Source organism: Pseudomonas sp. AC532, from assembly GCF_979258965.1.
The window spans coordinates 2,755,533-2,809,638 of sequence record NZ_OZ409888.1 but is presented as its reverse complement, the minus strand read 5'-3'; the positions used below and the strand labels follow the sequence as shown (position 1 = coordinate 2,809,638).

Below are 54,106 nucleotides of genomic sequence, written 5' to 3'. Positions count from 1 at the left end.
AACAGGGTGGCGGCTAGCGAATCCACGGGGTGATCGCCCGTCCAGGTAGCCAGTGTTTCCACCAACTGGCGCTGCTGCTCGTCGGCGGCGGCTGCGCGCAGGTCGCCGAGGATCGGCGCCAGCACGCGTGGCCCATAAGCGGTGCCGGTTTCCAGCTGCAGCGCCTGGCTGTTGTGCAGGTCCCAGCGTACTGCAGGGTCGGCCAGGTGCTGGTTGAGACGCTGGCCACGCTCCGGCGGGTTGTAGTAGCCGGGAATTGCCGGCCCGTCGGGCGACAGAGGCTGAAAGTTGGCCGAGACGATGTAGCCGCGCGGTGGGTTCTCTTCCTGGGGGTTGGCGCTGAACGGGTAGAAACCCGGCTTGTCGGCAGAGCCGTTGCTGCCGTCGAGAATGAATGCCGGGTTCACCCCTGCCGGCCGCCTGGGCAATTTCGCGGCGGCCCACCAGGCGATATCGCCGCTGGCGTTGGCCCACACCAGATTGAGGCCCGGGGCATGGATGCGCTCTGCGGCAGCGCGGCCTTTCTCCAGGGTGTCGGCGCGGTTCAGCCGGTAGAAGGCGTCGAGCAACGGGTTTTCGGTTTCCAGAAAGGCCCACCACAAGGCAATGGGCGTGCTGCCGGCAGTATCGCCCAGTGCAGCGTTGATGATCGGCCCGTGGGGTGAGCGACGCAGCACCAGGGTGACCGGTTCGCCATCCTTGACCTGGATGACCTCTTCACGCCGCTGCAGGTCGACCCACTGGCTCTGGTACCAGACCTGCTCGGGGTTGTGCGGGTTGCTGCGCTCGGCGATCAGGTCCATGTCGTCATTCTGGAACATGGTCAGGCTCCAGGCGAAATCACGGTTGTGGCCGAGAAAGGCGACCGGGGTGGCCGGCTGATGGTGACCGTACAGCTCGAAGCCCGGGTATGTGAGGTGCGCTTCGTACCAGACCGACGGCACGGAGAAGCGAATGTGCGGGTCGCCGGCCAGCAGCGGCTTGCCGCTGGCGGTGCGTGCGCCGGATACCGCCCAGGCATTGCTGCCCTCGAATTGCGGTAAGCCGTGGTCGGCCGCGGCCTGGCGGCTGAGCAGCGCGAGGTGTTCGAGCATCTGCCAGTCTTCCGTGCCGAGGGCCGTGTCGATTACCCCCTCGGGGTGCCAGTCGATGTCGAAGATCCTCAGGTAGTCGCTGCCCAGCTCATCGCGGATGCGGGTCAGCAGCGGCTCGCTGCGCAGTGCTGCGGCAAAGCTGTAGGCCAGGTAGCCGGCGATGGACAGCGTATCGGCCGCGGTGAACGGGCGCTTTTCGATGCCCAACAGGTCGAACTCCAGCGGCGCCGGGCGGCTGTCCTGATACTGGTTGATGCCGTCGAGGTAGGCGGCGAGCGCCTTCGCGTGCGGGCTGTCGGCGTCCAGCGCCTGGGCCTGCTGGTCGGCGCGCACGCGGATTTCCAGGCTGCGGAACAGGCGGTCGGTTGGCAGCAGTTTGGCGCCGAGAATCTGCGCCAGTTCGCCGCGGGCCAGGCGGCGCAGCATTTCCATCTGGAACAGGCGGTCCTGGGCCTGTACGAAGCCCAGGGCGCGGTACAGGTCGGCTTCGTTCTGCGCCTCGATGTGCGGCACGCCGCGTTCGTCATAGCGGACCTGCACCGGCGCATTCAGGCGCTCCAGTGTAAGCTGGCCGTCTCGCACGGGCTGTTTGCCGTGCAGGTACCAGGCGCCGCCACCCGCTGCTGCGAGCAAGGCGACGAACAGAGTGATGACGAGGCGTTTCATGGGCCGGTGCTGTCCTTGTCTCTACGCGGGCGCCCATGCTGCGAGCAATCGGCGGCGACTGCAAGGCGGCCGACTCAGGACGTGACGCGGGCCTGGCAGGCTTTCTATCTACCTTGCACAGCCGTGCATCAGCGTGGCCGCCAAGCGCAGAAACAGCCGCTGGCCAGGTTGTTGCTGGCCACCACCACGCGGCCATCGAGTAGCGCATCGAGTATCGGTTCGATGAAGCTGTTGTCGGCCTTGCAGGTGAAACCGCTGCTGTACGGGCCGAAATAGGCCAGTTCGCCGCGCCGGTCCCATATCGCCACCGCCGGGCTGGCGGGCAGCTGATCACTGCCGGCCACTCCGGCAAGCGGATGCAGGCCGTTCAGGGGGCCAGGCAACGCCGCATCGCTGCCTGGCGTGCGGACGACATGAAAACTGACGCCGCGCGCCGCATAGTGAGCCATGAGGTCGGCGAGGTGCTGCTGGTTACCGACGTTGCAGGGGCAGGCCGGGTCCCAGAAATGCACCACGCGGATATCCCCGGCCCCGGCCAGGCTTGCCGGGAGCCGCAGTTCGGCGCCGTGGAACAGGGTGGCGCGCTCATCGAACGCGCGCAGGTAACGGGCCTCGAACCACCAGAAGGCGGCGGCCAGGGCAGCCAGCCAGGTAGCGGCGATCAGCCAGGCGAGCAGGGTGGTGCGGCGGGAACGGGCCATGCTGGCAGCTTCCGTTGAACAGTGCGTTGGCTTGCCATGGCGAGCCTGGCAGCGGAATATCGCTACTGTACCGGCTGCCCAACGCGGCGACGCTGCCATGCATCAATGAGTCGATAGCCCAGATGTCCGACACCTTCGAGCCTCAATCCCTTGTCGCCAGCCTGCGCCCCCTGGCCAGTGCGGCGTTGCTGTCGCCTGCCGAGCTGGCGTACCGGCAGTTCTACGGGTTCGTGCCCCAGGACGCCGTGGAGAGTCGCCTGGGCTGGTTCGAGGTCGAGGGCTACCGGATCGCCGCGCAGGTGTGGACACCCGTTGCCCCGCGCGCGACCTTGCTGGTGCTGCACGGCTATTACGACCACAGCGCGTTGTACCGCCACGTCATCGAGTGGGGCCTGCAGATGGGTTTCGCGGTGCTTACCGTGGACCTGCCCGGCCATGGACTGTCCAGCGGTCTGCGGGCCAGCATCAACGATTTCGCCGAATACCAGGCCGTGCTGCGCGCGGCGTTGCAGCAGGCCGAGGCCTTGCACCTGCCGCAGCCGGTGCACCTGTGCGGGCAGAGCACCGGCGGGGCGATCCTGATCGATTACCTGCTCAACGACACGCCGCTGGATACGGTGGGCGAGACCATTCTGCTGGCACCGCTGGTACGTCCCCGGCGCTGGAACTGGTCACAGCTCAGCTATCGCCTGCTGCGTCGCTTCGTGCAGGAGATTCCGCGGCGCTTCAGCGAAAACTCCAGTGACCTGGAGTTTCTCGACTTCCTGCGCAACCGCGACCCGCTGCAGCCCAAGGTGGTGCCAACGGTCTGGGTCGGCGCGCTGAGCCAGTGGGTGCCGCGCATCGAAAATGCCCGGCGCAGCACGCGCAGCCCGCTGATCATCCAGGGCGAAGCGGACATGACGGTGGACTGGCGACACAACCTCGGCGTGCTGCAGAGCAAGTTCAGCGCGCCGCGCATCCTGCGTTTACCCGAGGCTCGTCATCACCTGGCCAATGAGGTGGCGCCGCTTCGTCTGCGCTATTTCGATTACCTGGGTGAACAGCTGGGCTGAGTTTACTGGCCGACGGCCAGCCCGGCGCGGATCGCCGTCAGCGCTGCCTTGTAGTAGGCGGCGCCTTGAGGGGACTGCGCGAAGGTCACGAATTCCTCCAGTTCTGGATCGGACAATCCGCGGTAAACGTGCAGCAAGGTGTTGTCCAGATCCTTGTCGATCTGCGCCATCAGGCGCTGCCGCTGGCCATCGAGCAAGCCCTGAGCGGTACCGCCACCGAGCAGGCCGGGAATCATCTGGCTGAGGCTGTCGGCGGCGACGCCGGCCAGGGCCAGGCTGATTTCCGCGCCGGCTTCGCTGGCTGGCAGTGCCTGGGCCAGGTGGCGGATCAGCAGGCGGCGCGTGGCGTCGGCCTCGCTGAGCGGCAGGCCGTCGGCATACTTGGCCAGTTGATCGGGGCGCGTGGCGAGCAGTTCCGCCTCGACGATCTTGCGGCCCAGCGGCGACTCGAAGAACGCCAGGGCCGGCTGCGGGTCTGCCAGGTTGTCGCGCAGGCTGCGTTCGGCACGCTGGTCCATCGCGCTGGCGGCGAAACGCTGATTGCTATTGCTGACCAGTGCCTGATAGACCGCCGGCGGCAGGCTGTCACGGTAGCGGGCCTGGGCGGCGCTGAGGGCATCGCTGAAGTGCGCGCGTTGCTGCGGCCAGCCGGCTTTCTCGTACAGCTCGGCATAGGGCTCGGCCATCGCCGGCAAGCTCAGGAGCAACAACAGAAAACAACACAACGCGCGCATAAGGACTCCTGTCTGGGACGGCTATTTTCGGCAGCCAGGTGGAGCTTGTCGAGGTGTACTCGACACAGGGTAGAATCTGGCCATGACAACCGACCTTTCCGAATCGCTGCTGAGCCGCATCATCGATGACCTTGCCGAATTCGGATGGTCGTTGCAAACCCAGTTCGCCCCCCAGTCTATGACTCGGCAACTGGCCGAAGAGTGCCGCCAGCGTATCGCCCAAGGCACCCTGGCGCCTGCTGGCACCGGGCGGGGCAACGCCGTGGCGGTGCGCGAGGGCACCCGGGGTGATCACATCCAGTGGCTGGAGGCCGGGCAGTCGCCGGCCTGCGATGGCTACCTGCAGTTGCTTGACGAATTGCGCGTGGCGATCAACCAGAATCTCTACCTGGGCCTGGCCGACTATGAAAGCCACTTCGCCTTTTATCCGCCGGGGGCGTTTTATCTCAAGCACCTGGACCGCTTTCTCGATGACGACCGGCGCGCAGTGTCCGCCGTGCTGTACCTCAACGACGACTGGCAGGCCGAAGAAGGTGGCGTGCTGCGCTTGTACCTCGCCGATGGCCAGGTGCGCGACGTGATCCCCGAGGCCGGCACGCTGGTGGTGTTCCTGTCCTCCGATGTGCCCCATGAGGTGCTTCCAGCCAGCCGCGACCGCCTGTCGCTGACCGGCTGGTTCCGTCGGCGCGGCGACGGCCCGCTCTGAGTTCCAGCCGTGGGCGGCATGGCCGCAGGGCATGAAAAAGGGAGGCCGAGGCCTCCCTTTTCTGTGGCTGCGAGCGCTTAGAACAGCACGCGGCTGCGGATGGTGCCGTTGACCTGCTGCAGCTTTTCCAGGGCCAGGTCCGAGTACTCGGCATCGACGTCGATGACCACGTAACCGACCTTCTCGTTGGTCTGCAGGTACTGGCCGGAGATGTTGATGCCGTTGTCGGCGAACACCTTGTTGATCTCGCTCATCACGCCCGGGACGTTGGCGTGGATGTGCAACAGGCGGTGCTTGCCCGCATGCGCCGGCAGCGCCACTTCCGGGAAGTTGACCGACGACACCGAGGTGCCGTTGTCGCTGTACTTGACCAGCTTCTCGGCCACTTCCAGGCCAATGTTGGCCTGGGCTTCGGCGGTGGAACCACCGATGTGCGGCGTCAGGATCACGCGGTCAAGGCCGCGCAGCGGGCTCTCGAACACATCGTCGTTGGACTTCGGCTCGACCGGGAACACGTCGATGGCGGCGCCGATCAGGTGCTCGTCCTTGATCGCGGCCGCCAGGTGGTCGAGCTCGACCACGGTGCCGCGGGCAGCGTTGATCAGGATCCCGCCCTTCTTCATGGCGCGGATTTCCTTCTCGCCGATCATCCACTGGGTGGACGCCAGCTCGGGCACGTGCAGGGAAACGATGTCGCACATGCCCAGCAGGTCGTGCAGCTTGCCGATCTGCTGTGCGTTGCCCAGCGGCAGCTTGGTTACCACGTCGTAGAAGAACACCTGCATGCCCAGGCCCTCGGCAAGTACCGACAGCTGGGTGCCGATCGAGCCGTAGCCGACGATGCCAAGCTTCTTGCCGCGGATCTCGAAGGAGTTGGCTGCCGACTTGATCCAGCCACCACGGTGGCAGGAGGCGTTCTTCTCGGGGATGCCGCGCAGCAGCAGGATGGCCTGCGCCAGCACCAGCTCGGCGACCGAACGGGTATTGGAATACGGCGCGTTGAACACGGCGATGCCGCGCTCGCGGGCAGCGTTCAGGTCGACCTGGTTGGTGCCGATGCAGAAGCAGCCGACGGCGACCAGCTTCTTGGCGCAATCGAAGATCTCTTCGGTCAGCTGGGTGCGCGAGCGGATGCCGATGAAATGCGCGTCGGCGATCTTGGCCTTCAGCTCCTCGCCGGACAGCGCGGTCTTGAGGTACTCGATGTTGGTGTAACCGGACGCCTTCAGGGTATCCACTGCGTTCTGGTGGACGCCTTCAAGAAGAAGGAACTTGATCTTGCTCTTGTCGAGAGAGGTCGTGCTCATCGGAGTACCTGTTGTCCCACTAAATTAAGTGTCAGGAGAAGTATCGGCGCTGGCGCCAATGGGCCGGCAGATCGCTGGGAAGCGTGATTTGCGGGGGGCATATGCTAGCATGGCTTCCCTTTTCCTTGCGCGGTTGCGACCTGAACGGTTCTCAGGGCGACCATGAATGTTTCGAGAGTTGAAATGACCGATCACCTGCCGATTGAAGAACTCAAAACCCTGGTCGAGCCCGGTAAGGTGCTGACCGACGCCGCGTCCCTGGAAACCTACGGCAAGGACTGGACCAAGCATTACGCGCCGGCGCCCACCGCCATCGTGTTTCCGAAGACCATCGAGCAGGTGCAGGCCATCGTCCGTTGGGCCAATGCCCACAAGATCGCCCTGGTACCTTCGGGCGGTCGTACCGGGCTGTCGGCGGCAGCCGTAGCCGCCAATGGCGAGGTGGTGGTGTCGTTCGACTACATGAACCAGATCCTCGACTTCAACGCATCCGATCGCACCGTGGTCTGCCAGCCGGGCGTGGTCACTGCCGCTCTGCAGCAGTTCGCCGAGGACAAGGGGCTTTACTACCCGGTGGACTTCGCCTCCGCCGGTTCCAGCCAGATCGGCGGCAACATCGGCACCAACGCCGGTGGCATCAAGGTGATCCGCTACGGTTTGACACGCAACTGGGTGGCCGGCCTGAAAGTGGTCACCGGCACCGGCGAGCTGCTCGAACTGAACAAGGACCTGATCAAGAACGCCACCGGTTATGACCTGCGCCAGCTGTTCATCGGCGCCGAAGGCACGCTGGGTTTCGTGGTCGAGGCGACCATGCGCCTTGATCGCGCGCCGCGCAACCTCACCGCCATGGTGCTCGGCACGCCGGATTTCGAGTCGATCATGCCGGTGTTGCACGCCTTTCACGGCAAGCTCGACCTCACCGCCTTCGAGTTCTTCTCCGACAAGTGCCTGGACAAGATCCTCGGTCGTGGCGACATTCCGGCTCCTTTCGAAAGCCGCACGCCGTTCTACGCCCTGCTGGAATTCGAAGCCGTCAATGAAGACGTGGCCAACGCTGCCCTGGCGACCTTCGAACATTGCGTCGAACAGGGCTGGGTGCTCGATGGCGTGATGAGCCAGAGCGAGCAACAGCTGCGGAACCTGTGGAAACTGCGCGAGTACATCTCCGAGACCATCAGCCACTGGACGCCTTACAAGAACGACATCTCGGTGACGGTCAGCCAGGTGCCGGCGTTCCTGGCCGATATCGATACCATCGTGTCCGGCAGCTACCCCGATTTCGAAGTGCTCTGGTACGGCCATATCGGCGACGGCAACCTGCACCTGAACATCCTCAAGCCCGACGCGCTGAGCAAGGAAGACTTCTTCGCCAAGTGCGCGACCGTCAACACCTGGGTCTTCGAGACCGTCGAAAAGTACAACGGCTCGATCTCCGCCGAGCACGGCGTGGGCATGACCAAGCGTGATTACCTGGAATACAGCCGCTCACCGGCAGAAATCGCCTACATGCGAGCGGTCAAGGCGGTCTTCGACCCCAACGGCATCATGAACCCAGGCAAGATCTTCAACTGATCCCCGGACCAAGGAGCGACCATGAGCTACCAGCACCAGTACATCGATGGCACCCGAATCCACTTCCCGATGGGCAAGGTGGTGTGCGTGGGCCGTAACTACGCCGAACACGCCAAGGAACTCAACAACCCGCTGCCGACCGAGCCGATGCTATTCATCAAACCCGGTAGCTGCGTGGTGCCGCTCGAGGGTGGCTTCAGCATTCCCGAAGACCGTGGGTCGGTGCATTACGAAGTGGAAATCGCCGTGCTGATCGGCAAGCCGCTGTCGCGCAAGCCGAGCGAGGATGAAGTGCGCGACGCCATTTCCGGCTTCGCCCCGGCTCTGGACCTGACCCTGCGTGACGTGCAGACCAAGCTCAAGGATAAGGGCCACCCGTGGGAGCCGGCCAAATCGTTCGACGGCGCCTGCGTGCTCGCGCCGTTCGTGCCGGGTGACGCGATCGAGGACCTGGCCGGCATCGGCATCCGTTTGACCATCAATGGTGACGTGCGCCAGGACGGCATCAGCGGCGACATGATTTTCGCGATCGTGCCGGTGATCCAGGAAATGGCCGGCAATTTCAGCCTGCAGCCTGGCGACGTGATCCTCACCGGCACCCCCGCCGGCGTCGGTCCGTTGTACAAGGGCGATGAGCTGGTACTGGACCTGGTCGACCACTCCAGCTTCGCCAGCCGGGTCATCTGACAAGACCGCTGAATGGCGATAGCGGACGCTCACCTGATCGTTCCTCACGCTTTGCGTAGGAACGCCTTCCGGGACGCTCTGCATCCGATGTCGAACACACCGGCAAGCCTAAGGGCGCGCAGAACGCCCTAGGCTGGGCTCCCACGCAGGAGCGTGGGGGCGATCAGTGCCGGTGATTTGGCGGGCGTGGCGCGCTCCTACACGTCGCAGCGCGGGCAACGCATCACCTGCGTCGCCCGGCTCATTCATCTGTTTGCAATTAAGCTTCGGTTAAGGCGGCTTTAAGGCTGGCTTCAGCTCGGCGCCTTAACCTGACCCCGTCATCTACAGATAGAGGGTCATCCCACATGAAAGCTCCCGCACTCGCACTGTTGCTCGTTCCGCTGTTCTCTTCCGCTGCCATGGCTGCCGGTTATACCGGCCCGGGCCAGGTCGCTCAGGTCACCACCGTCGAGCAGGCGCTGAAAGCCGGCGACGATACCCCAGTGGTCCTGCAGGGCCAGATCGTCAAGCGCCTGCAGGACGAACTGTATGAGTTCAAGGACGCCACCGGCACCATCCACGTTGAAATCGACGACGAAGACTGGCCGCCGCAGGCCATTTCCGAGAAGGCCACCGTCAAGCTGACCGGTGAAGTCGACAAGGATCTGACCAGCCGCGAAATCGATGTCGACATCGTCGAACTGGTGAAATAACCGGCGCGCTGTTAGCGTGCCACCACTGCACTGATGGCCGCCTCCCGGGAATCCGGGGGGCGGCGTTGTCGTTTCTGCTGACGGAAATGTGAATCGCCATGCGTCGTCTGATCTCTATCAAAGGCTTGTTCCTGCTGTTGACGTTGGCTCTGCTGGCCGCACTGGCCATTACCGGCCAACAATTTCGGCTGTTCGAAAGGGCCTGGTTCAATGCCAGCCAGCCGGACGAGGCACCCTCCCATTCGCTGTGGTTGAGCGATTATCGGGTAGTGATCGAGGCGCAGCGAATCGAGGGGTTGGAAGACGACGTGTCGGCCCTGACCTACGATCCTGATCGAAAGAGCCTGTTCACGGTGACCAACCAGCACCCCAAGCTGATCGAGCTGTCGCTCGACGGCAAGGTGCTGCGGCAAATCGAACTGGTCGGTTTCGGTGACCCGGAAGCGGTCGAATACGTGGCCCCGGGGCGTTTCGTGATCGCCGATGAGCGGACGCAGCGGCTGGTCAAGGTGCGCGTCGATGACGCTACGGCGTCGATCAATGCCGCCGATGGCCAGCAGATGTCGCTGGGCCTGGAAATGGGCAGCAAGAACAAGGGCTTCGAGGGCCTGGCCTACGACCTCGAGGGGCAGCGCCTGTTCGTGGCCAAGGAGCGCGATCCCATGCGCATCTACGAGGTGCACGGCTTTCCCAATCTTGACCCGCAGACACCCGACCCAGTGCAGATTCGCGACGACCGCAAGCGCGATGACGGTATCTTCGTGCGCGACCTGTCCAGCCTGCATTTCGACAGCCGTACCGGCCACCTGCTGGCGCTCTCCGACGAGTCACGGCTGGTCATCGAGCTGGACCAGAAAGGCCAGCCGATCAGCAGCCTGTCGCTGCTGCAGGGCCAGCAGGGCCTCGGCAAATCGGTACCGCAGGCCGAGGGCATCACCATGGACGAGCAGGGCGTGCTGTACATGACCAGCGAACCCAACCTGTTCTACGTCTTCAGCAAGGACGCCACGCCCAAGTAGCACCAGCGCTTGCGAACTGGTGCGCCGGGCCGAAGGCTGATAGCGTCGACCCTTCTGAAATGGGTCGTCTCGTCTGCGTGGTGCAGAAAAGGCGACCTTGTCGTTCCCGCTGATGGATACGTGAACCGGTATGCGTCGACTGCTTTCCTTCAAGGCACTGTTCGTGCTCCTGCTGCTCATCGCCGCACTGCTGTTAGCCGTCTGGGGCCAGGAACTGCGGCTGTTCGAGCGTGCCTGGTTCAACCTGCGGCAGCCCGTCGATGCTCCGACCAATGCGCTGTGGCTCGATGGCTATGAGGTCACCCGAGACGCGCAGGTGATCGAAGGCCTCGACGATGACGTCTCGGCACTGGCCTACGACCCCCAGCGCAAGAGCCTGTTCACGGTCACCAATCAGAAGCCCCGGCTGATCGAGCTGTCGCTCGAAGGCAAGGTGCTGCGAGAGATCGAACTGGTCGGTTTTGGCGACCCGGAGGCGGTGGAATATGTCGCCCCGGGCGTGCTGGTGATCGCCGATGAGCGCCCGCAGCGCCTGGTCGAGGTGCGTATCGATGACGCCACCACCCGCGTCGACGCGGCCGACGGTCAGCAGCTTTCACTCGGGCTGGAGATGGAGGCCAAGAACAAGGGCTTCGAAGGGCTGGCCTACGACTTGGCCGACAAGCGCCTGTTCGTCGCCAAGGAACGCGATCCGCTGCGCATCTACGAGGTGCAGGGGTTCCCGCATCTCGATCCGCACACCCCGTTGGCGATCCGCATCATCGATGATCGCGAACGCGATGCCGGGCTGTTCGTCCGCGACCTGTCCAGCCTGCAATACATCGCCGGTAGCGGCCACCTGCTGGCGCTATCCGATGACTCGCGCCTGCTGGTGGAACTCGATACCCAGGGCAAGGCGGTCAGCAGCCTGTCGCTGATCGGCGGCCAGCAGGGGCTCAAGGAGTCCGTGCCACAGGCGGAGGGCATCGCGCTGGACGAGCAGGGGGCGATCTACCTGATCAGCGAGCCCAATCTGTTCTACACCTTCCGCAAGAAGGCCGAGTGATCGCGCACCCGGCCTTTGCGGTAGCACCGGTGGTGCCTAGCGCTGCAGCGTCTTCACGCCCTCGGCAGTACCGAGCAACAGCAGGTCGGCCGGGCGGGCGGCGAACAGGCCGTTGGTGACCACGCCGACGATGGCGTTGATGTTCGCTTCCAGCTGCACCGGGTCGGTGATGCTCATGTTGTGCACATCGAGGATCACGTTGCCGTTGTCGGTCAGCACCCCTTCGCGGTAGACCGGGTCGCCGCCCAGCTTGACCAGTTCGCGGGCGACATGGCTGCGCGCCATGGGAATCACTTCCACCGGCAACGGGAAGGCGCCGAGCACCGGCACCAGCTTGCTGCCGTCGGCGATGCAGATGAAAGTACGCGCCACGGCGGCGACGATCTTCTCGCGGGTCAGGGCCGCTCCACCGCCCTTGATCAGGTGCAGGCGCTCGTCGCTCTCGTCGGCGCCGTCGACGTAGAACTCCAGGTCGCTGACGGTATTCAGTTCATAGACCGGGATGCCATGGCCCTTGAGGCGGGCGGCAGTGGCTTCGGAGCTGGCTACGGCGCCATCGAAATGCAGCTTGTGCTTGGCCAGCGCATCGATGAAGCAGTTGGCGGTGGAGCCGGTGCCGACCCCGATGACGCTCTTGGCGTCGAGCTTGGGAAGGATGAAGTCGACGGCGGCCTGGGCCACGGCTTGTTTGAGCTGATCCTGGGTCATGCGGGTTCCACGAGAGAAAGGGAAACGAGGCAGGGATTATAGCGGGCAAAACCCTGGAATTCGTATGGTCGCTCGGCGGAAGGCTGGGGTAGACTCCCGGGTTCCCCGAAAAGCCGCCTGCGATGCCCGCCATGCTCGAACAGTACGTCAAGAAGACCCTGACCTCCCGTGTCTATGACGTTGCCGTGGAAACCCCGCTGCAACCCGCTCGCCAGCTTTCCGAACGCCTGGGCAATCAGATTCTGCTCAAGCGCGAGGATCTGCAGCCGGTCTACTCGTTCAAGATTCGCGGCGCCTACAACAAGCTGGCGCAGCTGAGCCCGGAAGAGCTGGCCCGCGGTGTGGTCACCGCCTCGGCAGGCAACCATGCCCAGGGCCTGGCGCTGGCTGCCAGGCACATGGGGGTGAAGGCGACCATCGTGATGCCGCGCACCACGCCCGAGCTCAAGGTGCAGGGCGTTCGCTCGCGCGGCGGCAAGGTGGTGCTGCACGGCGATGCCTTTCCCGAAGCGCTGGCGCATTCGCTGAAACTGGTGGAAGAACAGGGCCTGGTCTATGTGCACCCCTACGACGACCCCCATGTGATCGCTGGCCAGGGCACCGTGGCAATGGAAATCCTGCGCCAGCATCAGGGCCCGCTGGACGCGATCTTCGTGCCGGTCGGTGGCGGCGGCTTGATCGCCGGTATCGCTGCCTACGTCAAATACCTGCGGCCCGAGACCAAGATCATCGGTGTCGAGCCGGACGATTCCAACTGCCTGCAGCAGGCGCTGGCGGCCGGTGAGCGTGTGGTGCTGCCGCAGGTCGGGCTGTTCGCCGACGGCGTGGCGGTGGCGCAGATCGGCCAGCACACTTTCGAGATATGCAAACTGTGCGTCGATGAGGTGATCACCGTCAGCACCGACGAGATCTGTGCGGCGATCAAGGATATCTACGACGATACCCGCTCGATCACCGAACCCGCCGGCGCGCTGGCCGTGGCGGGGATCAAGAAGTACGTAGAGCGCGAGGGCGTCACAGGTCGGGTGCTGGTAGGCATCGATTCGGGCGCCAACGTCAATTTCGACCGCCTGCGCCATGTGGCCGAGCGCGCAGAACTGGGTGAAAAGCGCGAAGCGATCATCGCCGTCACCATTCCTGAGCAGCCGGGCAGCTTCAAGGCCTTCTGCGAGGCGGTCGGCAAACGCCAGATCACCGAATTCAATTACCGCTATCACCAGGATGGCGAGGCGCACATCTTCGTTGGCGTGCAGACCCACCCCGAGAACGACCCGCGTGCGGCACTGGTGGAAAACCTGCGCGGCCAGGGGTTCCCGGTCATCGACCTGACCGACAACGAACTGGCCAAGCTGCACATTCGCCACACCGTTGGTGGGCATGCCGCGGCAGTGCCGGACGAGTGCGTGTTCCGTTTCGAGTTTCCGGAGCGGCCGGGCGCGCTGTTCAACTTCCTCGACAAGCTGGGCGGGCGCTGGAACATCACCCTGTTTCACTACCGCAACCACGGCGCTGCCGACGGCCGCGTGTTGGCGGCCCTGCAGGTGCCGGAAGACGAGCGTCATCTGCTCGCGCCGGCGCTGGACGCGATCGGCTACCCGTACTGGGACGAAAGCGACAACCCCGCCTACAAGCTGTTCCTGGGGTAGCGAGGCAGCAATACACTCGGGCGCCGCCCTGGGGTATCGCTGCGCTGCACCCAGGTTACAACCACGATCCGTGGCCAGCCTGGCGTTGCGCGCAGCGTCAATCGAGGCCCGGGCCTATAACAACCAAAGGAAACCGTGATGGAACATTACCTGCTGCTGCGCATTCTCCACAGCGTGCCCGGCATCCTGCTGTTGCTTGGCGTGCTGGCCCACGCCTTCATGCTCTGGAAGGCCTGGCGCAGTGGCGACAGCGCCGTGCTGCAACGCAAGCTGCAGCGCACGCGTACCATCAGCCTGCCGGTGTTCGCTCTGCTGGCGCTGAGCCTGCCGGTGACCGGCTGGTGGATGGTCAACCTGGCCGGCTGGCCGCTGAGCCAGACCTGGTTGCTGCTGGGCAGCATCCTGTTCGGCGTGCTGATGGTGGTTGGCTTGCTGCTGCTCGGTCGTCTCGGCACCTGGCAGGCTCAGGCCGGCGGCACGGTGCCGGTCAAGTCGCTGCGTTTCGTGATGATCTATGCCGTGGTGATCGTGGTGTTGCTGGTGGTGATCATGGCGGTAATGGGCGCCAAGCCCGTCTAGGGCCTTTCTGCGACCTGCGCGCCTGCCCTTGGGCCTGATGAGCGCGCCAGATCGGCAGCCCGTGCTAACGGCGCCCCTGGCGCTGCGCCACCAGCGGTTGCAGCAAGGCTTCTAGCTGCGGCTCGCTCAGGGTCGCTCGCAGCGCCTTGTAGAGGGCGCGGGTTTCCAACAGGTTCCACACCCGCAGCATGGTTTCCAGCGCGTCCAGTGGTTTGCTGATGAAGTCCCGGGCACCCAGAGCCAGAGCACGCAGGCGTGTAGCCCGGGTCACGTCGGCGGTCAGCACCAGCAGCGGCACGTAGTCGTTCTGCGGGATGCGCCGGTTGAGTTGCTCCATCAACGCGAAGCCATCGAAGTCAGGCATGTGCAGGTCAAGAATTACCAGGTCCGGTTCGAAGCTGTTGTAGAGCTCCAGGGCACGCAGCGGCTGGGTGCTGCTGAGCACATTGTGCAGACCTTCGCGGGCCAGCAACTGTTCCATCAGGTCCAGGTTGGGACGCTGGTCGTCGATGATCAGGATGCGGTAGTCGTCGCTCATGCGGGCTCCGGCAGGTGCTGGTCGAGAAAGGCCAGGAAGGTCGGTACGTGGATGGGTTTGGTGAGAATCGCCGTGGCGCCAGCCTGTTGCATGGCGCGCCGCGCGGCGGTGCTGGCGTCCGCGGTGATCATCAGTACGGCAATGCCTGCCGTGGCCGGATCGGCGCGCAGCCGTTTGAGCACGTCAATGCCGGTCATGTCTGGCAGGTTGATGTCCAGCAGGATTACCCGTGGCAGATGCTGGCGCGCCAGGTCGAGGCCGAGCTGGCCCTGCATGCTCGACAGCAGCTGCACCCCTTGCCGCCGCTGCAGCAGGGTTTCGATCAGCGCCTGACTGGAGAGGTTGTCTTCGATGCACAGCACGCGGGTCAGGCTGCCAGTTTCCGCCATGCGTACCGGGGCTGGCGCGGGCAGTTGCCGCCAGTGATCGTCGCTTGCCGCGAGTGGTTCGACCTGCGCCGATGGCAGCGTCAGCACGAAGCGGCTGCCCGTGCCCACGACGCTGATTACTTCAAGGGTGCCGTCCATGGCCTGCAGCAGGTTGCGACTCAGCGCCAGGCCCAGGCCGGTGCCTTCGCTGTGCTGGTCGGCGCCCAGGCGCTCGAACGGATGAAACAGGCGCGCCAGATCGTCCGGAGCGATGCCCGCGCCGCTGTCGTTCACGGCCAGTGCCAGGCGCTCGCCCTGCACATCGATATCCAGGTGCACTTCCCCGCCCGGGCGGTTGTATTTGACGGCGTTGGACAGCAAGTTGAGCAGCACCTGGATCAGCCGCTGCCGGTCTGCCATCACCCCGACCAGGGCGTTGCTCGGCGGCAGCGGACGCAGGCGAATACCCGCCTCGTCGGCGAGGGGCGAGATCAGCGTCAGCGCCTCCTGCACCACGCCATGCAGGTCGATGGCTTCCGGGCTCATGGGTAGCCGCCCGGCCTCGATACGGGCGATGTCGAGTACTTCGTTGATCAACGTGAGCAGGTGCTGCCCAGCACGCAGGATGTGGGTGACCTGCGGCCTGGGCGATTCCAGGTCGAGTAACTGCGCGAAGCCCAGGATGGAATTGAGCGGCGTGCGCAGTTCATGGCTCATGCGCGATAGAAACTCGCTCTTCGCCTGGCTGGCGTTCTCCGCTTCCTCGCGGGCATCGCGCAGGGCGATATCGGCGGCGCGGCGGTCGGTGATGTCGCGGGTGACCTTGGAGAAGCCGCGCAGCGTGCCACTGCCGTCGTACTGGGCGGTGATCACCACGCTGGCCCAGAAGCGCGAGCCATCGCGCCGCTGGCGCCATGCCTCTTCTTCGTAGCGGCCCTTGTCGGCGGCCACCTGCAGCGCGTGCAGCGGGTGATGTGGGCGCTGTTCGTCGGGGTAAAACAGGGAAAAGTGGCGGCCGATGATCTCGCTTTCGCTGTAGCCCTTGATGCGCTCGGCGCCGGCGTTCCAGGTGATGACGTGACCGTCGGGGTCGAGGGCGAAGATGCCGTAGTCGCGCACGCCCTCGATGATCAGACGCAGGCGCTCCTCGTTGTCACGCAATGCCCGCTCGCGCTGGGCAAGCAACTGGCTGGCCTCTTCCAGGCTGGCGCCGAGGCGGCCGATTTCGTCACGTTCGTGATGCCGAGGTTGCAGTGGCTTGCCGAGCGCCAGGTGGCGGGCGCTACGCTGCACCCGCTGCACGCGGCTGACGATGCCGCTGGACAGCAGGAGTACCGCGACGATTGCGCCGAACAGGCCACAGCCAGCTGCCAGCAGGGTGGCCAGGAGCATACGTTGGCGGTTGTCCACGGCGTTGGCGGTGCGGTCGGCGAGCAGGGCGTCCTCGCGTACACGCATTGCCCCGATTTCGTCGCGCAGGGTGTCGAGCGTGCGCTTGTTTTCGATCAGTATGGCGATGAGCTGCTCGCCGTTTTCGCCCATGTCGCCGTCGCGCAGTACGTCCAGCCCTTCGAGCTTGGTGGTGATCAGCGGCTTGATGCGCTGCAGGCGCTCACGCACCTCGGTGTCGCGGATGTTGGCGTCCAGGCGTGCCAGGGCCGCCTCGATGCGCGGTTCGATCTGCAGGTAGATCGTCAGGAAGTTCTCGCGACGCGTCAGCAGGTAGCCGCGCACACTGGCGGCGCCTTCGGCCAGCAGGGTCTGCACGGCCTGGATGTCACCCTGTACCTTGAGTACGCGGCGCACGTCCTCCTCGGCCTCGGCGGTTCGCCGCTCGGTGATGTAGATCAGCACCAGCGACAGCAGCAGGATGACCAGGGGCAGCGAGATGCCGACCAGCGCCTTGCCGCGCAGGGGCAGGTCCGCCCAGAAACGGTCGATGCGGCGCATCATGTAGCGGGCCCGAACCAGTCTGCCGCCGGTTGTGCCACCAGGCCCAGGGCAATGCCGCGCACGGCGGCCTGGGTGCGATCAGCCACGCCGAGTTTGGCGATTACCCGCTCGACGTGGGTTTTCACCGTGCCGGCTGCGATGCCGAGCTTCTCGCCGATCTCGCGGTTGCTGAAGCCGCCAGCGACCAGGCCGAGCACCTGGCGCTCGCGGTTGGTGAGTGCATCGGTGGGCGGCGCGCCCGCGTTGCTGCGGTCGGCGATGCGCCGCAGCAAGCGCGCACTGACGGAACTGTTGAGGGCTTCTTCGCCTGCCGCGACGCGGCGCAGGGCGGCGATCACTTCGTCGCGGGTGGCGTCCTTGAGCAGGTAGCCGACGGCACCTGCGGCGATGGCCGCCTCCAGGTGCTCCGGGCTGTCATACATGGTGAACATCACCACTTTCAGGCGCGGCTGGCGCTGCTGCAGCACGCGGGCCGCACCGAGCCCGTTGAGGCCGGGCATACGGATGTCGAGGATGGCGATGTCCGGTTGCAGGCGTTCGCAGAGCTGCAGGGCGTTGTCGCCGTCGGCCGCCTGGCCGACCACCTCGAATTCGCCGCAGCCGGCGAGCATGGCGACAAAGCCGGCACGGGTCACTTCATGGTCGTCTGCCACGACCAGGCGCAGGGGGCTATTCATGGTTGATCCTCATCGCCGTTCGGCACCTGGGCCAGCAAGCGGGTGCCGCGCCCCGGCTCGCTGCTGCAACGCAGGTGCCCGCCGAGCAGGCTGGCGCGCTCGTGCATGGCGGCCAGGCCCAGCCCGCTGTTGCCGGTGGCGGGCAGGTGCGCGCGAGCCTCGAAGCCGCGGCCGTCGTCCTCCACGCGCAGCTCTGCATGGCCTGGCTGGCTGTCCAGGCCCATCCGCACGCTACAGGGCCCGGCGTGTTTGAGAATGTTGTTGATGCCCTCCTGGGCGATACGAAACAGGGTGATTTCGACGTTGGCCGGTAATCGTGCCTGGCTGCGCTGCAACCACTGCACCCGGTAGCCGGCGTCGCGCAGGCGGTCGGCCTCCTTGTCGATCGCATGCAGCAGGCCGAAATCATCCAGCAACTGCGGACGGAGACCGCCGATCGCCTGGCGCCCTTCGCGTACGCAGCGCTGTGCCAGGTCGAGGATGGTGCGCAACTCCTGCTGCTGTGCGTCAGCCAGCGCCGTGCACTGGCTGGCGAAACCCTGGAGGCGCTGATGCAGGCCGGCCAGCGTCTGCGCGAGGCCGTCGTGCAGGTCGTAGGCGACTCGCCGGCGCTCGTCTTCCTGGGCACTGAGCAGGCGGTGCACCAACTCCGACATGGTGCGTTCGCGGGCCAGCAGATCGCCATGCAGGCGCTGGTTGTCGAGGTGCGCGGCGAGCAGGGTGGCGAGCAGTTGCAGGGATTCGAGATCTTCGTCGTCCGGCGGGTTGATCTTCACCGCGCTGGCCAGCAGCACGTTGCCGAACGGCTGGCCCTGGGCCGTTGCCAGGGGCAGGCGGATAACCAGCTGCAGGTCGTTCTTGTCGATGGGCAGACACTGTGCCTGTGCCGAACCGCTGTCGCCGAGCGCCAGCAGCGCCACGCGCTGCTCGTTGGAGTGGGCGCCGTGGCTGGCCAGTACCTGGTCTTCGCCATGCAGTTCGCGAATCACCAGGCCGCTGTCCATGGCGCAGAACGCGCAGGCGCGCTGCAGCATGCGTTCGCCCATTTCGGCGGGCGACAGGGCGCCAAGCTCGCGGCCGGTGTCGACCAGCAGGCTCAGGCGTGCGGCTCTGCTCTCCCATTGCCGGTACTGGCTGCGCAGTGCCAGGGCACTGCCGTTGTCGTTATGCATGGGAACTCTCCAGCGCAGGCGGCGCCGATTGTGGGCGCCATCATCCCATTAAATCGGCTTCTCGCGGTGATCGCCCATACGCCGATCGGCATAGGCCGTTGTCGCCATCCGGCGGATGGCGGCGGCTCTCGGGCAGGGCACAGTAGAGACGTCAACCACACAGGAAATGATCATGAAAATCCATGCACTCGCCGCTGCTCTGCTGCTCGTTGCCAGTACCCCGCTGCTCGCTGCCGTTGAGCAGAAGCCTTACAACTACAGCAGTGTCGCCAAGGCGCCTGCCGATGCCGCCGATCGCGAAGTCGCGGCGCTGTTCGACCAGTGGAATACCGCACTGCAGACTGGCGACGTGTCCAAGGTCGTCAGCCTGTACAGCAAGGATGCGGTGTTGCAGCCGACCGTTTCCAACCACGTGCGTGCCAGCGCTGCGGAAATCACTGACTACTTCGACCACTTCATGGCATTCAAGCCGGTCGGCCACATCAATTACCGGGAGATTCGCCGCCTGGGCCCGACCACCGCACTGGACAGCGGCGTGTACACCTTCCGCCTGACCGATGAAAAGGGCAAGACGCAAGATGTGCAGGCGCGCTACACCTTCCTCTATACCCGTGTCGACGGCCAGTGGAAGATTCTCAACCACCATTCCTCGGCCATGCCGGAAAAGGTCACGACCGAGATGGCCAAGCAGCTGTAAGCGCTAAAGGCAGCGCATCGGCACTGCAGCGTTGAACCAGGGCCCGGGCCGCGCGCGTACACCCGCAAGCGCCCGCGTCCTCGCCTTGTCCTGATCCCGCTCGCGAGCCTTGAACCGGCTCCGGGCAGCTTTCACCCAAAACCGGCGCCCGAGCGCCGGTTTTTTTATGCCTTGAAATAGGCTCAGCGCAGCGACATGACCGGCCAGTTGCGATCCTCGGCCTCGGCCAGCAGCTTGGGATCCGGGTCGACGGCAACCGGATAGCTGACCTGTTCGAGCAGCGGCAGGTCGTTCATCGAGTCGCTGTAGAACGTCGAGCGAGCGAGGTCGAAGCCGTGTTCCTGCATCCAGCGGTTGAGGCGGGTGACCTTGCCCTCCTTGAAGCAGGGCACGTCGGTGGTACGCCCGGTATAGCGTCCGTCGATCATTTCGCACTCGGTGGCCAACAGGGTATCGACGCCCAGGCGCGCGGCGATCGGCGCGGTGACGAAACGGTTGGTGGCGGTGATGATCACCAGCTTGTCGCCGGCCGCGCGGTGTCTGTCTAGCAGTGCCAGGGCGTTGGGCAGGATGATCGGTTCGATGCATTCGGCCATGAACTCGCGGTGCCAGGCATCGAGTTGCGCCATCTCGGTACGGCCGAGGATATCCAGGGTGAAGTTCAGGTAGTCGGTGATGTTCAGGCGCCCGGCCAGGTAGTCCTGGTAGAAGGCATCGTTGCGCGTCTTGTAGGTCGCGCCGTCGAGAATCCCGCGCGCGCACAGCCAGTCGCCCCAGGCGTGGTCGCTGTCGCCGCCGAGCAGGGTGTTGTCGAGATCGAATAAAGCCAAACGCACGGAGCCACCTCATCTATAGCGAGCCATTGAAGGCCCCACAATAGCGGCTTTTGCCCGGCGCAGGAAAACCGCCTGAGGCATTGCAGCGGGGCTGGCATGCCGTCTCGGCGTGGCGCGTTGCCGCTGTCCCGGGCTTTGTGGAACAATGCCGGAACATGCGTTTACGAGGTTGTGCGCCGTGATCGATCCTGATGGTTTTCGCCCCAACGTCGGCATCATTCTGACCAATGATGTCGGCCAGGTGCTCTGGGCGCGTCGAATTAACCAGGATGCCTGGCAGTTCCCCCAAGGCGGCATCAATGACCGTGAGTCGCCTGAAGAAGCGTTGTACCGCGAACTGAACGAAGAAGTGGGCCTTGAAGAGCAGGATGTGAAAATTCTCGCCTGCACCCGGGGCTGGTTGAGGTATCGTCTGCCGCAGCGCCTGGTGCGCACGCACAGCCAACCGCTGTGTATCGGCCAGAAGCAGAAGTGGTTCCTGTTGCGCCTGACCTCCGACGAGCAGCGGGTGCGCATGGATCTGACCGGCAAGCCGGAGTTCGATGGCTGGCGCTGGGTCAGTTACTGGTATCCGTTGGGACAGGTGGTTACATTCAAGCGCGAAGTCTACCGTCGCGCGCTCAAGGAACTCGCACCGCGCCTGCTGGCTCGGGACTAGGCAGGGTCAGGCATGCTCAACACGCTGCGCAAGATCGTCCAGGAAGTCAACGCCGCCAAGGATCTCAAGGCGGCGCTGGGCATCATCGTGCAGCGCGTCAAGGAGACCATGGGCACCCAGGTGTGCTCCGTGTACCTGCTCGACCCGGAGAGCAACCGCTTCGTGCTGATGGCCACCGACGGCCTCAACAAGCGCTCCATCGGCAAGGTCAGCATGGCGCCCAACGAAGGCCTGGTGGGCCTGGTGGGTACCCGCGAAGAGCCGCTGAACCTCGAGAATGCCTCCGAACACCCGCGCTATCGTTATTTCGCTGAAACCGGTGAAGAGCGCTATGCCTCCTTCCTCGGCTCACCGATCATCCACCACCGTCGGGTGATGGGCGTACTGGTGGTGCAGCAGAAGGAGCGCCGCCAGTTCGATGAAGGCGAAGAAGCCTTCCTGGTGACCATGAGCGCGCAGCTCGCCGGGGTTATTGCGCATGCCGAGGCGACCGGTTCGATCCGCGGCCTGGGCAAGCAGGGCAAGGGCATCCAGGAAGCCAAGTTCGTCGGCGTACCAGGTTCGCCCGGCGCTGCCGTGGGTACTGCGGTGGTGGTGCTGCCGCCGGCCGATCTGGACGTGGTGCCCGACCGCGCGGTTACCGATATCGGTGCCGAACTCAAGCTGTTCAACGACGCCCTGGAAGGCGTGCGCGGCGACATGCGCAGCCTCTCCGAACGCATGGCCACCCAGTTGCGTCCGGAAGAGCGGGCATTGTTCGACGTCTACCTGATGATGCTCGAAGACGCCGCGCTCGGTAACGAAGTGGTCAAGATCATCAAGACCGGTCAGTGGGCCCAAGGCGCGCTGCGCCATGTGGTCAGCGAGCACATCAATCGTTTCGAACTGATGGACGACGCCTACCTGCGCGAGCGCGCCTCGGACGTCAGGGACCTCGGCCGCCGGCTGCTCGCTTACCTGCAGCAGGCTCGCCAGCAGGCGCTGGTCTATCCGGACAACTGCATCCTGGTCGCCGAGGAACTGTCGCCGGCGATGCTTGGCGAAGTGCCGGAAGGCAAGCTGGTCGGTTTGGTCTCGGTGCAGGGTTCGGGCAACTCGCATGTGGCGATCTTCGCCCGCGCCATGGGCATCCCCACGGTGATGGGCGCGGTCGAGCTGCCGTATTCGAAGATCGACGGCATTCAGCTGATCGTCGATGGTTACCACGGCGAAGTCTTCACCAACCCCAGCGAGATCCTGCGCAAGCAGTATGCCGATGTAGTCGAGGAAGATCGCCAGCTCACCAAGGGCCTCGACGCCCTGCGCGCCCTGCCTTGCGAGACCCTTGACGGCCACCACATGCCGCTGTGGGTCAATACCGGGCTGCTCGCCGACGTGGTACGGGCGCAGGAGCGGGGCGCCGAAGGTGTTGGCCTGTACCGTACCGAAGTGCCGTTCATGATCAAGGATCGGTTCCCCAGCGAGAAGGAACAGCTGGCGATCTACCGCGAGCAGTTGGCCGCCTTTCATCCGCTGCCGGTAACCATGCGCACCCTGGATGTCGGCGGCGACAAGGCCCTGAGCTATTTTCCGATCAAGGAAGACAACCCTTTCCTCGGCTGGCGCGGCATCCGCGTGACCCTCGACCACCCGGAAATCTTCCTGGTGCAGGTACGCGCCATGCTCAAGGCCAGCGAAGGGCTGAACAACCTGCGCATTCTGCTGCCGATGATCTCCGGGATTCAGGAACTGGAAGAATCGTTGCACCTGATTCATCGCGCCTGGGGCGAGGTGCGCGACGAGGGCACGGACGTGCCGTTGCCGCCGATCGGCGTGATGATCGAGATTCCCGCGGCCGTCTACCAGACCCGCGAACTGGCCCGCCAGGTGGACTTCCTGTCGGTCGGCTCCAATGACCTGACCCAGTACCTGCTGGCGGTCGACCGCAACAACCCGCGCGTCGCCGATCTCTACGACTTCCTTCACCCTGCGGTTCTGCAGGCGCTGACCAAGGTAGTGGAGGACTCCCACGCCGAAGGCAAGCCGGTAAGCATCTGCGGTGAAATGGCCGGTGACCCGACCGCCGCCGTGCTGCTCATGGCAATGGGCTTCGACAGCCTGTCGATGAACGCCACCAACCTGCCAAAGGTGAAGTGGTTGCTGCGCCAGATCAGCATGGGCAAGGCCAAGGACCTGCTCGGCCAGGTGATGCGCATCGACAACCCGCAGGTTATCCACAGCACCCTGCAACTGGCCCTGCGCAACCTCGGCCTGGGCCGTATGATCAATCCGGCGTCGGATATTCAGGCTTGACTGCGGCTGCGTAGCACGCAGCCGCTAACCTGCGGGAGCGCGCCACGCGTGCGACAGCTTCACGGCCATGAGCGAGGCGTTAGCGCCCGCTCCCCAAAAAGCTGCTCAGCCGCCCAACTGCCAGCCTGGACCTCGAATCGCACCTCACCGCTCGGCGTACCCTCAGCCCCGAAACTGCGCTCGATGATGAGCCGCTTGCCATCGGCGTAAGTGAGCAGCAGTGTGCTGGCGCGGGTGCCGTAGGTCGGGCTGACGATGAATACGCCGCCAAGCAGCCGCTCTAGATCCCCGCCTACGCCGGTATCCGGCAGGGCCGCGTCATCGGGTTTCGTGGTGTCGGCGAGGAGGGTGAACAGGGTATTTTCATCGGGCTCGTCCAGTGCGGTGGCAAGCGCTGCCTTGGCTCGCTGCAGCTTTGGCCAGGGGGTATCCAGGTCGGCATTGGAAACGCCGTGAATGCCGGGCGGCAGCGCCTGGGCTTGCCCGGTGTGGGAATTGAAGTGCCACAGCGCCTCGCGGTCGCCGACCAGCAGGTTGAAGCCGCTGTAGTCGTCCGCTTCGCGGCGCAGCGCGTCCAGAAAAGCCCCGGCCCCCTGTTTGCCCTGCAGAAAGCGCAGCGGCAGTTCCCCTCTTGAGCGTGAGCCCTGCTCAGCCCGCGGGTCGCGAATATTGGTGAGGGCAGCAAAGCGTCCATCGGGGCCGATACCCAGCCAGGTGCCGCCAGCCTGCAGGTCGCGCCCGGCGACCAGGCCTGGGGCCTGCGGCCACTCGGCCATGGCGGCGGTCGGCCGGGCATGGAACTCGTCGCGATTGGCCGCCACCAGCAGTGGCAGGTAGTGACCGGGGCGCCAGGCAAGGGCGATCAGACACATGCCTAGCTCAGCCTGCTGCGCACGCCGGCGGCGTCGAGGATTTCGCCGACATGCACGACAACCTTGCGTGCCCCGGCGCCCATGCCGAGCTCCATCAGAATGCGCTGCTCCACCTGAGAAAGGCCGCCTTCCAGCAACTCCAGTGGCTGGATCAACAGCTTGGGTGCGCAATTGAGAAAGCTCAGGCGCTTGGGCATAAGGCTCTGCACGGCCTCCTTGATCATGCGGTCGGCGATGCTGAACTCCGCCACCAGCAAGCGTTGATTGCTGAAGGGCGGATGAGCCTCGAGCACCGCTACGCGAGCGCTTTCCAGGTGGGTGAGGTGCAAATGGTTGCAGGCGATGCGAAGGTAAAAAGTATTGGCCACGGTGCAGCTCGCTTCCTTGGAGAGCCCTCACTCTACGCAAAGCATCCTGTGGCATCCATCGCCAAAAGTAGAGGCTGCGGGCTGCTTCCGCTACCATGCCGCATCGCTTTTCAGAGCACACCATGGTCTTCTTACTGTACATCCTGCTCGGTGCCGCGGCAGGCCTGCTGGCCGGGCTGTTTGGCGTCGGTGGCGGCATGGTCATCGTGCCGGTGCTGATCTTCACCTTCACCGCCCAGGGCTTCGACAGCTCGGTGCTGACCCACATGGCGGTCGGTACCTCGCTGGCCACCATTCTGTTCACCTCGGTCAATGCGGTGCGCGAGCATCATCGCCGTGGTGCAGTGCGCTGGGGGCTGTTCGTCTGGCTGACGGTGGGTATCGTGCTGGGTTCGGTGCTCGGTGCGCTGACCGCCGAGTCCATCGATGGGCAGGTGCTGCAGAAGATCATCGGCGTGTTCGCGCTGTGCGTCGCCCTGCAACTGGCGCTGGATCTCAAGCCCAGGGCCAGCCGTGAAGTGCCCGGCAAGGCTGGCCTGAGCGCGGCGGGTGGGGTGATCGGCTGGGCTTCGGCGATCATCGGCATCGGCGGCGGCTCGCTGACCGTACCGTTCTTGACCTGGCGCGGCGTGTCCGTGCAGCAGGCCGTGGCAACGTCTTCGGCATGCGGCTGGCCCATCGCCGCGGCGGGCGCGCTGAGTTATCTGTGGCTGGGCTGGGGCGACGCGCGTCTGCCTGGCTGGAGCCTGGGTTATGTGTACCTGCCGGCGCTGCTGGGCATCGCCCTGACCAGTGTGTTCTTTGCAAGCACCGGCGCGCGCCTGGCGCACCGCCTGTCACCGCGGGTGCTCAAACGCTTGTTCGCGCTGTTGCTGTTCATCGTTGGCCTGAATTTTCTGTTGTGAGGAATCCTGATGCTGCCTTACCCGAACATTGACCCGGTCGCCCTCGACCTGGGGTTTCTGCAGATCCACTGGTACGGCCTGATGTACCTGGTCGGTATCGGTGGTGCCTGGTTCCTCGCTTCGCGGCGCCTGCACGCCTTCGACCCGACCTGGAGCAAGGAGAAGCTCTCCGACCTGGTGTTCTGGGTGGCGATGGGGGTAATCCTCGGTGGTCGCCTGGGCTACGTGCTGTTCTATGACCTGCCGGCCTATATCGCCAACCCGCTGCTGATCCTTGAAGTGTGGAAGGGTGGCATGTCGTTCCACGGCGGCCTGATCGGCGTGATGCTGGCCACCCTGTGGTTCGCCCGGCGCAACGGCAAGAGCTTCTTCGAACTGATGGATTTCATCGCCCCGCTTGTGCCGATCGGCCTCGGCGCCGGGCGTATCGGCAACTTCATCAATGCCGAACTGTGGGGCAAGGTCACCGACGTGCCTTGGGCCATGGTGTTCCCCACCGGCGGGCCGGAGCCGCGGCACCCGTCGCAGCTGTACCAGTTCGCCCTGGAAGGCGTCGCGCTGTTCGTCATCCTCTGGGTCTATTCGCGCAAACCGCGGCCGACCATGGCGGTCTCGGGTCTGTTCGCGGTGTGCTACGGGATTTTCCGCTTCATCGTCGAACTGGTGCGTGTGCCGGATGCCCAGCTCGGTTACCTGGCCTGGGGCTGGCTGACCATGGGTCAGGTGCTCTGCGTACCGATGGTGCTCGCCGGCCTGGGCGTGATGGTCTACGCCTACAAGCGCCAGCCCGCAGCGGAGGTAGCCCGATGAAACAGTACCTCGACCTGATGCGCCACGTGCGCGAGAACGGCACCTTCAAGCAAGACCGCACCGGCACCGGCACCTACAGCGTGTTCGCCCACCAGATGCGTTTCGACCTGGCCGACGGTTTTCCCCTGGTGACCACCAAGAAATGCCACCTCAAGTCGATCATTCACGAGCTGCTGTGGTTCCTGCAGGGTGACACCAACATCAAATACCTGAAGGACAACGGCGTACGCATCTGGGACGAGTGGGCCGACGAGAACGGCGACCTCGGCCCGGTGTACGGTTACCAGTGGCGCAACTGGCCGGCGCCGAACGGCGAGTCGGTTGACCAGATCAGCAAGCTGATCGAGATGATCAAGAAGAACCCGGACTCGCGCCGCCTGATCGTCTCCGCCTGGAACCCGGCGCTGGTCGAGCAGATGGCCCTGCCGCCGTGCCACGCGCTGTTCCAGTTCTACGTGGCGGACGGCAAGCTCAGCTGCCAGCTCTACCAGCGCTCGGCGGACATTTTCCTGGGTGTGCCCTTCAACATCGCCAGCTATGCGCTGCTGACGTTGATGGTGGCGCAGGTGTGCGGCCTGCAGCCCGGCGAGTTCATCTGGACCGGCGGTGACTGCCACCTGTACGCCAACCACCTGGAACAGGCCGACCTGCAGCTGACCCGCGAGCCGCTGCCGTTGCCAACCATGAAGCTCAACCCCGAGGTGAAGGACCTGTTCGCCTTCAGTTTCGAGGATTTCGAGTTGGTCGGCTACCAAGCGCACCCGCATATCAAGGCGCCGGTCGCGGTCTGACTCGGGAAGTGATGCGCTCACCTCGTTAGCGAAAAACGCTCGGCGATTTCCTCAACGATCTCGCTTGGCCCGCTGAGCTTCCACTCGAACCAGTTGTCCCACTCCAGCCTCAGCTCATCCAGGCCACGGCGCAGCCGGTAACTGTCGTAATCGATGCCCTTGTCGAACGCCAGCGGGCTGTATTGAGCGACCTGCCACCAGCCCTCGGCCTTGAGGCTGTCCAGAACCCGATTACCGACCTCGGTTTCGATGTTCTCCAGGGTAACGTGGTCGGCCGTGCACACCGGCTGACGCTCCAGGCAGCGCCGCTCCAGCCAGTGACGAAGCTTTTTGATCAGCACAGTCATATTGGCAACACACAAAATTGGCCTCGCCAGAACGCGGGTGGGGTGATGTTCGCATCTGCCTCTCGGACTTGCGACTAGCCCTCCGTGGCCACCCAAACGAATTGATGACGAGCGGTTTAGCAGCTACTTACGTAGCGCCCTGTACACGCCATGGCGCAGCACCTCGAGCATGCCTTTGGTATCCAGCTCCTTGCACAGGCTGTCGAGCACCAGCGCCTCCGTGGCGCGTCCCTGAATGGTCTGCAACGTCTACCAGGGTTCACTTGGGTACGCTGGATAAAGTCCAGTGCGCTGGTTGCCTCCTGGGCGCGAGTACGATCAAAACCCTGGCTATGGCCCCGCGTTAAGCCACCCTCATGAAGTAAGGAGTACTCGATAGCGTCTTCCAAAGCGCTTCGCTATGCTTCTTGGCCACGGTCGATCCTTCTGTGAGCTTCAACAGCGCCTTCTTACATAGCGCGATTTATCTGTAATTTTCGCTGGGGAATCTTACATACGAAAACCCATATGTAAATTTGGAGGCTAATTCTTACATATGATTTTCTGTGTGTAAGCCGAACGCAGCTTTTTCAGGCCATGAACAGGTCGAAATACCGTTTGAACAGGTAAAGCCGGTTGCGACCGTAGCCCGTGGTTTCCACCAGAATGTTCAAGCTCTCGAGCTGCTTCACCAGGGCGGTGGCGCTCTGGTGTGTCAACCCGAGTACCTCTGCCGCTTCGCCAATGCTGACCATGGGCCGCTGGTACAGGTGCAGCAGCAGCTTCTTGGCATTTTCCGCACGTTTGCCGAGCATGAATATCTGATGCTCCACCTCCTGGCGCAGTGCCATGATCGCCATGAAGGTGTTCTTGCTGCTGGTCGCCGTTTCCACCACCGCGGTGAGGAAGAAACGCAGCCAGTGCAGCAGGTCGTTGGAGCTGCGCACCACGGTCAGGGCATCGTAGTAGGCACCGCGGTTGCGCTCGAAGAAGTCCGACAGGTACAGCGCCGGTTTGTGCAGCAGGCCCTTGTCCACCAGATACAGGGTGATCAGCAGGCGGCCGATGCGCCCGTTACCATCGAGAAACGGGTGGGTGGTCTCGAACTGGTGATGGCTCAGGGCGATGCGGATAAGGTCGGGTACCTGCACCTGCTCGTTGTGCCAGAACTTCTCCAGGCCGCCCATCAGCTCTGGCACTTCGCCTGGGTGTGGCGGCACGAACACGGCGTTGTTCAGGTTACTGCCGCCGATCCAGTTCTGCGAGGTACGAAATTCCCCCGGCATCTTGTGGTCGCCACGAACGCCCTGCATCAGCACCGCATGGGTCTGCTTGAGCACGCGGATGGACAGTGGCAACTCTTTGAGGTCGTCGACGGCGGTGTTGATTGCCTCGATATAGTTCTGCACCTCCTGCCAGTCGTCGCGTTTCTCCGGCCACCTGCTCCTTGCGCATCAGCGCCTCGTCCATCTGCGTCTGGGTGCCCTCGATACGGCTGGAGGTATTGGCCTCCTTGGCGATATGCATGCGGATGAACAGGTCTACGTCCGGCACCATCAGCGACAGCGCATTCAGCTCCGCCAACGCCCGCGAGGCGCGCTCCAGCAGGGTATTTAGCTGCGGGTCGAGCCACTGCCATTCGCAGTTGATCGGCGTCGGCGAAAAGCTCTTGTACTGGTATTGCTGCAGCCAGTGGCCGGAAGTGAACTGTTCGACTTGCATCAGGCGACGTCCTTGTCCTGCGTAGACTGTCTGGATTAAGGTGCTTGCCAGTCGCGCACATCGATCTGGCCACGCAGCAGGTTGGCGATGTCCCAGATGAAGTCACTGTGTTTCTTGAAAAGATCCTGGTGTTCCACTGCTGATCCTTGAATGACGAGCCGGCTGATTGAAGGCGAGTGATTCTACTGCGCTTTGCCCGTCTGATGTTTTGCGAACCGCCTCAGCGGCCCTTGCCCAGCCCCTCGGCGAGGTGGTCGATCAGCACCCGCAGCTTGGGCGGCAGGTGGCGGGTCGGGTGGTAGAGAATCCACGCCGTGCCTTGGTAGGAGCCCGTGTAGCGCCACTGCGGTAGCACACGCAGCAACTCGCCATTGGCCAGTGACGCCGCGGCCGTGAAGTGTGGCAGGCAGGTGACGCCCAGGTGCTCGAGCGCGGCGTTGAGGCGGACTTCGCTGTGGTTGCTGGCGAAGCGGCCGCATACCGCCACCACGCATTGCTCCGGCCCATTGCTGAAGTGCCAGCGGTGGTCGTCCGCGGTTTCGTCCAGATAGAGGCAGGCGTGGCGCACCAGCTCGCTGGGGTGCTGGGGCATGCCGTGGCGCTGCAGATAGGTGGGGCTCGCACACAGCAGCTGTTGGACGTTGCACAGCGGCCGACCGGCCAGGGTAGGCGGCGGCTGGTCGGTGATGCTCACCAGCAGGTCGAATTGATCGCTGATCAGGTCCGGGCTGCGGTCGCTGAGGTTGAGGCTGATATCCACCTCCGGGTAGCGCTGCAGAAAGTCGTTGATCAGCGGCATGACCAGAAAGCGCCCAAAGGCCTTGGGCACGCTCAGGCGCACCCGGCCGCGCGGTTGGCTCATCAGCCGCTCGCCCACATCGAGGGCGGCCTGCGCGGCGTCGAGCATGTCCTTGCAGCGCTCGAACACTTCGCTGCCAGCCTCGCTCAGGCGCAGGCGGCGGGTGGTGCGCTCCAGCAGGCGTACGCCGAGTGTCTGCTCTAGGTGGGCGATCTGCCGGCTGACCGCCGAGGCGGTGCTGCCTTGCTGGCGCGCCGCGGCCGAAAAGCTGCCGGCCTCGACCACCCGCACGAAGATGGCCAGGTAGGGAAGCAGTTGCGGCGTCAGATTCGTGCGCATGGGGAACAGGTCTTGTTCAGGGCTGGTGGATTATCACGCTGAAGGACGCAATGGACAATGCGCCTCTACTTATTCCCCAGGAAAACAGCCCATGACGACGCTGATAAGCCGCGCCCCTTCACGCCTGCTGCAGGCCAGCGATCTGCTGCTACTGCTTGTGGCGCTGGTGTGGGGCACCAGTTACGGGGTGGCCAAGGAGGCGCTGGTGTTCTACCCGGTGCTTGGCTTCCTGGCGGTGCGTTTCTGCCTGACCTTCGTGATTCTGCTGCCGCAGTTACGCGGCGAGGGGCGCCAGGCCTGGGCGCCGGGCATTCCGCTGGGCGGCGTGATGCTGGCCATCTTCCTGTGCGAAACCTATGGCGTGCTGCATACCTCGGCCAGCAATGCCGCGTTTCTGATCAGCCTGTGCGTGGTCATCACGCCCTTCGTCGAGTGGCTGATGTTCGACCGCCGGCCTGACTCGCGGCTGCTGCCGGCGGTGGCCCTGTCGCTGTTCGGCACCTGGCTGCTCAGCGGTGGCGTCGACCTGCACTTCAACCTCGGTGACGGCCTGATGCTGATGGCAGCGCTGCTGCGCGCGGTGCTGGTCTGCCTGACCGGCAAGCTCACCGCCCACACCCAGGTACCGGCGCTCGCGCTGACCGCGGTGCAGACCGGGGTGATCGGTATTGGCTGCCTGCTGCTCGGCGTGATGGTCCTGCCAGGCGGTTTGCCTGCCCTGCCGACAGAGCCGGCGTTCTGGATCGGCACCTTGTATCTGGTGCTGTTCGCCACGCTGTTCGCGTTCTTCGTGCAGAACTACGCACTGCGCCGCAGCAGTCCGACCCGGGTGTCGCTGCTGATGGGTAGCGAGCCGCTGTTCGGTGCGCTGTTCGCCGTGCTGTGGCTTAGTGAGCAGTTGAGCGTGCAGGCGTGGATCGGTGGCTTGCTGATCGTGGCGGCGACGCTGTGGACGAGCTTGCTCAGGCGTTGAAGGGCATCGTGGCGATGCCATGGTGGAAGGGTGAAGCGTCTTCCACCCTACGGCTAAAGTCGTGCATGTATGTGGGAGCGCGCCATGCCCGCGAATTTTCGCGCGCATGGCGCGCTCCCACGGTTAACTACAATTGCCAGTTTCGTAGCCTGGGTTAGCCGAAGGCGTAACCCGGGACGGTGGCAAGGGTTTTCACAAATCCCGGGTATCGCTGTGCTCAGCCCGGGCTACGGGTTGCTGGGGTGCAAATGAATCGCCAGCCACAGCGCGCCCTCGCTGGTGTGCTCCACGCGGTGTGGTGTGCCAGCGGGCAGAAACAGATGATCGCCGGCGGTGAGCTCGAGCGCTTCGCCAGCTACCGTCATGCGCGCTTCGCCGCGGGCCAGCAGCACCCACTCGTCCTGCTCCTGCAGGTAATCCACCGACTCGATGCGTGACGAGCTGAGGATCCGCTCGATCTGCAGGTTGCGATGGCTGAGCAGGGTGTCGAAGCGCTCGCCCTGGGCGGGCGGCTCGCTGTCGTGGAACAGGTTGGCAACCGACATGTTCGAGGCTCGCAATCAGGTATCAGCGGCGGCCGGGTTTGGGCACGCCGGCGACCAGCAGGTGGTGGTGATCACGGCAGTAGAGCTCTTCGTACCAGCCGTAGTGCGGGTCGTTGCAGTGGCCGTGTTGTACCGACGGCGGCAACTGGCTCAGGTCGCTCTTGAAGTCCTGGCGCAGGGCGGCGAACAGTGAATCCGCCTGCGGCCAGCCGGCGCGATGGGGCGCCTGGCCGAGGCTGTTGCCCAAGCGCAGTTCGCGTTCGAGGATGGCGGCCAGTTCGCTGCACAGGCTCATTTCGCAGTCGGCGCCGGATCGATTTCCCTGGCCAGGCGCTCGACCTGTTCCTGGCGCTCGACCTGATCGAGGCGGGCGCCGGGATTCAGCGACGACCACTCCGGCCGCGCCCGGGCGACACGCAGGGCGCCGGGCAGCTTGCCTTCACGCCACTGGCTGTCCTGCAGGGCATCGAGGCGCACCGCTTCGACCGCTGCGTGGCCGCGCAGATCGAGGGCCTGCAGCAGGTGCTGCTGGCGCAGTGCGAGCAGGCGCAGCACGGCGTCGTCGACGGTCAGCTCACGCTGCCCCTGGAGCTTGCCCTTGAGACGCGCGCCGTAGTTGCGCAGGGTTTGTGCGCCGCCGCCGAGCAGCGCGCCGGCCAGGGCCGCGGTGCCCAGGGTCAGGCCGCCGACCAGCAGGTCGACGCCGGCGCCGGCCGCAGCGCCTGCGGCAGCACCGCCGCCCAGGCGGATGCCCAGTTGCTTGATGGTTTCCGGGTTGAACAGGTCGTCGCCCCAGCGGCCGTCCAGCAAGGGCAGGTCGTCGGCCCGGGCATCTTCACGGCGGAAGGCGTACAGGCGCAGGAGGGCTTCCACGCAGCGTTGTTCCCGCTGGCGAACTTCGTTGCGCAGTTCTCCAATGGCGGCCGTGGCCCGCTCGGCGTCGCCCGCCACGCTGCGCCGGCAGGCAGCGCAATCGATCAGCAATTCGGCGATCAGCCGCTTGGCGCTGCGGTGCCGGGCCACGCGCTGGGCCTCGTGATCATCGATCAGGCGTTGCAACTGCGGGCGCGACTTCTCGTGCATCAGCGCCAGGCTTTCGTAGAGCCGGCGCTCGCCATCGAGCGGCGGCGCCACGCTGTCGAAACGCACCAAGGCATGCAGTCCCAGGCGTGCCAGCGCCTCGCGCCAGTCGTCTTCGCGATGGTTGGCGCTGGCCACGAAATTCAGTACCGGCAGCAGCGGCCGGCCGCACATAGCCAGCACGTTGAGCTCGTCCCGGTACTTGGCCAGCACCGGCTCGCGGGCGTCGATCACGTACAGGCCGGCATCGGAGGCCTGAAGTTGGCGCAGCACCTTGGCTTCCTGTTCGAAACGCTGGCGCGCCTCGCTGCCTTCCATGAAGCGCGCCAGGCGGGCCGGGCCGTCGAGGCGCTCGCCGGGGCGATCTAGCTGGTCGAGATAGTCGAGCAGGGCGATGGCATCTTCCAGTCCCGGCGTGTCATACAGCTCCAGCAGCGCTTCGCCGTCCACCGACAGGCGCGCGCCCTCGACGTGGCGGGTGGTGCTGGGGCGATGCGAGACCTCGCCGAAACCAATGTCGCGGGTCAGGGTACGCAGCAATGAGGTCTTGCCGACGTTGGTGTGGCCGACTACGGCGAGCTTCAGTGCCTTGCTCATGGGCGTCGATCCTGTAGGAGCACCGCTCTCGGGGCGATGCGATGGTAGCCATGCCGCCGCAGTGGCGGTGCGGCCACCATTCGCCGCGAGGGCGCGGCTCCTACACCGACGTAGGGTGGATGACGCTTCACCCATCCACCAGGCTTTACATCTGCAGGGCGGATGAAAAGAGCGTCGGCTACGCGGCCCGATCCCCCCTTACGGTTTTCTTCAATCATGGCCCGTCTCCAGCCAATTCAGGGGCGAGCTGCCGTTGTGTGCCAGTTGCAGTTGATCCAGCGCCTTGTGCCAGTCGCCGAGGCGTTCGCTGTCGAGGGTTTCTCCTGGTGGTGGTTGCAGCAGCCAGACCCGGGTGCTTCCTGCACAGCGGGCCAGCTCGGCGAGCAACGCCAGGCTGCCGCGGTCTGGCGAGCGTCGCGGGTCACAGGCGATGGCCAGGCGAGCGGGCGGGAATCGGGTGAGCTGGTCGAGTAACTGGCGGCGTTGTTCGCGGCTGTCGATGATTCCGGCATCGGCCACCGACTTGGGCAGCACCGGCGGCCAGGGACGACGGTCGTCCAGTTCGATGGCGACCAGCAGTGCACCGCTGCTGGCGTCAACGCCGGCAGCGGATTGCACCTGATAAAGCTGCGCCGGCTCGGCATCGCACACGCCCAGGCGTTCGCTGTTGGGTTGCAGGCGCTCGCGCAGCAGGCCGTAACCGGGCAGGTCGACGTCCAGTTGCAACTGCGCCACGCCGCGCCGCCAGCGCCACAGGCACACCAGCCCCAGCAGCAAGCGTGGCAGCAGGCCGTAAAGCATCACCACGCCGATCAGCCAGCCGGCCCAGGCATGCCGTGCCGATTCCAGCGGCAGCGGGCTGTCGCCGCTGGCGCGCACGGTGGCGGCGTCGGGCACCGGAAAGCCCAGCAGGCCGGGCAGGGCGCCCAGGGCCTGGGTCAGCGCGACGAAGGTGTCGCCGCCCAGCAGGGTGGTTTCCCAGACGAAGCCATAACGGCGGGTGGACAGCAGTGCCAGCAGCATCAGCAGCGCGGTGCTCAGTGCCACCAGCCAGAGCCCATGCACGGCCATGCCCACCAGCCAGCGATTGAGGCGCTGGCGGCGCAGCAGCAGCACCAGGGCGGGGCCGGTGTGCAGCGCGCTGGCGTCACGGGCGAGTTTTTCGCTGAGCCACAGCCAGATGCGCCCGAGCGCCGCGCCATGGCCGCCGCCGAACAGCAGGCCGATCACCCAGCCCAGCAGCATCAGCAGGTGCAGGCCGAGCAGGCTGCCCAGCGCCCAGAACACGTTGACCGGCGTCTGCCCGTCGCCCAGCGCAGCGACTGCCAGGCCGGCGCCGCTGGCCAGGGCCAGCAGGCCGAGCAGCAGCATTGCCAGGCGCGCGCCCTGCAACCAGTGGCGTTGCGCCTGCTGTTGGCCGTCGCGCTCGGCGAGCAGCAGGGCACGGTTTTCGATACGCGTAGCCAGATCGCCGCCGGCCGCCTGGGCGCGGCGGTTGGCTTCACTGTCCTCGAGTAGCCCGGCATGTTCTTCGCGCAGGCGCACGGCCTCGCAGAGCCAGAGGCGTTGCAGCTTGGATAGGGGCACGCGATCTCCCGGTGAGTGACGGTCTCCGGGAGCATACCGTTGCGTGGTGAATGACAAAAGCTCGCAGTTACCGTTGCTGCTCGGCACGCAGGCGCACGGCGATATCCGGCTGGTCGATAAATAGACCATCGATACCGGTGGCGAGGAAGGCCCGTACCTCTGCGTCGATATCCCCCCGGGCTGCCGGGCTGTCGCCGCGTTGCAGCTCGGTCGGCAGGAACGAATTCTCGGCGCGGAAGGTGTACGGGTGCACCAGCAGCCCGGCGGCGTGGGCATCGGTCACGAAACGTGTCGGTTGGCCCAGGCTGCCGTCCGCCTGCCGAGGGATCACGTAGCCTTTGTCCGGCCCGACACCGACCGCGTACTGCGCGACAGCGCGCAGCCCGGCTGGCGTGGCCATCTGCGCGTAGGTCAGCGGGCTGCCCTGCACCACCTGATCATGGGGCTGGCCTTTGCCGTACAGCTGCACCAGGCGCAGCGAACTCATCTGGCGCAGCGCTTTCAGGTTGCTGACTTCGAACGACTGGATGTAAACCGGCGCCTTGGCGTCGCGGTAGCCGTTGCGCGCCAGCGTGTCGACCAGCGGCTTTTCCAGGGCCAGGCCCAGGTCCTTGAAGTGCTGGGGGTGCTTGGTCTCGATGTACAGGCCGATCTCGCGGCCCTGGCTGACCTGCAGAGCTTTCACCAGGTCGATGATTTGCTGCAGGGTGGGAATCTCGAACTGGCCGTCGAGGCGGGTGTTGCCCGGGCGAATATCGGGAATGCGCTCGATGGCGCGCAGGCGCTTGAGCTCGGCGGCGGTGAAATCTTCGCTGAACCAGCCCTCTAGCTCGACGCCGTCTATGCGCTGCTTGCGCTTGCGATCAGCGAATTCCGGGTGCCTGGCCACGTCGGTGGTCAGGCCCAGTTCGTTGTCGTGGCGTGCGAACAGCTGCCCGTCCTTGCTCATCACCAGGTCCGGTTCGACATAGTCGGCGCCCTGCAGGATGGCGATCGCGTAGGCCGCCAGGGTGTGTTCGGGTACGTAGCCGCTGGCCCCACGGTGGGCGATGATCAGCGGTTTGCCATCATCGGCGCGCTGGGCGGCGGGCGTTGCCGATGGATCGGCACTGGCCGTGAAGGGCAGCGCAAGCAGGGCACTGAGCGCCAACAGGCGGGACTGGCGTAGCGACATGGTTCGGTCTCCTGAGGGGGGCGGGCAATCAGCCTGCACCGACAACCATGGCGTGACGATGACAGCCTGGCAAGTCATGCGGGGTAACGGGGTGCTCTGTTATGCTGGCCGCCATGACCACACGACTCCCCCTCTGCCTGATCGCCGCCCTCGCGGAAAACCGCGTGATCGGCCGCGATAACCAACTGCCCTGGCACCTGCCGGCGGACCTCAAGCACTTCAAGGCCAAGACCCTCGGCAAGCCGATCATCATGGGGCGCAAGACCTGGGACTCCCTTGGCCGCCCGCTGCCCGGCCGGCTCAATCTGGTGGTCAGCCGTCAGGCTGGCTTGCGCCTGGACGGCGCCGAGGTCTTCGCGACGGTAGCAGTTGCCCGCGAGCGCGCCGAAGCCTGGGCCCGCGAGCAGGGTGTCGACGAAGTGATGCTGATCGGCGGCGCCCAGCTGTACGAACAGGCGCTGCCGATTGCCGACCGCCTGTACCTCACCCGCGTGGCGTTGCAGCCCGAGGGCGACGCCTGGTTTCCAGCGTTCGATGAAACGCAGTGGCAATGCGTCGAACGCGCTGAACAGCCTGCCAGCGAGGCAGCGCCCGCGCACCGTTTCGAAACCTGGACGCGCCTTTAGCCAACCTTGCGGCGATCCGCTTCGGCACCTGCAGGCAGTGCCGACTGGCACGCTAAGCAGCGGCGCTTTTCACGTGAACGGTGGCTCAGTGCTCGTCGGCCTTGGCCGGGCTTTCCGGCAGGAACCAGTTGAGTACCAGCGCGCAGATGCCGCCGGTGGCCACGCCCGACTCCAGCACGTTGCGCAGCGCCGCCGGCATGTGGGCGAGAAATTCCGGCACCTGCGACACACCGAGGCCAAGGGCCAGGGATACGGCGATGATCAGCAGGGCGCGGCGATCCAGGTCGATGCCGGCGAGAATGTTGATGCCCGAGGCCGCGACGGCGCCGAACATCACCATGGCCGCGCCGCCGAGCACCGGCTCCGGTACCGCCTGTATCACCCCAGCCACGGCCGGGAACAGGCCGAGCACCACCAGCATCAGGGCGATCCACACACCGATATGACGGCTGGCGATGCCGGTCAGCTGAATCACCCCATTGTTCTGGGCGAAGATCGAGCTGGGAAAGGTATTGAACACGCCGGCCAGCAGCGAGTTGACGCCGTTGACCAGCACCCCGCCCTTGATGCGCTGCATCCACAGCGGGCCTTCGACGGGCTGCTTGGACACCTTGCTGGTGGCGGTCACGTCACCGATGGCTTCCAGGGACGTGACGAGGTAGATCACCAGCATCGGGATGAACAGGCTCCAGGAGAAACCGAGGCCGAAGTGCAATGGCGTCGGCACCTGGAATAGCTCGGCCTGGTGCATGCCGGTGAAATCCAGGCGGCCCAGGTAACCGGCCAGCGCATAGCCGACCAGCAGGGCGATGACGATCGCGCAGCTGCGCATCCACACCACCGCAATGCGGTTGAGCACCACGATCACCGCCAGCACCACACCGGACAACAGCAGATTTTCGCCGTTGGCGAAGGTGCCGTTGGCCATCGCGCCGTAGCCGCCGCCCATGCTGATCAGGCCGACCTTGATCAGCGTCAGGCCGATCATCAGCACCACGATGCCGGTCACCAGCGGGGTGATCAGTTTCTTCACGAACGGCAGGATGCGCGAGATGCCGATCTCGATGAACGAGCCGGCGATCACCACGCCGAAGATTGCCGCCATCACCGCTTCGACCGGGGTGCCCTGCTTGACCATCAGCGCGCCGCCGGCGATCAGCGGGCCGACGAAATTGAAGCTGGTGCCCTGCACCACCAGCAGCCCGGCGCCGAGCGGACCGAACCGGCGGCACTGCACATAGGTGGCGATGCCGGAAATCACCAGGCTCATGGACACGATCAGGTTGGTGTCGCGGGCCGACACGCCCAGCGCCTGGCAGATCAGCAGGCCGGGGGTGACGATCGGCACGATGATCGCCAGCAGGTGCTGCAGCGCCGCGAGAATGGCCACCAGCGGACGCGGGCGGTCTTCTAGGCCGTAGATCAGTTCGCCGTTACGCGGGGAGTCACCTGGTTGCATGGTCGTGGCCGCCTGGAAAAGCGGCGGATTCTACTGTGTGGCGCAGGCAATCCCAAGGGGCATTCGGCAGGGCGGATCAGCGATAACGAGTAGCGCGGTTGCGAACCATCCCTCGGGGCGGTCAGTCTGACGGCGGAGCACACCTGACGTTCAGCAGATACGGGAGCACCGATGAACAGGACAGTGAAAGCCGCCGGCCCATGGGTCGGCAGCGCAAGGGCGGGCGGCGCATGAGCGACTTCCCGAACGACATCGACCTGCAGGCGTTCTGGGACGACAGTGTCTACGCCCGCAAGCACATCACCGATGCGCCGCCCGGCGACGCGCTGATTGCCGAGATCGAGGCGCAGCTCGGCTACCGGTTGCCGCCGTCCTATGTTGCCTTCATGCGCCGGCACAACGGCGGTACGCCGCACCGGTGTTGCTGCCCGACCGATGAGCCCACCTCCTGGGCCGAGGATCACGCGGCAATCACCAGTTTCCTCAGCATCGGGCGTGACAAGCGCTACTCCCTGGCTGGCGAGCTCGGTAGCCGCTTCATGATCGAGGAGTGGGGCTACCCGGACATTGGCGTGTACATCTGCGATTGCCCCTCCGCCGGCCACGACATGATCGCGCTCGACTACCGCGCCTGCGGCCCGGATGGCGAGCCGCAGGTCGTGCATGTCGATCAGGAGGGCGATTACCGGATCACCGTCCTGGCCAGGGATTTCGAAACCTTCGTGCGCGGGCTGGTCTGCGAGGAGGCGTTCGATACGTCAGAGGAGGACTTTCAGGAAGACCTGCGGCGGGTAACCGAAGGCGAGTTTTCCGAGATGCTCGCGCCGCTGCTGGACGACTTCACGCCGTTTCCCCGTATCGGCGAGGCTGTCCGAGCGATTGCCCTGCAACTGCTCGAGGAGAAACGCTATTTCGCCCTGCACGCCGACCCGCTGTCCTACCTGCTGTATGACGTGCAGTTCTGGGTGTACCAGCACCGCCACCGCGTCGAGCGGCGCCAGGACTATCTGGACGCCTACCCGCCGATGATCGCCTTCGGCGGCCGCGGTTTCAGCACCGGCGGCTACGCCCCGGGATTCGTCGAGGATTGGTTCAAGGCACGCTTCAGCGCTGGCGAGCTGATCGAGAGCCGGCACGGGATGGTCTTCAGTGCCGATTTCCAGGCGCAACTGGCTGAGCGCCTGCGCAACGTCGTGCCTGCCAGCTGACGCCAGCGTGGGGCCGGGTGGATTCCTCCCGGCCCACACACGGCCCGCTAGCCCTGGCCGATGCCATTGCACCCTGAGGCCCGTGACGCTGGCGGTCGAAAACCGGCATCCGGGTCGCGGTTTTACCCCGTGCACGGCGCGCTTTGCTCGATGCCAGCGCTCTTGCCCACGGCTGTTACCGCCCGCTCTAAGCTAAGTCTTAAATGTTATTGGTTTTATATTTTTTATAACCATAAATTCTCCTCCATCGGCGCCGTGGTGGCGCTTCGGCACCCGGGATCGACCGCGGCAGTGCCACTTGCGAGGAGTCGAACGTGAAGCGAACCATCAAAGCCCTGCTGCTCGCTGTCGCTGCAGCCACTGCCGTCCAGGCCCACGCGGCCGACATCGTGATCGGCTACCAGACCGGGGTGGACCCCTCCAAGGTCGCCCAGGCCGATGGCACCTACGACAAGGCCATCGGCGAGAAGCTCGACTGGCGGCGTTTCAATTCCGGCGCCGACGTGGTGACGGCGCTGGCGTCCGGCGACGTGCAGATCGGCAACCTCGGCTCCAGCCCGCTGGCCGCCGCCACCTCGCGCAAGCTGCCACTGGTGACCTTTCTGGTAGCGGCGCAGATCAACGCCGCCGAGGCACTGGTGGTGCGCAACGGCAGCGGTATCGACAGCCCCGAACAACTGGTCGGCAAGACCATCGCCACGCCGTTCGTGTCCACCTCCCACTACAGCCTGCTCGGTGCGCTGAAGCACTGGAAGATCGATCCGCGCACGGTGAAGATCGTCAACCTCAACCCGGCCGAGATCAATGCCGCCTGGAAGCGCGGTGACATCGACGGTGCTTTCGTCTGGTCGCCTGCGCTGGGTGAAATCAAACGCAGCGGCAAGGTGCTGACCGACGCCGCCGAGGTCGGCAAGTGGGGCGCGCCGACGTTCGAGGTGTGGGTGGCCCGCAAGGACTTCGCCGAGAAGCACCCCGAGGTGCTTGCCGAGTTCGCCGGTGTGACCCTGGATGCCTTCGCCGACTACCAGGCCAACGCCGCCACGTGGACGGCCGACTCCGAACAGGCCAGGAAGATTGCCAAGCTGATCGGCGCCAACCCCGCCGATATTCCCGAATTGCTGGCCGGCTCGACCTACCCCAACGCCCAGCAGCAGGTGAGCGCCGAATTGCTCGGTGGCGGCACGGCCAAGGCCACCGCCCGTACCGCCGAATTTCTCAAGGAACAGAAGCGCATTCCCGCCGTACTGCCGGATTACTCGCCCTACGTAAGCGCCGAGTACGTGCGCAAGGCGCAATGACACCGATTTAAACGTTCATGCCACGTTTTGCCCCTTTTCGGAGGGGCTTTTTTAATTGAGGAGTCGACCATGAGCCGACTGAACGCCGAGCGGGTCAGCCTGAGTTTCCAGCGCCGCGGGCACTCGCAGGTCATTCTGAACAGCTTCGACCTGCAGATCGAAAAGGGCGCATCCGTGGTGGTGCTCGGCCCTTCGGGCTGCGGTAAATCAACCCTGCTCAACGTGCTGGCCGGTTTTCAGCCGGCGGACAGCGGCCGGGTGCACATCGACGGTCGCAGCCTGGCAGGCCCCGGCGGCGAGCGCGGCGTGGTGTTTCAGGACGACGCGCTGATGCCCTGGCTCGATGCCCTCGACAATGTTGCCCTGGGCCTGCGCCTGCGCGGGTTGAGCAAGGCGCAGCGGCATGCACGGGCGCTTGACGTGCTGGAACTGGTTGGCCTGGCCAGCCACGCTCATCACCAGGTGTCCGAGCTGTCTGGCGGTCAACGTCAGCGCCTGGGACTGGCGCGGGCCTTGGCGGTCGACCCGGACTTCCTGCTGCTCGACGAACCCTTCGGTGCCCTCGATGCGCTGACCCGCGAGCGCATGCAGGTGCTGCTGCTGGATGTGTGGAAGCGCACCGGCAAGGGCCTGTTCCTGATTACCCACAGCGTCGACGAAGCGTTGTTTCTCGCCACCGACCTGATCGTGCTCGACGGCCCGCCCGCTCGCACGGTGCTGCGCCGGCAGGTGCCGTTCGCCCGCCGCTACCTGGCCGGCGAGCCGGTGCGCTCGATCAAGAGCGATGCTCTGTTCGCCGAGCTGCGCCAGGCGCTGCTCGATAGCTTTCTTCAGGAGCCCGCCGACCATGACGTCTGATGCGCTGCATACCCGCCTCAACGCTCGCCGCCGCTTTGGCGGCGGAGGCTTCGACCGCCGCCGGGTAGCCGCCGTCGGTACCGTGGCGACCTTGGCGGGCCTGTGGTGGCTGGCCACCCACCTGGGCTGGGTCGACACGATTTTCCTGCCAGCGCCCGAGCAGTTGCTGGTGGCGCTCAAGGGATTGCTGCACGACGGCTACCTGGACGCCACCCTCTGGCAGCACATCGGCACCAGCCTGTGGCGGGTGTCGATCGCCGTGCTGGCAGCGGTGCTCACCGCTATCCCGCTGGGCATCGCCATGGGCCTCAATCCGACGCTCAACGCTGCGCTCGATCCGCTGGTGGAGTTCTACCGGCCGATCCCGCCGCTGGCCTACCTGCCGCTGATGGTGATCTGGTTCGGCATCGGCGAGCTGTCCAAGGTATTGCTCATCTACCTGGCGCTGTTCGCGCCGCTGCTCATCGCCACCGTGGGCGGCGTGCGCCGCGTCGACAAGGCGCGCATCCAGGCGGTGCGCTGCCTGGGTGCCAGCCGGGCGCAAGTGGTGCGCCATGTGATCCTGCCCAGCGCGCTGCCGGACATTCTCACCGGGCTGCGCATTGCCCTCGGGGTGGGCTGGTCGACGCTGGTGGCGGCAGAGCTGATCGCCGCCAATCAGGGGCTGGGTTTCATGGTGCAGTCCGCCGCGCAGTTTCTCGCCACCGATGTGGTGGTGGTCGGCATCCTGCTGATCGCCGGCATTGCGCTGACCATCGAGCTCGGTTTACGGGCACTGCAACGACGTTTCGCGTCCTGGGGGTGACCTGCATGAGCATTCATTTCGAGCGTATCGGCCAGGCCCTGGGCGCCCAGGTAACGGGCCTCGACCTGACCCGTCCGCTGGACCGCGACACTCATCAGGCGCTGCATCGGGGCTTGCTCGAGCATCAGGTGCTGTTCTTCCGCGACCAACTGCTTACCCCGGCGCAACAGCGCAATGCCGCTGCGTTGTTTGGCGATCTGCACATTCACCCGCTCTACCCAAAGATTGCCGAGCAGCCGGAAATCCTCGTGCTCGACACCGACCTCAACGACCTGCGCGACAACGCCCTGTGGCATTCGGATGTGTCCTTCATCCCCTCGCCGCCGCTGGGCTCGCTGCTCAGTGCACGGCATGTGCCGCCCCGTGGTGGCGATACCCTGTGGGCCAGTTGCGCTGCCGCTTACGAAGGCTTGTCCGCGCCGATGCGCCAGTTGCTCGACGGCCTGAACGCCGTACATGACCTGACCCTGTCGTTTCCGCTGGAACGCTTTGGCAACACGCCCGACGCGTTGCAGAAATGGGACGCCGCGCGGGCGGCCAACCCGCCCGTGACGCACCCTGTCGTGCGTGTGCACCCGGAAACCGGTCGCAAGGGCCTCTTCGTCAGCGAATCGTTCACCACGCGGATCCTCGGCCTGGAGCCCGATGAAAGCGACGCGCTGCTGCGAATGCTGTTCAAGCAGGTCGCCAAACCGGAATACAGCGTGCGCTGGCAATGGCGCCAGGGCGACCTGGCCTTCTGGGACAACCGTCTGACCCAGCATTACGCCTGTGATGACTACCGCCCGCAACGGCGCATCATGCACCGCGCGACAATTCTTGGGGATCGGCCGTTCGGGCCAGGCGAAGCCGTGCACACCACAGCCGCTGCCTGATACTGATCGTTCCGACGCTTTGCGCGGACATTAGGCTGTGGCGCTGCGCGCCACGATTTGCGGGCTCAGAGAATGATGTCGGGGCACCGAGCGTCCTGCCAATGCCTCCCCACGCGCAGCGTGGGAACGATCAACTCGCGTATGCCGGGCTAGAAGTCCTAGAAGTCCGCCTTGACCGATACCATGAAGTTGCGCGGCTCACCGTAGAAGTTGCCGAAACCTTCGGTGCCCACGGTGGTGTAGTAACGCTTGTCGAACAGGTTGTTGCCGTTGAGGGCCAGCGACCAGGTGTCATCGACGCGGTAACCGATGCGGCCGTTCCACACGGTGTAGCCTGCCTGGGAGATGTCGTTGCCACTGATCGGCGAGGTGCGGTAGTTGTCGCTCTGGGCGTTGAAGCCGGCGCCAACGGTAAAACGCTCCAATGGGCCGCTGAGGCTGTAGTCGCCCCACACGCGCAGCAGATGCCGCGGCACGTAGGAGTTGTACGACACGCCATTCTGGCCCGGGTCGGCATCCTCCAGCACCTTGGTCTGGGTGTAGGTATAGCCGGCCAGCAGTTGCAGGCGGTCAATCACTTCACCGCTCAGCTCGGCCTCGAAGCCCTGGGCGCGCACCTTGCCGGAGTTCTGCGAGCAACTGCCATCGGCACAGGCGGGGTCGGCCTGGGCCGCGTCTTCCTGGAGGGTGCGGAACAGGCTGAATGAGCTGTTCAGACGCCCTGCAAACCATTCGCCCTTGATGCCCAGCTCATAGCTTGTGCCGATCAGCGGTTTCAGGGTGCTGCCATCAATGGTTTTGAGGTTGCCCTGGGGCGTGAAGATATCGGTATAGCTGGCGTAGGCGGTCAGGTTGTCGTTGAGATCGAGCAGCAGGCCGGCGAATGGCGTGACCTGTCCGGTTTCGGTGGTCTCGGAATTGGCTGGGGTGCCGACGCCGCGAAAGTAGGCGACGGAGTCGGTTTCGGATTCGTACCAGCTGACGCGGCTGCCGATTACGACGGTCAGCGGCTCGGCCAGTTTCAGGCGCGCGGTGGAGTAGACGCCGTACTGCTTGATGCGGATGTCCAGCGGGCCGCCGCGCGAGGCGTTGGCCAGGTAGTAGCTCTCGTCCGGTTGCGGTAGATGATGGTCAGGATCGAGCACGTTCTGGCGTTGCGGCAGGGCCGCCACGGCGAAGAAGTCGTCCTTGTGGGAGCGGCTGGTGTTGGCGCCAACCACCAGTTCGTGCTGCTGGCCAAAGGCATCGAACGTGCCGTCGACATAGGCATCGAGGCCGTAGTCCACCTGGTCGTAGTCATAGATGCTGCCCAGCACCAGTGTGTTGGAGCTGCTGGCGCCCACCGGCACCGAGCCGCTGGGAAAGGCGTATTCCATGTCCTGGGTATTACGCGACCAGACACCCGCTACCTTGAGCGCCCAGCTGTCGTTGAGCTGGTGGCTCAGGTCGCCGAATACCGTGGTGCGCTTGCTGCGCTGGTTGTTCCAGGCCGGGTTCAGGCAGGTCGAGCGGCCGAGTTTCAGGGCGTTGCCATCGGCGTAGCGTGGCAAGCCGCCCCAGCAGGGCGTCGCGTCGAGGTCCTCGTAGGCGACGCCTACGCCGAACGTGGTGTCGGCGCTCAGGTCGACATCCAGCGCACCGTAATAGACCTGGTCCTTGCGCTCGGCTACGTCGTAGAAGTAATGGCGACTTTGCTGGGTCGCCACGGCCCGGCCGCGAACCGTGCCGGCTTCATTGAGCGGGCCGCCCGTGTCGACCTGCGCGCGATAGTTGTCCCAGGTGCCGGCCGACAGGGATAGCTGAGTGTGGGGCGTGTACTGGCCGCGCTTGCGCACGAAGTTGACGCCGCCCGCGGTGCCGCCGGCGCCTTTCATCATCCCCGCCGCACCGCGCAGCACTTCGACCCGGTCATAGATGGCCATGTCGCTGGAGAAACTGTCGGCTTGTGCATAACTGCTGCCGATGTCCAGCGGTACGCCGTCGTACTGATACTGCCCGGTCATGCGAAAGCCGCGGGAGTAGAAGTACTTGCCGCCCATGGGCGAGTCGTACACGGTGATGCCCGGGGTCTTTTCCATGACCTGTTCGATGGTGTTGAGGTTCTGGTCATCGAGCATCTTGCGGGTCAGCACCGTGACCGACTGCGGCGTGTCCTTGAGCGAATGCCGGCCCTTGCCGATGGTTACCGCTCCCGTGGTATAGGAGCCGCTGCCCTCGGTGATATCGCCCAGACCGCTGGCGTTGATGCTGGTCGCGCCCAGTTCCAGCGAGCTGCCGTTGTCCTGTGCAGCTTGCAGGGCGTAGTTGCCGCCTGCCTTGAGCGGGCGCAGACCGGTGCCGGCCAGCAGCTTCGCCAGGCCGGCGTCCACCGAGTGGCTGCCGGTCAGCCCGGGGCTGCGTTTGCCGGCGGTCAGGCGTGAATCCACCGATAGCAGAATGTCGGCCTCGCTGGCAAAGCGGTTCAGCGCGCCGTCCAGATCACCCGCGGGGATGGCATAGGCGCGGGTCTGTTCAGTCGCGGCCGGTTGCGCCGTTGCGCTGGCTGCGATCAGCAGCGGGCCGGTGGCCAGCAGGCCGGTGAGCAGGGCACGGGTGATCGACAGGCTCAGCGTCGAACGCTGGGATGCAGGTAGGTACGGCACTCTGGAGATCCTCTGAGAATGCGTCTTTATTGGGTTCAAGAGGTATCCCGAGCGAGCTGGCAAAACCAACAATGGATTTCGGTCATTATCGATGACCGCTGCGATTGCGGCCTGTGCCTACCCCCAAGGGCGCACGGTGACCCAATAGCGGGTCAGCCGATGCACTTCCACGGGCAGCGATTGCTGCAAGGCGGCGAGTACGCGGTCAGTGTCGGCCAGTGGAAAGACGCCGGTCAGTGGCAGCCCGGCGACGGCCGGGTCGCAGCGCAGCACGCCGGGGCGATGGCGAGCCAGTTCGTCGAGGAATTGACCCAGCGGCATGCGCTCGGCGATCAGCCGGCCTTCGTGCCAGGCGATGGCATTGCTGTCTGCCGGGACGATGGCCGTGGCCCGTTCGCTGTTGAACCAGCGCTGCTGGCCCGCCTGCAGGCGTGAGGGCGGCGTGTTACGCGGTCGCAGCTCCAGTTCGCCTTCGTAGAGTTCGACGCGGCTGCCGCCGTCGATCTCATACACCGAGAAGCGCGTGCCGAGTGCCTGGATTTCGCCAGCGGCGGTCTCGACGATCAGTGGCCGGCGAGCGACGTCATGACCGCTCTCCAGCAGCAGTTCGCCGCGCAGCAGCCGGATGCGCCGTTCGCGGTCGCTGAAACGGATGTCCACCGCGCTGTCGCTATTGAGCGCCAGCCGGCTGCCATCGGCCAGGGTGTGGCGCAGGCGCTCGCCGGTGCCACTGCGCAGGTCGGCCATGGCTTCACGCCAGGGCAGCCGGGACTGGGCCAGGTAGCCGCTGCCGCCTGCGAGCAGCGCCAGTCCCAGCACCTTCAGGGCTTGACGCCGACGGGCTTCGGGCAGGTCACGCAGCACGGCGTTGGCGGTGTGGGCAGGCACGCCCGCCAGGGTGCCCCGTAAGTGCTCCAGGCGCTGCCAGGCGCGCTGGTGTTCGGGGTCACTGGCTTGCCAGTCAGCGAAGCGCTGGTGTTGCTCGGCGTCCAGCTCGCCGCCCCACTGCAGCATCAGCCAGTAGCTGGCCTGCTCGACGATGGCTAGCGGGATCGGCGCATCGCTGGTGCGGTTCATTCGGCGTACAGCACCTGATAGCAGGCCGAGATGGCGCGCTGCATGTACTTCTGCACCGAGCTCACGCTGACCTGCAGGCGCTCGGCGACCTGTGGGTACGTCAGCCCTTCGAACTGCGAGAGCAGGAAGGCTTCGCGCACCTTGGCCGGCATGGCGTCGAGCATGGCGTCGATGTGCAGCAGGGTTTCGATGACCATCGCGCGGGTTTCCAGTGATGGCGATTCGGGCTCCGGCAGCAGGGCGATGCTGTCGAGATAGGCGCGCTCGATACGCTGCCGGCGCCACTGGTCGATCACCAGGTTGCGGGCAATCTGGGCCAGGTAGCTGCGGCCTTCGTCGAGGCTTGGCAGGCGGCCGCTGAGCAACAGGCGCAGGAAGGTGTCCTGGGCGATATCCGCCGCCTGTTCGCGGTCGCCCAGGCGTTTGCGCAGCCAGCCATGCAGCCAGCCGTGATGATCGCGGTAGAGGGTATCGACGTTTTGCAGCGGTGAGGGGGGCTGAGCGCTGGACACCGAAACTCCCTTGGCGTGCGCCAGTGCGGATAAGAATTGATCGCGATTGTAGGAGGGCTGCCGAATTTTGGGAACAGGTCGCGCACAAACGCGATGTTCAGGACGTTGCCGTTCGCCGCTGCGGCCCGCTAGCGGGGCATCGGGCGGGCGGAGCGAAAACCTGAACTTAGCGACGGCAAGCGGGGACTGATTGAGTAAGGGCGCTCAGCCCACTTGTGTTCATCAGCCCCGGAGGCGATATGTCAGATCATCACACCTACAAGAAGGTCGAGCTGGTTGGTTCGTCCACGTCGAGCATCGAAGATGCGATCAGCAATGCCCTGGCCGAGGCCAGCAAGAGCATTCGCCACCTGGAATGGTTCGAGATCACCGAAACCCGTGGCCACATCGCCGATGGTGCGGTGGCTCATTATCAGGTCACCCTGAAGGTCGGCTTTCGCATCGCCAATAGCTGACCCGGGGCATCTGCAGTCGCACTCACTCGCCATCACGGCAGTAGGCGGCTTTGATTGAAGCGGGGCGCTCATGAGCCCATTTTTGTTCACTGCTACGAGGGAGCGTTTGTGATGAGAAAGATGTTGTTTGCAGTGGGCCTGATGGCCCTGGCCGGTTCGGCTTTCGCAGCCAAGGATTGCGAAGAGCTGAAAGGCGAGATCGATGCCAAGATCCAGGCCAACGGCGTATCGTCGTACACCCTGGAAATCGTCGACAAAGGCAGCGTCACCGACCGTCAGGTGGTTGGCAGCTGCGCCGCCGGCACCAAGGATATCGTCTACCAGCGCAACTGATGACGATGATCGAAGCCGGCGTGCAGCCTGTCTGTCGCCGGCTTTTTGCTGCTCGCCATTTGGCACGAGAGGGTCGGGAGGCGTAGAGTAAGACCTACTGTTTTACTCGGGTATAGCTCCGGGCTTATCCACAGCCGAGGTTTTTTCTTCATGACCGCACTCGCGAATATTCCCCTTTCCGTTCTCGACCTGGCACCCATCCGTGACACCGGCAGCCCGCAGCAGGCGCTGCACAATTCCCTGGCGCTGGCCCAGCATGTCGAGTCACTTGGCTTCAACCGCTTCTGGGTGGCCGAACACCACAACATGGACGGCATCGCCAGTTCGGCAACCGCCGTGTTGTTGGGCTATCTGGCGGCTGGCACCTCGCGCATTCGACTAGGCTCCGGCGGGGTCATGCTGCCCAACCACGCGCCGCTGGTCATCGCCGAGCAGTTCGGCACCCTGGCGACCCTGTATCCGGGGCGCATCGAACTGGGCCTTGGCCGTGCGCCGGGTGCCGATCAGTACACCGCCCAGGCGCTTCGCCGCGAACGCTCCGGCAGTGCCGATGATTTTCCCCAGGATGTCGCCGAGCTGCAGCGTTACCTTGGCCCACGCACGCCGGAGCAACGCGTGCTGGCGGTGCCGGGTACCGGCACCAACGTGCCGATCTGGCTGCTCGGCTCCAGCCTGTTCAGCGCCCAGCTGGCCGGTGAACGTGGCTTGCCTTACGCCTTCGCCTCGCATTTCGCACCGCGCTACGTGCACGAGGCGATCCGCGTGTATCGCAACGCGTTCAAGCCGTCCGAGGTGCTCGACAAGCCCTACGTGATGCTCGGCGTGCCGCTGATGGCCGCCGATACCGACGAGCAGGCCCAGCACCTGGCGACCTCGGCGTATCAGCGCATTCTCGCGCTGATACGCGGCCAGAGTCTGGTGCAGCGCCCTCCCGTGGAGTCGATGGAAGGCCTGTGGCTGCCCCATGAGCGCGACGCCGTCGGGAGCTTTCTGGGGATGGCGGTGATCGGTGGCCCGCAGAAGATTCGCGCCCGCCTGGAGGTGCTGCTGGAGCAGACCCAGGCCGACGAGCTGATCTTCACCTGCGATCACTATGACTTCGCCGATCGTCTGCACGCCTTCGACATCCTCGCTGGGCTGCGCTGATCGCGCGGGCCGATGATTCGCCTGGCGCATCGCGGCGTGCTCGGCAAGTGCACCCGGCTGGAGAGCGGGATTTCCAAAAAACTCGAACTTGCCGGGCTGCTGTCTCTCTGAACTCTGTACCCTCATCAACAGGAGCATAGAGATGAAGAAGACAGCATCGGCCCATTGGCAGGGCGGCATCAAAGACGGCAAAGGCACCATTTCCACTCAAAGCGGTGCGCTGTCCAAGCAGCCCTACGGCTTCAACACTCGCTTCGAAGACGAGCCGGGCACCAACCCCGAAGAACTGATCGGCGCCGCCCATGCCGGTTGTTTCTCGATGGCGTTGTCCAAGGAGCTGGGTGAGGCCGGCATGACTGCCGAAAGCATCGACACCAAGGCCGAGGTCACCCTCGACAAGCAGGACGGCGGCTTTGCCATCACTGCCGTGCACCTGTCGCTGAAGGCTAAGGTACCGGGTGCTGATCGCGCGGCCTTCGAGAAAGCCGTGGAAACCGCCAAGACCGGTTGCCCGGTATCCAAGGTGCTGAACGCGGAAATCACCCTGGAAGTGGTACTCGAGGCCTGATTGGCCTGCACCGCTTGATCAGCGAAGCCGCGGCGCCCGTCGCGGCTTCTTCACGTCAGGATCAGAAACTTCCGCAACGCAGGTTCTTGCCGCGCGCGAGCACGTTGCGCTGGGCGTCGTAGAGCACCGCCTGGCCGCGCATCACCATCGACCGGGCCTCCACGCGGTATCGCTCACCGGCCTTGAAATCGTCGTAGCGGATGCGGATGTCGCATGTCAGCTGCTGTGGCTCGGACATCAGCGATGCACCCCCGCCGCCCCTGACTTCGAAGCGAAAGGTCATTTCCAGCTCGTGGGCACCGGGCGTCACCTGGAAGTAGCGGCCATCGTCGACGCGCTGACGGTCCAGGCGCTCGGCCATCAGCAAGTCGATACCTTCGCCCTCCAGGTCTACCCACGCCATGTTCGGGTCGGCGGCCGGCAGCGGCGAGGCGCAGGCGCCGAGTAACAGCAGGCTGGCGAGCAAAAGGGGCTGGCGCATCGTGGTATCTCCCGTGGAGCGCTTACTGAGGTGCGGCAGTATCGCGCAAAGCAACCGCGACTTCGCGGTACGATGAGGCGTTTGCCTCTACACGACGATGGCCATGCACGAGTCTTGCACCTCCTTTCTTGTCGACCTGTCGCGTCGCGCGGCGGTTCCCCTGTTCGTGCTGCTGCTGACCGGCTGCAGCAGCCTCGATTACTACGGACAATTGGCCCGTGGCCAACTGCAGCTGTTGCAGGCACGGCAACCGGTGCAGACCGTGATCGACGATCCGGCGACCGACCCGCAATTGCGTCAACGCCTGGCGTTAGCGCAGCAGGCGCGCAGCTTCGCCAGTGAGCAACTGGGGCTGCCGGACAACCGCAGCTACCGCGTGTATGCCGATCTGCAGCGACCGTTCGTGGTCTGGAACCTGTTCGCCACTGCAGAGTTCTCGCTGCAGCCGCAGCTGCACTGCTTCCCGATTGCCGGCTGCGTGGCGTATCGCGGTTTCTATGACCAGAACCGTGCCCGCGGGGCGGCGGCGCTGCTCGACGCGCAGGGGCTGGACACCTACCTGGGTGGCGTCGAGGCCTATTCGACGCTGGGCTGGTTCGATGACCCGATTCTCAACACCATGATGCGCTGGAGTGACGAGCGCCTGTTCGCGGTGATCTTTCACGAGCTGGCGCACCAGCAGTACTACCTGCCAGGCGACACGGCCTTCAATGAGTCCTATGCCACCTTCGTCGAGCAACAGGGTTTGCGCCAATGGCGCGCCGCCCGCGGGTTGCCGGCGCCGAAAGCGCCTGGCGTCGAGCCCCGTGAACAGTTCAGCGAGCTGGTGCTGGCCAGCCGCGCACGCCTGGAAAAGTTGTACGCCAGCGGCCTGGACGACGAATCGATGCGTACCGGCAAACAGGCCGAATTCGAGCGCTTGCGCAATGAGTATCGACAACTGCGGGCCACCCAGTGGCACGGTGTGGGTTACTTCGACGGCTGGATCAACGCACCGCTGAACAACGCCAAGCTGCTGCCTTTCGGCCTCTACGACCGTTGGGTGGCCGCCTTCGCTGCGCTGTTCGACGAGGCAGCGGGCGACTGGCCGACCTTCTACCGGCGAGTGGCCGAACTGGGCGCCCTGCCAGCCGAGCAACGGCTTATACAACTGCAAGCGCTGGACGCTGTCCGAGGCTAAGGCCTGTCGAGGTTTCAGCAGCGAGCTGCAGGGCACGGCACGCAGGTGCTGATGCGCGACAGGCGCAAACAACAATACACAGAGGAAGTCGTGATGAACGGATTGACGGCAGTGATGCTGGCGCTCGGCCTGGTGGGCAGCAATGCCTGGGCCGCGCCCAAGTCGTGTGAAGCGCTCAAGCAGGAGATCGAGGTCAAGATCCAGGCCGCCGGCGTCGCCAGCTACACGCTGGAGATCGTGCCGAACGAGGAAGTAGAAGATGACAGCATGGTCATCGGCACCTGCGACAACGGCAGCCACAAGGTGATTTACCAGCGTAATGACCTGACCGGTTCGCGGATGATGTAGGGGCGAGCACGGCTGCCACTACCGGGCAAAAGCGCGATGCAACTGCGCCAGCGTCTGGACATGGTAAGCCGGCCGCTCGCCACTCAGCTCTTCCAAGCTGCCGAAGCCATACCCCACCGCCACGGCATTCAGGCCGTTGCTGTGGGCGCCGATGAGATCATGCTTGCGATCACCGATCATCAGCGTATCGCCGGGGTCGAGGCCTTCCTGCTCCAGCAGGTGCTTGATCAACTCGACCTTGTCTGTGCGCGTGCCATCGAGTTCACTGCCGTAAATCGCTTTGAAGTAGCGAGCGAAGTCGAAGTGCCGGGCGATCTCCGCCGCGAACACGGTGGGTTTGCTGGTGGCGATATACAGGGTGCGACCCTGCTCGTGCAGCGACTGCAACAGCTCGAGGATGCCCTCGAACAGCTGGTTTTCGTACAACCCCACGTCGCGGAAACGGGTTCGGTAGTGGTTGACCGCCTCCCAGGCGCGCGCCTCGCTCAGGCTGTAGGTGTGCATGAAACACTGCAAGAGCGGCGGGCCTATGAAGTGCTCCAGCGCGACCAGGTCGGGCTCATGGATATCCAGCTTTGCCAGGGCATACTGCACCGAGCGGGTAATGCCTTCGCGGGGATCGGTCAGGGTGCCGTCGAGGTCGAAGAGGAGGGTGTTGTGCTGCATGGCGTGCGGTCCGCTGGCTTGAATCGGCGCGGATTGTCCCGCACCGCAAGGCACTCCGGCAACTCAGGCCGCTGCCGGGCGATAGATCCAGCGCAGGCTCATGCGCGTCAGCGGCCAGAGCAGCGCCAGCAGCAGAAGCCCGAACACCACGAGCAGCGCCAGCACGGCAAATTCCGAACCGGCATACAGCGCCACCAGCAGCACGAAACACAGGCCGGCGGCTATCAGCAGCCAGATACCCAGGCACACCAGCACGCTTGCCGCCAGTCGGCCGACCGCCAGCTGCGGCAATTGCCGTGGCAGCACACTGCGGGCAGCGAGCATGGCAATCGCACCATACCCCAGCCCGGACATATTGCTGAGCGCCTGTAGCCACTGCATGGCGTAGAGGTCGCCAAGATACGTCGGCAGCAGCGCCAGCAACGCCATGTAGAGCGCGCTGAACAGCGCCCCGAAGGCCAGTGCGGCCTCACCGCGACCGACCGGACCGAGACCGGTTTCGACCTGGGCCGTGCGACGCATCAGGTGCAGGCTCAGCCACAGGGGCAGCAGCACGGTCAGCGCGAAGACAGCCAGGTCGAGGGGCACCATGAGCAGACCTGGCGGTATTCCGTGGTCACCCTGGTAGATCCATGGCACCAGTGGCGCCCACAGCAGGTTGAGAAGCACGCTGCCCAGAACGGCGGCCACCACGTAGAGGCCGACGAACAGCGCGATCAGCCGTTCAGGGCGGGTCACGGTCACCAGCCTGTGGCACTGCAGGTAGACGCGCGTCAGCAGCAGCGCGCCGCAGCCATCGGCTGCCATTGCGCTGATCCAGAAGCCCACGATTTGCCACGGATTGCGCAGGTAGCCCTCCATCAGGTCCGGCGCCAGGGTCAGCCACATGATCAACAGGCGAGCCACCTGGCCCCCCGCACAGCAGAGCAGCGCCGTGATCAGCAGGTGCATGGGCAGCTTCGAGGGCGGCCTGTCTGCAACGCCTGAACCGGGTTGAGTCTGCGCAATGGAGTAAGGGGTGTCGTGCATCAGGGCATCCTTTCGCGGCACGTAGCTGAGGGCCCACAGAATATACCGGCGCTGTACGCAATACCGTGATCGTTCTGCGTGTGCAGGTCGAAATGTTTGGGCGGTCCGGGCGCCTTGCGGCGTTTTGCCTGCCCCGTCCCGGAATCGCATTGCGCAGCAGGCCCGGGCCGGGGTGCTGCCGCGGCCAGGCGGCGCGGGCGCTGGCTGGCGTGAGAGCCCGGTCGCACCGGCGAGCCACAGGGTC

57 protein-coding genes (1 of these 57 running past the window's edge) are annotated in these 54,106 nt (G+C 65.0%); 28 read left to right on the top strand and 29 right to left on the bottom strand.

From position 1 onward, the window contains the following. Both ACZ0AV_RS13265 and ACZ0AV_RS13260 read right to left on the bottom strand, forming a co-directional pair. Positions 1 to 1,760, bottom strand: the 5' portion of a protein-coding gene (locus tag ACZ0AV_RS13265) for a penicillin acylase family protein (protein ID WP_499151454.1). The gene continues 619 nt to the left of window position 1, outside the view; 1,760 of the gene's 2,379 nt are visible here — the first part of the coding sequence; its start codon is at positions 1,758 to 1,760; the stop codon falls past the left edge of the window. 128 nt (positions 1,761 to 1,888) lie between these two features. Next, on the bottom strand, positions 1,889 to 2,461 hold the full coding sequence (locus ACZ0AV_RS13260; protein WP_499151453.1) for a DUF6436 domain-containing protein: 573 nt from the start codon (positions 2,459 to 2,461) through the stop codon (positions 1,889 to 1,891). Between the two features lie 122 nt (positions 2,462 to 2,583). Here ACZ0AV_RS13260 and bipL point away from each other — a divergent pair, with 122 nt between their 5' ends. After that, on the top strand, positions 2,584 to 3,516 hold the full coding sequence (gene bipL, locus ACZ0AV_RS13255; protein ID WP_499151452.1) for a phospholipase BipL: 933 nt from the start codon (positions 2,584 to 2,586) through the stop codon (positions 3,514 to 3,516). Between the two features lie 2 nt (positions 3,517 to 3,518). Here bipL and ACZ0AV_RS13250 read toward each other — a convergent pair whose 3' ends face one another. After that, complete coding sequence (locus ACZ0AV_RS13250; RefSeq protein ID WP_499151451.1) at positions 3,519 to 4,250, bottom strand: hypothetical protein; 732 nt, start codon at positions 4,248 to 4,250, stop codon at positions 3,519 to 3,521. Positions 4,251 to 4,332: 82 nt separating this feature from the next. On the opposite strand from ACZ0AV_RS13250, the gene ACZ0AV_RS13245 reads away from it, so the two are divergent. Beyond that, entirely contained in the window at positions 4,333 to 4,956 is a 624-nt protein-coding gene (locus ACZ0AV_RS13245) for a 2OG-Fe(II) oxygenase (RefSeq protein WP_499151450.1), read from the top strand. Positions 4,957 to 5,033: 77 nt separating this feature from the next. Here ACZ0AV_RS13245 and serA read toward each other — a convergent pair whose 3' ends face one another. Then, entirely contained in the window at positions 5,034 to 6,263 is a 1,230-nt protein-coding gene (serA, locus tag ACZ0AV_RS13240; RefSeq protein WP_499151449.1) for a phosphoglycerate dehydrogenase, read from the bottom strand. Between the two features lie 183 nt (positions 6,264 to 6,446). On the opposite strand from serA, the gene ACZ0AV_RS13235 reads away from it, so the two are divergent. The 5 genes from ACZ0AV_RS13235 (at position 6,447) to ACZ0AV_RS13215 (ending at position 11,284) form a co-directional block, all read left to right on the top strand. Further along, positions 6,447 to 7,838: a D-2-hydroxyglutarate dehydrogenase gene (locus tag ACZ0AV_RS13235; RefSeq protein ID WP_499151448.1), complete on the top strand. Its 1,392-nt coding sequence runs from the start codon at positions 6,447 to 6,449 to the stop codon at positions 7,836 to 7,838. A gap of 21 nt (positions 7,839 to 7,859) precedes the next feature. Next, on the top strand, positions 7,860 to 8,525 hold the full coding sequence (locus ACZ0AV_RS13230; RefSeq protein ID WP_499151447.1) for a fumarylacetoacetate hydrolase family protein: 666 nt from the start codon (positions 7,860 to 7,862) through the stop codon (positions 8,523 to 8,525). 347 nt (positions 8,526 to 8,872) lie between these two features. Further along, positions 8,873 to 9,220 carry a NirD/YgiW/YdeI family stress tolerance protein gene (locus ACZ0AV_RS13225; protein ID WP_225837211.1) on the top strand — a complete coding sequence of 116 codons (348 nt, stop codon included), beginning with the start codon at positions 8,873 to 8,875 and terminating at the stop codon, positions 9,218 to 9,220. Positions 9,221 to 9,318: 98 nt separating this feature from the next. Further along, positions 9,319 to 10,239: an SdiA-regulated domain-containing protein gene (locus tag ACZ0AV_RS13220; protein ID WP_499151446.1), complete on the top strand. Its 921-nt coding sequence runs from the start codon at positions 9,319 to 9,321 to the stop codon at positions 10,237 to 10,239. A gap of 130 nt (positions 10,240 to 10,369) precedes the next feature. After that, on the top strand, positions 10,370 to 11,284 hold the full coding sequence (locus ACZ0AV_RS13215) for an SdiA-regulated domain-containing protein (protein WP_499151445.1): 915 nt from the start codon (positions 10,370 to 10,372) through the stop codon (positions 11,282 to 11,284). A gap of 36 nt (positions 11,285 to 11,320) precedes the next feature. Here ACZ0AV_RS13215 and rpiA read toward each other — a convergent pair whose 3' ends face one another. Beyond that, positions 11,321 to 11,992, bottom strand: coding sequence for a ribose-5-phosphate isomerase RpiA (gene rpiA / locus ACZ0AV_RS13210; protein WP_499151444.1), 672 nt, complete (start codon positions 11,990 to 11,992; stop codon positions 11,321 to 11,323). A 131-nt stretch (positions 11,993 to 12,123) separates the two neighbouring features. On the opposite strand from rpiA, the gene ilvA reads away from it, so the two are divergent. Continuing rightward, positions 12,124 to 13,638, top strand: a complete 1,515-nt coding sequence (ilvA, locus tag ACZ0AV_RS13205; RefSeq protein WP_499151443.1) for a threonine ammonia-lyase, biosynthetic — start codon at positions 12,124 to 12,126, stop codon at positions 13,636 to 13,638. Between the two features lie 138 nt (positions 13,639 to 13,776). Then, a complete protein-coding gene (locus tag ACZ0AV_RS13200; RefSeq protein ID WP_499151442.1) occupies positions 13,777 to 14,217 on the top strand; it encodes a DUF2269 family protein in 441 nt (146 codons plus the stop codon). A 64-nt stretch (positions 14,218 to 14,281) separates the two neighbouring features. On the opposite strand, the gene ACZ0AV_RS13195 is transcribed toward ACZ0AV_RS13200, so the two are convergent. The 4 genes from ACZ0AV_RS13195 to ACZ0AV_RS13180 are packed head-to-tail and all read right to left on the bottom strand — an operon-like array spanning position 14,282 to position 18,925. After that, positions 14,282 to 14,755 (bottom strand): response regulator, encoded by a 474-nt coding sequence (locus ACZ0AV_RS13195; RefSeq protein ID WP_499151441.1) that lies wholly within the window; start codon positions 14,753 to 14,755, stop codon positions 14,282 to 14,284. Then, positions 14,752 to 17,076, bottom strand: a complete 2,325-nt coding sequence (locus tag ACZ0AV_RS13190; protein ID WP_499151440.1) for an ATP-binding protein — start codon at positions 17,074 to 17,076, stop codon at positions 14,752 to 14,754. The genes ACZ0AV_RS13195 and ACZ0AV_RS13190 overlap by 4 nt, the downstream gene beginning before the upstream one ends. Further along, positions 17,073 to 17,753 (bottom strand): response regulator, encoded by a 681-nt coding sequence (locus ACZ0AV_RS13185; RefSeq protein WP_499151439.1) that lies wholly within the window; start codon positions 17,751 to 17,753, stop codon positions 17,073 to 17,075. The genes ACZ0AV_RS13190 and ACZ0AV_RS13185 overlap by 4 nt, the downstream gene beginning before the upstream one ends. Further along, complete coding sequence (locus ACZ0AV_RS13180; RefSeq protein ID WP_499151438.1) at positions 17,750 to 18,925, bottom strand: sensor histidine kinase; 1,176 nt, start codon at positions 18,923 to 18,925, stop codon at positions 17,750 to 17,752. Before ACZ0AV_RS13180 ends, ACZ0AV_RS13185 begins: the two co-directional genes overlap by 4 nt. A gap of 172 nt (positions 18,926 to 19,097) precedes the next feature. Here ACZ0AV_RS13180 and ACZ0AV_RS13175 point away from each other — a divergent pair, with 172 nt between their 5' ends. Further along, on the top strand, positions 19,098 to 19,622 hold the full coding sequence (locus tag ACZ0AV_RS13175) for an SgcJ/EcaC family oxidoreductase (protein ID WP_499151437.1): 525 nt from the start codon (positions 19,098 to 19,100) through the stop codon (positions 19,620 to 19,622). A gap of 182 nt (positions 19,623 to 19,804) precedes the next feature. On the opposite strand, the gene ACZ0AV_RS13170 is transcribed toward ACZ0AV_RS13175, so the two are convergent. After that, the gene (locus ACZ0AV_RS13170; protein WP_499151436.1) at positions 19,805 to 20,458 is read right to left on the bottom strand and encodes a histidinol-phosphatase; all 654 of its coding nucleotides are present in this window, start codon (positions 20,456 to 20,458) and stop codon (positions 19,805 to 19,807) included. Between the two features lie 178 nt (positions 20,459 to 20,636). On the opposite strand from ACZ0AV_RS13170, the gene ACZ0AV_RS13165 reads away from it, so the two are divergent. Continuing rightward, a complete protein-coding gene (locus ACZ0AV_RS13165; RefSeq protein WP_013793353.1) occupies positions 20,637 to 21,116 on the top strand; it encodes an RNA pyrophosphohydrolase in 480 nt (159 codons plus the stop codon). Between the two features lie 12 nt (positions 21,117 to 21,128). After that, the gene (gene ptsP / locus ACZ0AV_RS13160; RefSeq protein WP_499151435.1) at positions 21,129 to 23,408 is read left to right on the top strand and encodes a phosphoenolpyruvate--protein phosphotransferase; all 2,280 of its coding nucleotides are present in this window, start codon (positions 21,129 to 21,131) and stop codon (positions 23,406 to 23,408) included. A gap of 59 nt (positions 23,409 to 23,467) precedes the next feature. Here ptsP and ACZ0AV_RS13155 read toward each other — a convergent pair whose 3' ends face one another. After that, the gene (locus ACZ0AV_RS13155) at positions 23,468 to 24,280 is read right to left on the bottom strand and encodes an NRDE family protein (protein ID WP_499151434.1); all 813 of its coding nucleotides are present in this window, start codon (positions 24,278 to 24,280) and stop codon (positions 23,468 to 23,470) included. Between the two features lie 2 nt (positions 24,281 to 24,282). Continuing rightward, positions 24,283 to 24,648 carry a hypothetical protein gene (locus tag ACZ0AV_RS13150; RefSeq protein ID WP_499151433.1) on the bottom strand — a complete coding sequence of 122 codons (366 nt, stop codon included), beginning with the start codon at positions 24,646 to 24,648 and terminating at the stop codon, positions 24,283 to 24,285. Positions 24,649 to 24,770: 122 nt separating this feature from the next. On the opposite strand from ACZ0AV_RS13150, the gene ACZ0AV_RS13145 reads away from it, so the two are divergent. From ACZ0AV_RS13145 to ACZ0AV_RS13135, 3 genes are read left to right on the top strand one after another with little or no spacing between them, the layout of a single operon-like run. Continuing rightward, complete coding sequence (locus ACZ0AV_RS13145) at positions 24,771 to 25,553, top strand: sulfite exporter TauE/SafE family protein (RefSeq protein ID WP_499151432.1); 783 nt, start codon at positions 24,771 to 24,773, stop codon at positions 25,551 to 25,553. 9 nt (positions 25,554 to 25,562) lie between these two features. Next, a complete protein-coding gene (lgt, locus tag ACZ0AV_RS13140; protein ID WP_499151431.1) occupies positions 25,563 to 26,363 on the top strand; it encodes a prolipoprotein diacylglyceryl transferase in 801 nt (266 codons plus the stop codon). Further along, positions 26,360 to 27,154, top strand: coding sequence for a thymidylate synthase (locus ACZ0AV_RS13135; RefSeq protein WP_499151430.1), 795 nt, complete (start codon positions 26,360 to 26,362; stop codon positions 27,152 to 27,154). Before lgt ends, ACZ0AV_RS13135 begins: the two co-directional genes overlap by 4 nt. A 17-nt stretch (positions 27,155 to 27,171) precedes the next feature. On the opposite strand, the gene ACZ0AV_RS13130 is transcribed toward ACZ0AV_RS13135, so the two are convergent. The 5 genes from ACZ0AV_RS13130 to ACZ0AV_RS13110 form a co-directional block, all read right to left on the bottom strand. Beyond that, positions 27,172 to 27,501 carry a hypothetical protein gene (locus ACZ0AV_RS13130; protein WP_499151429.1) on the bottom strand — a complete coding sequence of 110 codons (330 nt, stop codon included), beginning with the start codon at positions 27,499 to 27,501 and terminating at the stop codon, positions 27,172 to 27,174. Between the two features lie 123 nt (positions 27,502 to 27,624). Next, positions 27,625 to 27,747, bottom strand: a complete 123-nt coding sequence (locus ACZ0AV_RS13125) for a hypothetical protein (RefSeq protein WP_499151428.1) — start codon at positions 27,745 to 27,747, stop codon at positions 27,625 to 27,627. 323 nt (positions 27,748 to 28,070) lie between these two features. Then, positions 28,071 to 28,838 (bottom strand): Fic family protein, encoded by a 768-nt coding sequence (locus ACZ0AV_RS13120; RefSeq protein ID WP_499151427.1) that lies wholly within the window; start codon positions 28,836 to 28,838, stop codon positions 28,071 to 28,073. Then, positions 28,720 to 29,202, bottom strand: coding sequence for a Fic/DOC family N-terminal domain-containing protein (locus tag ACZ0AV_RS13115; RefSeq protein ID WP_499151426.1), 483 nt, complete (start codon positions 29,200 to 29,202; stop codon positions 28,720 to 28,722). Before ACZ0AV_RS13115 ends, ACZ0AV_RS13120 begins: the two co-directional genes overlap by 119 nt. Positions 29,203 to 29,422: 220 nt before the next feature. After that, positions 29,423 to 30,340 (bottom strand): LysR family transcriptional regulator, encoded by a 918-nt coding sequence (locus ACZ0AV_RS13110; RefSeq protein ID WP_499151425.1) that lies wholly within the window; start codon positions 30,338 to 30,340, stop codon positions 29,423 to 29,425. A 91-nt stretch (positions 30,341 to 30,431) separates the two neighbouring features. On the opposite strand from ACZ0AV_RS13110, the gene ACZ0AV_RS13105 reads away from it, so the two are divergent. Next, positions 30,432 to 31,313 carry a DMT family transporter gene (locus ACZ0AV_RS13105; RefSeq protein WP_499151424.1) on the top strand — a complete coding sequence of 294 codons (882 nt, stop codon included), beginning with the start codon at positions 30,432 to 30,434 and terminating at the stop codon, positions 31,311 to 31,313. A gap of 227 nt (positions 31,314 to 31,540) precedes the next feature. On the opposite strand, the gene ACZ0AV_RS13100 is transcribed toward ACZ0AV_RS13105, so the two are convergent. The 5 genes from ACZ0AV_RS13100 to ACZ0AV_RS13080 all read right to left on the bottom strand — a co-directional run bounded on the left by ACZ0AV_RS13100 (position 31,541) and on the right by ACZ0AV_RS13080 (position 36,296). Further along, positions 31,541 to 31,858: a cupin domain-containing protein gene (locus ACZ0AV_RS13100; protein ID WP_499151423.1), complete on the bottom strand. Its 318-nt coding sequence runs from the start codon at positions 31,856 to 31,858 to the stop codon at positions 31,541 to 31,543. A 22-nt stretch (positions 31,859 to 31,880) separates the two neighbouring features. After that, positions 31,881 to 32,153: a hypothetical protein gene (locus tag ACZ0AV_RS13095; RefSeq protein WP_092367363.1), complete on the bottom strand. Its 273-nt coding sequence runs from the start codon at positions 32,151 to 32,153 to the stop codon at positions 31,881 to 31,883. After that, positions 32,150 to 33,535 carry a GTPase/DUF3482 domain-containing protein gene (locus ACZ0AV_RS13090; RefSeq protein ID WP_499151422.1) on the bottom strand — a complete coding sequence of 462 codons (1,386 nt, stop codon included), beginning with the start codon at positions 33,533 to 33,535 and terminating at the stop codon, positions 32,150 to 32,152. The genes ACZ0AV_RS13095 and ACZ0AV_RS13090 overlap by 4 nt, the downstream gene beginning before the upstream one ends. A gap of 210 nt (positions 33,536 to 33,745) precedes the next feature. Next, a complete protein-coding gene (locus ACZ0AV_RS13085) occupies positions 33,746 to 35,122 on the bottom strand; it encodes a DUF2868 domain-containing protein (RefSeq protein ID WP_499151421.1) in 1,377 nt (458 codons plus the stop codon). Positions 35,123 to 35,189: 67 nt separating this feature from the next. After that, a complete protein-coding gene (locus ACZ0AV_RS13080) occupies positions 35,190 to 36,296 on the bottom strand; it encodes a glycerophosphodiester phosphodiesterase (protein WP_499151420.1) in 1,107 nt (368 codons plus the stop codon). A gap of 101 nt (positions 36,297 to 36,397) precedes the next feature. Here ACZ0AV_RS13080 and ACZ0AV_RS13075 point away from each other — a divergent pair, with 101 nt between their 5' ends. After that, on the top strand, positions 36,398 to 36,922 hold the full coding sequence (locus ACZ0AV_RS13075) for a dihydrofolate reductase (RefSeq protein WP_499151419.1): 525 nt from the start codon (positions 36,398 to 36,400) through the stop codon (positions 36,920 to 36,922). An 85-nt stretch (positions 36,923 to 37,007) separates the two neighbouring features. Here the strand turns inward: ACZ0AV_RS13075 and ACZ0AV_RS13070 are convergent, their stop codons facing one another. Then, positions 37,008 to 38,381, bottom strand: coding sequence for a uracil-xanthine permease family protein (locus tag ACZ0AV_RS13070; protein WP_499151418.1), 1,374 nt, complete (start codon positions 38,379 to 38,381; stop codon positions 37,008 to 37,010). Positions 38,382 to 38,611: 230 nt separating this feature from the next. Between ACZ0AV_RS13070 and ACZ0AV_RS13065 the strand changes: the two genes are divergently transcribed. The 5 genes from ACZ0AV_RS13065 to tauD all read left to right on the top strand — a co-directional run bounded on the left by ACZ0AV_RS13065 (position 38,612) and on the right by tauD (position 43,425). Beyond that, positions 38,612 to 39,589, top strand: coding sequence for an SMI1/KNR4 family protein (locus tag ACZ0AV_RS13065; RefSeq protein ID WP_499151417.1), 978 nt, complete (start codon positions 38,612 to 38,614; stop codon positions 39,587 to 39,589). Positions 39,590 to 39,903: 314 nt separating this feature from the next. After that, positions 39,904 to 40,887, top strand: coding sequence for a taurine ABC transporter substrate-binding protein (gene tauA, locus ACZ0AV_RS13060; RefSeq protein ID WP_499151416.1), 984 nt, complete (start codon positions 39,904 to 39,906; stop codon positions 40,885 to 40,887). 69 nt (positions 40,888 to 40,956) lie between these two features. Beyond that, complete coding sequence (locus ACZ0AV_RS13055) at positions 40,957 to 41,745, top strand: taurine ABC transporter ATP-binding protein (protein ID WP_499151415.1); 789 nt, start codon at positions 40,957 to 40,959, stop codon at positions 41,743 to 41,745. Continuing rightward, a complete protein-coding gene (gene tauC, locus ACZ0AV_RS13050; protein ID WP_499151414.1) occupies positions 41,735 to 42,550 on the top strand; it encodes a taurine ABC transporter permease TauC in 816 nt (271 codons plus the stop codon). The genes ACZ0AV_RS13055 and tauC overlap by 11 nt, the downstream gene beginning before the upstream one ends. Positions 42,551 to 42,555: 5 nt before the next feature. After that, a complete protein-coding gene (gene tauD / locus ACZ0AV_RS13045; RefSeq protein WP_499151413.1) occupies positions 42,556 to 43,425 on the top strand; it encodes a taurine dioxygenase in 870 nt (289 codons plus the stop codon). A 158-nt stretch (positions 43,426 to 43,583) separates the two neighbouring features. Here tauD and ACZ0AV_RS13040 read toward each other — a convergent pair whose 3' ends face one another. From ACZ0AV_RS13040 to ACZ0AV_RS13030, 3 genes are all read right to left on the bottom strand, one after another. Then, positions 43,584 to 46,067, bottom strand: coding sequence for a TonB-dependent siderophore receptor (locus tag ACZ0AV_RS13040; RefSeq protein WP_499151412.1), 2,484 nt, complete (start codon positions 46,065 to 46,067; stop codon positions 43,584 to 43,586). 117 nt (positions 46,068 to 46,184) lie between these two features. Next, positions 46,185 to 47,144, bottom strand: a complete 960-nt coding sequence (locus ACZ0AV_RS13035) for a FecR domain-containing protein (protein ID WP_499151411.1) — start codon at positions 47,142 to 47,144, stop codon at positions 46,185 to 46,187. Further along, complete coding sequence (locus ACZ0AV_RS13030; RefSeq protein ID WP_499151410.1) at positions 47,141 to 47,656, bottom strand: sigma-70 family RNA polymerase sigma factor; 516 nt, start codon at positions 47,654 to 47,656, stop codon at positions 47,141 to 47,143. Before ACZ0AV_RS13030 ends, ACZ0AV_RS13035 begins: the two co-directional genes overlap by 4 nt. A 239-nt stretch (positions 47,657 to 47,895) precedes the next feature. Here ACZ0AV_RS13030 and ACZ0AV_RS13025 point away from each other — a divergent pair, with 239 nt between their 5' ends. The 4 genes from ACZ0AV_RS13025 (at position 47,896) to ACZ0AV_RS13010 (ending at position 50,158) form a co-directional block, all read left to right on the top strand. Beyond that, a complete protein-coding gene (locus ACZ0AV_RS13025; RefSeq protein WP_499151409.1) occupies positions 47,896 to 48,111 on the top strand; it encodes a dodecin in 216 nt (71 codons plus the stop codon). Positions 48,112 to 48,222: 111 nt separating this feature from the next. Then, positions 48,223 to 48,444 (top strand): DUF1161 domain-containing protein, encoded by a 222-nt coding sequence (locus ACZ0AV_RS13020; RefSeq protein WP_499151408.1) that lies wholly within the window; start codon positions 48,223 to 48,225, stop codon positions 48,442 to 48,444. 150 nt (positions 48,445 to 48,594) lie between these two features. Next, a complete protein-coding gene (locus ACZ0AV_RS13015) occupies positions 48,595 to 49,590 on the top strand; it encodes an LLM class flavin-dependent oxidoreductase (protein ID WP_499151407.1) in 996 nt (331 codons plus the stop codon). Between the two features lie 142 nt (positions 49,591 to 49,732). Next, a complete protein-coding gene (locus ACZ0AV_RS13010) occupies positions 49,733 to 50,158 on the top strand; it encodes an OsmC family protein (protein WP_499151406.1) in 426 nt (141 codons plus the stop codon). A 61-nt stretch (positions 50,159 to 50,219) separates the two neighbouring features. Here ACZ0AV_RS13010 and ACZ0AV_RS13005 read toward each other — a convergent pair whose 3' ends face one another. Beyond that, positions 50,220 to 50,639, bottom strand: a complete 420-nt coding sequence (locus ACZ0AV_RS13005; protein ID WP_499151405.1) for a PA0061/PA0062 family lipoprotein — start codon at positions 50,637 to 50,639, stop codon at positions 50,220 to 50,222. Between the two features lie 103 nt (positions 50,640 to 50,742). On the opposite strand from ACZ0AV_RS13005, the gene ACZ0AV_RS13000 reads away from it, so the two are divergent. Beyond that, complete coding sequence (locus tag ACZ0AV_RS13000; RefSeq protein WP_499151404.1) at positions 50,743 to 51,819, top strand: aminopeptidase; 1,077 nt, start codon at positions 50,743 to 50,745, stop codon at positions 51,817 to 51,819. A gap of 93 nt (positions 51,820 to 51,912) precedes the next feature. Continuing rightward, positions 51,913 to 52,167, top strand: a complete 255-nt coding sequence (locus ACZ0AV_RS12995) for a DUF1161 domain-containing protein (RefSeq protein ID WP_499151403.1) — start codon at positions 51,913 to 51,915, stop codon at positions 52,165 to 52,167. An 18-nt stretch (positions 52,168 to 52,185) separates the two neighbouring features. Here the strand turns inward: ACZ0AV_RS12995 and ACZ0AV_RS12990 are convergent, their stop codons facing one another. Next, positions 52,186 to 52,833, bottom strand: a complete 648-nt coding sequence (locus ACZ0AV_RS12990; protein WP_499151402.1) for an HAD family hydrolase — start codon at positions 52,831 to 52,833, stop codon at positions 52,186 to 52,188. A 63-nt stretch (positions 52,834 to 52,896) separates the two neighbouring features. Further along, positions 52,897 to 53,862, bottom strand: a complete 966-nt coding sequence (locus ACZ0AV_RS12985; protein WP_499151401.1) for a hypothetical protein — start codon at positions 53,860 to 53,862, stop codon at positions 52,897 to 52,899. Positions 53,863 to 54,106 lie beyond the last annotated feature (244 nt).

Excerpts from the sequence above, each read along its gene's own strand:
- ACZ0AV_RS13260 (WP_499151453.1), bottom strand. The coding sequence starts at position 2,461 with ATGGCCCGTTCCCGCCGCACCACCCTGCTCGCCTGGCTGATCGCCGCT.
- bipL (WP_499151452.1), top strand. The coding sequence starts at position 2,584 with ATGTCCGACACCTTCGAGCCTCAATCCCTTGTCGCCAGCCTGCGCCCC.
- ACZ0AV_RS13250 (WP_499151451.1), bottom strand. The coding sequence starts at position 4,250 with ATGCGCGCGTTGTGTTGTTTTCTGTTGTTGCTCCTGAGCTTGCCGGCG.
- ACZ0AV_RS13245 (WP_499151450.1), top strand. The coding sequence starts at position 4,333 with ATGACAACCGACCTTTCCGAATCGCTGCTGAGCCGCATCATCGATGAC.
- serA (WP_499151449.1), bottom strand. The coding sequence starts at position 6,263 with ATGAGCACGACCTCTCTCGACAAGAGCAAGATCAAGTTCCTTCTTCTT.
- ACZ0AV_RS13235 (WP_499151448.1), top strand. The coding sequence starts at position 6,447 with ATGACCGATCACCTGCCGATTGAAGAACTCAAAACCCTGGTCGAGCCC.
- ACZ0AV_RS13230 (WP_499151447.1), top strand. The coding sequence starts at position 7,860 with ATGAGCTACCAGCACCAGTACATCGATGGCACCCGAATCCACTTCCCG.
- ACZ0AV_RS13225 (WP_225837211.1), top strand. The coding sequence starts at position 8,873 with ATGAAAGCTCCCGCACTCGCACTGTTGCTCGTTCCGCTGTTCTCTTCC.
- ACZ0AV_RS13220 (WP_499151446.1), top strand. The coding sequence starts at position 9,319 with ATGCGTCGTCTGATCTCTATCAAAGGCTTGTTCCTGCTGTTGACGTTG.
- ACZ0AV_RS13215 (WP_499151445.1), top strand. The coding sequence starts at position 10,370 with ATGCGTCGACTGCTTTCCTTCAAGGCACTGTTCGTGCTCCTGCTGCTC.
- rpiA (WP_499151444.1), bottom strand. The coding sequence starts at position 11,992 with ATGACCCAGGATCAGCTCAAACAAGCCGTGGCCCAGGCCGCCGTCGAC.
- ilvA (WP_499151443.1), top strand. The coding sequence starts at position 12,124 with ATGCTCGAACAGTACGTCAAGAAGACCCTGACCTCCCGTGTCTATGAC.
- ACZ0AV_RS13200 (WP_499151442.1), top strand. The coding sequence starts at position 13,777 with ATGGAACATTACCTGCTGCTGCGCATTCTCCACAGCGTGCCCGGCATC.
- ACZ0AV_RS13195 (WP_499151441.1), bottom strand. The coding sequence starts at position 14,755 with ATGAGCGACGACTACCGCATCCTGATCATCGACGACCAGCGTCCCAAC.
- ACZ0AV_RS13190 (WP_499151440.1), bottom strand. The coding sequence starts at position 17,076 with ATGATGCGCCGCATCGACCGTTTCTGGGCGGACCTGCCCCTGCGCGGC.
- ACZ0AV_RS13185 (WP_499151439.1), bottom strand. The coding sequence starts at position 17,753 with ATGAATAGCCCCCTGCGCCTGGTCGTGGCAGACGACCATGAAGTGACC.
- ACZ0AV_RS13180 (WP_499151438.1), bottom strand. The coding sequence starts at position 18,925 with ATGCATAACGACAACGGCAGTGCCCTGGCACTGCGCAGCCAGTACCGG.
- ACZ0AV_RS13175 (WP_499151437.1), top strand. The coding sequence starts at position 19,098 with ATGAAAATCCATGCACTCGCCGCTGCTCTGCTGCTCGTTGCCAGTACC.
- ptsP (WP_499151435.1), top strand. The coding sequence starts at position 21,129 with ATGCTCAACACGCTGCGCAAGATCGTCCAGGAAGTCAACGCCGCCAAG.
- ACZ0AV_RS13155 (WP_499151434.1), bottom strand. The coding sequence starts at position 24,280 with ATGTGTCTGATCGCCCTTGCCTGGCGCCCCGGTCACTACCTGCCACTG.
- ACZ0AV_RS13145 (WP_499151432.1), top strand. The coding sequence starts at position 24,771 with ATGGTCTTCTTACTGTACATCCTGCTCGGTGCCGCGGCAGGCCTGCTG.
- lgt (WP_499151431.1), top strand. The coding sequence starts at position 25,563 with ATGCTGCCTTACCCGAACATTGACCCGGTCGCCCTCGACCTGGGGTTT.
- ACZ0AV_RS13135 (WP_499151430.1), top strand. The coding sequence starts at position 26,360 with ATGAAACAGTACCTCGACCTGATGCGCCACGTGCGCGAGAACGGCACC.
- ACZ0AV_RS13130 (WP_499151429.1), bottom strand. The coding sequence starts at position 27,501 with ATGACTGTGCTGATCAAAAAGCTTCGTCACTGGCTGGAGCGGCGCTGC.
- ACZ0AV_RS13115 (WP_499151426.1), bottom strand. The coding sequence starts at position 29,202 with ATGCAAGTCGAACAGTTCACTTCCGGCCACTGGCTGCAGCAATACCAG.
- ACZ0AV_RS13110 (WP_499151425.1), bottom strand. The coding sequence starts at position 30,340 with ATGCGCACGAATCTGACGCCGCAACTGCTTCCCTACCTGGCCATCTTC.
- ACZ0AV_RS13105 (WP_499151424.1), top strand. The coding sequence starts at position 30,432 with ATGACGACGCTGATAAGCCGCGCCCCTTCACGCCTGCTGCAGGCCAGC.
- ACZ0AV_RS13100 (WP_499151423.1), bottom strand. The coding sequence starts at position 31,858 with ATGTCGGTTGCCAACCTGTTCCACGACAGCGAGCCGCCCGCCCAGGGC.
- ACZ0AV_RS13095 (WP_092367363.1), bottom strand. The coding sequence starts at position 32,153 with ATGAGCCTGTGCAGCGAACTGGCCGCCATCCTCGAACGCGAACTGCGC.
- ACZ0AV_RS13090 (WP_499151422.1), bottom strand. The coding sequence starts at position 33,535 with ATGAGCAAGGCACTGAAGCTCGCCGTAGTCGGCCACACCAACGTCGGC.
- ACZ0AV_RS13080 (WP_499151420.1), bottom strand. The coding sequence starts at position 36,296 with ATGTCGCTACGCCAGTCCCGCCTGTTGGCGCTCAGTGCCCTGCTTGCG.
- ACZ0AV_RS13075 (WP_499151419.1), top strand. The coding sequence starts at position 36,398 with ATGCTGGCCGCCATGACCACACGACTCCCCCTCTGCCTGATCGCCGCC.
- ACZ0AV_RS13070 (WP_499151418.1), bottom strand. The coding sequence starts at position 38,381 with ATGCAACCAGGTGACTCCCCGCGTAACGGCGAACTGATCTACGGCCTA.
- ACZ0AV_RS13065 (WP_499151417.1), top strand. The coding sequence starts at position 38,612 with ATGAGCGACTTCCCGAACGACATCGACCTGCAGGCGTTCTGGGACGAC.
- ACZ0AV_RS13055 (WP_499151415.1), top strand. The coding sequence starts at position 40,957 with ATGAGCCGACTGAACGCCGAGCGGGTCAGCCTGAGTTTCCAGCGCCGC.
- tauC (WP_499151414.1), top strand. The coding sequence starts at position 41,735 with ATGACGTCTGATGCGCTGCATACCCGCCTCAACGCTCGCCGCCGCTTT.
- tauD (WP_499151413.1), top strand. The coding sequence starts at position 42,556 with ATGAGCATTCATTTCGAGCGTATCGGCCAGGCCCTGGGCGCCCAGGTA.
- ACZ0AV_RS13035 (WP_499151411.1), bottom strand. The coding sequence starts at position 47,144 with ATGAACCGCACCAGCGATGCGCCGATCCCGCTAGCCATCGTCGAGCAG.
- ACZ0AV_RS13025 (WP_499151409.1), top strand. The coding sequence starts at position 47,896 with ATGTCAGATCATCACACCTACAAGAAGGTCGAGCTGGTTGGTTCGTCC.
- ACZ0AV_RS13020 (WP_499151408.1), top strand. The coding sequence starts at position 48,223 with ATGAGAAAGATGTTGTTTGCAGTGGGCCTGATGGCCCTGGCCGGTTCG.
- ACZ0AV_RS13015 (WP_499151407.1), top strand. The coding sequence starts at position 48,595 with ATGACCGCACTCGCGAATATTCCCCTTTCCGTTCTCGACCTGGCACCC.
- ACZ0AV_RS13010 (WP_499151406.1), top strand. The coding sequence starts at position 49,733 with ATGAAGAAGACAGCATCGGCCCATTGGCAGGGCGGCATCAAAGACGGC.
- ACZ0AV_RS13005 (WP_499151405.1), bottom strand. The coding sequence starts at position 50,639 with ATGCGCCAGCCCCTTTTGCTCGCCAGCCTGCTGTTACTCGGCGCCTGC.
- ACZ0AV_RS13000 (WP_499151404.1), top strand. The coding sequence starts at position 50,743 with ATGCACGAGTCTTGCACCTCCTTTCTTGTCGACCTGTCGCGTCGCGCG.
- ACZ0AV_RS12995 (WP_499151403.1), top strand. The coding sequence starts at position 51,913 with ATGAACGGATTGACGGCAGTGATGCTGGCGCTCGGCCTGGTGGGCAGC.
- ACZ0AV_RS12990 (WP_499151402.1), bottom strand. The coding sequence starts at position 52,833 with ATGCAGCACAACACCCTCCTCTTCGACCTCGACGGCACCCTGACCGAT.
- ACZ0AV_RS12985 (WP_499151401.1), bottom strand. The coding sequence starts at position 53,862 with ATGCACGACACCCCTTACTCCATTGCGCAGACTCAACCCGGTTCAGGC.